We start from the raw sequence: 57671 nt of genomic DNA, 5'->3' as shown, positions 1-57671 counted from the left end.
CGTGCATCCGGCGCCGCACAATGCCCCTTCGTGGGCAAGTCAGGTCCGTCCGTCCGGTGATCCGCCCACAGACACCCGCCACGACGAGGAGGCGTGGTCGTCAGCCGGAACTCCTTCGACGCCGCCCGGCGTCCCGGTGAACGGCCTCGACCACACGTGGCCGGCTCGCCACGCCACCGCGAGACAGCCCGCCGCCAGCCACCACGGCCAGGTCACCGCGTCCGTCACGGCGATCAGGACGTTCGTCGCCCCGGCCAAGACCAGGCCCAGCACTGCCAGTACCACCGCGCGATAGCGCCGCCCCTCCGCTACGCCTCCACCGTTCATCGTGGCCCCCAGACTCGACTAGGGGATGTATCGGCCGCCGAGAGGCGCTGGTTACGCCGTCGGGCCGATCGGACCGCCTCCGGCCCCTCGTGTCCGCTTCGGTGATAGATCTACCGCGCTTGGCGGGAGACCCTAGCGAGGCGGATGGTCCCGGTAGGATCCCGGTTCCGAGTCCTTTGACCGGCCGGACGTGCACCGCATGCCTCTTCCTGCCACGCGTCCTTCTCACCAGCACTGTCAAGGAGAATCAGTCGTATGGCGAAAAAGCGGGCCCGCCATGACGGTCGCACCACCGGCAAAACCCGCCGTGCAGCGGAACCCGGCACCCCCTACACCGGCCGTGTCGAGGATCTGGCGAACGGACCGTGGCGGGACCGGGTGGGGTCGGACATGAACACCCAGACCGGGTTCACCCCGGTCGGCACCCCCGTGCTGATCTGCATCCCCACACACGAACTACACGTACTGTCCGAGGACGGAGTCACGTCGGTCAACACCTGGGCCGAGGGCCTGCCCTTGCAACGGTTCCGCCAGATCACCGATCTGAACCGTCTCGACGAAATCGGCGTCGACGTCGACTGGACCGTCACACTCGGCCCCGCCAGTCGCCTTCCCAGCGACCCGCGCTTCGTCACCCTCACCGGCGCTGTACGCGGTCCGTCTCCCACCGGGGCCGGGGTCGCCCTGTTCTACCAAGGAACAATCAACACCAGCCCGGAATGGATCGACAAGGCGAAGCGACTCAACAAGCTGATCATTGTCGCAAAAGCCCGGCAAGGCGCCGAGAACTGGGCCGTGGCCGCCCATCTCAATCGACCCAGCACGTGAATCCGGACAAGTCTGGTGCGGGAACGGTTCCGAGTGGACGGTTCGGACGATCGTGTGCGAGGCACGCGGCCAGGTGATGCGGCTGTAGGGGGTTCGTCCGGCACCGGCTAGGGAGGGCCCGCTGGCCACCGTAACAGCCTGGTACGGGCTGGCAGACACGCGCCGGTTAGCCAGGCGAGCGGCCTTGACCAGCAGCGGGCCGACGTTGGCCACCACGAACTCGCGCAGACGGAGTTGCGCAAGCACCTCCGATATGACGACCGAAGAGTTGGCGGTCAGTGCACGGCACGGCGAGCCCGCATTGCGACCAACGCGGTGGCGTCCGGCGGAGGGAGGGAGGCCGGGCGGGACATCGGCAGGGTGGGGCGGGATTTCGCCGGTCACTGCTGGAGGCTCAGGATCCTGTCCAGGAACGCGTCGTATGCGGAGGGCTCGTCGGACCAGACGGTGGAGGTTCCCGGTAGCTGCCAGTTCTGCCAGTCAGCGGTGGTGCTGTCCTAGTAAAGACCGTCGGCCGTATCGGCGTCGGTGAGGTGAAACTTCCTCTGCAGCTCCATACGCACTGCGGTGGGTTCGGCAGCCAGAACGGGCGCGGCCTCTGTCGGGCTCGCCACCCGAACCCGAGCAGCACAGGACCATCTGCCCTCCTCCGGCCCCGGGTTCCAAGGGCTCTGCGGTGTCGTGGCGCCGCCGCTGACGGGGTGGGAAGGGAGAGTGGGTGACGGTTGCACGCCGGTGCCAGGCGGTCGCCGTCCCCCGAATCGGCTGCTCCCGTTGCGTCTCGGGCTTTGGCTGCCCGGCATTGCGCGCGCGGAGGTCCTCCTTCGGCCGGCTGATGGCGCACAGCGTGGCACCGCCGGGCCGCTGCGCGGGCCGGCGGCGGCGGAATTCACCCGACCGCATCGGCCCACCCGCATAACGACGGCTCCGCTGGCCCGGACGCCGGGCTACCGGACCGCTGCGCCGCTGACAGGCGACCGACGCCCTGCCCCTGACACCCCGATGACGCCTCGCAGGCATCAGGATGGGCCTCAGAGAGCACCGGGCGGCTGCCCGGCGGGGCCAGCCGGCGCACGGCGTGCGCTTCATGGCTGGAGCATCCCGGCCGGCGACCCGAACGTGCTGGAGCGCCGGTGGGGCCGGATCGCCCACATCAGCGGGTCATGGGATTCGGAAACCGAGCGGCGAGGTCGTCGAGATCGGCCGGGCCGCTGCCAGTGCGAAGCCCCAGCTCCGGGTCCGCGAGCCAGTCTCGTAGGTGCTGGATCAGGCCGGGTAGCCGGAGGGCCGTCGCCTGCGACAGCATGCCGGTCACTCGCGAAAGACCGGTCGGCCCGGGAGGAGTCGCCGCGGGTGATGTAGCCGTGGCCCCGAGCATCACGTCGAGGGTGGTGCAGTTGGTGTCGGCGAGTTGGTCGTGCACGGTGCGCACTACGGCGTGCAGGTCGTCCACCTCGTCCCGTCGCATGCCGAGCGCGGCGAGCCGGTCGTCACCGAGTTCCCGGGCTTCCCGCACGAGTTGTCTCAGTAGTTCGAGTTCGTCCCTGCGCAGCCGGACGATGTCTTGGCCGAACCGGGCCTCACGGTGGGAGATCATGGGAGTGGTTCGTTCCGTTCCTCGTGGTGGGAGACCGCGCCACGGTCGGTGAGGACGCAGCCGTCGTGATCCGGGATCCCCTGGTGGCCGACAGGGGCCGACACGACCGGAAGGTCGTCACCGGCTCCTGTCGTTGTGGGATCTGCCAGGCTGACCGTACTGATCCGCGCCCACGGCGACGCGACCGGGCGCGGCGGGCGGCTGGTGGTCGTGGTCCCGGACGGCCAGCAGGTGGCCCGGCTGTTGAAGGTCACCGAGTTCGACCTGGTGGTGGAAGTCGGGGCCTCGGTCGAGCAGGCCCTGGCCGACAGGCTGACCGCCTTTCCGCGCTCCTGCCCGCGTCGGGCGGCGGGTCCTGCGACGCAGGGTCGTCGGGCTGCCGCAGCTCGGGCGGGGACGCTCCCCCCGGCGTGCTCGACACCGCCGCCATCACCCGCTTCGCTCTGGGACACCCTTTCGTCCGCGGTGTCGTCTGGGCCTCTATGGAGGACGGCTACTCGCTGGCCGTCCCGGCCGCGGCGCTCACCCACGCCTACGCGCTCACCCCGCAGCACGACCGGGACGCGCTGCGCGTGCTGACCGAACTCCCCATCATGGTCGTCGACCCGCTCGACGCGGTCCGGGCCCACGACGTCGGCGAACTCTTGGCCGCCGCGGACCAGCCGGACGAGTGCCGGGTGCATGTCGGCCACCTCCGCGGGGCCGCTCCCCCACCGCTCCGTCCACTCCTGGAGCCGGCGGATCGGCTCGCGGGACGTCCAGAAGCAGACCCGGTTGAGCAGCTCCTCCTGCTCCGGCCAGCAGCGGGCGTACATCGCCCGGCGGCACGGCGCCCCGGTCCGCGAGACCCTCCCCGATACCGTGACGGCGGTGCTCCAACTGCTCTCCGCTGCCTGACCCACGCCGCTCGGCGTGCTGGAGAACGGCCGCGTGCTGTGCGACCTGGCCGCTGGGCGTCCGCCTCCAACTGGGCGGTCATCGAAGGTGCGCCGCTCCAGCAGAGGACCGCAGCGAGGAGTTGCTTGGTGATGCGCACGTAGCGATCTCCGAACGCCCCAAAGGCCTGCACCACCTTGGTGGCCGACCGGCAACCCTGATCGACAACCACCTCAAGCGAATCGGTGGTGGCAAGGTCCTTGCCCGCACCTACCTGGGCGGAGTCGAGGTCTACCCGTACGGCCACCTACGCACTGACGACAAGGTCTACGCGTCGACACCGTCTGGCTCGGGCCCGCCCAAGACCACCCGCTTCGCCGCTTGGGGGTCGGCATCGTGTTGTTCTCGCTGGTGACAGCCGTGCGGTGGTGTAGCGCCGGATCTTCCAGTGTTGGAGACAACCTCAGTCGTTGTCCAAGGTTGACCCCAGAAAGATCGTTCGGTTGCACGGCATGGGCGGCGTGGGCCGAGCGTCCGCGCAGCGTCGGGTACGAGACCGGCGACAGTTGTCGCCCCGTCCTAGCACCAGGCCGGACCGGGCTCATTAGCGCAGGTGGAGCGGTGACACGGTGACTTAGTTCACTCTGGATGCCGCATTTCTGGACCTCGGCGGCGCCACCGCGTTCGCCGATGGGGCACGTCGGGTTAGACGCAACCCCAGGTGCAGGACCGGTTATTGATCTACCTACCGGTCGCCGCCACCACCAATCAACGCGGCCAGCGCTGTAGGGTCTTGCCCTACGAGGTTCGGCTGATCGTTTTGACCGCATCTCCTGACCCGCTGGTGGTTCTGGCTCGTACACACGCTTCGCCGGAGGCAACAGCGGTCCCCTCCCGGGGTCCACCTCCGGCGTGGGTCAGGAGGCCAGCAGTTTGAACGAATCGAAGGACCGCGAGGAGCCACCGGAACCACGGTGGTCCCGCAGGCGAGTTGCCCAGGTCCTGAGTAGCTCGGGTGTCGTGATGGAGGTCGCCGCGGTCGTGGCGTCAGGCCAGAACGATGGAAGCCCGACGATCTTCGTGACCGCCGGGCTTCTTGCCATCGGTCTCCAAGTCGCTGCCGCTCGCACGCGCAAGACGAGGTGACCATCGCCGCGGCCGGGAAGCCAGCGGGGTGCCAGCCCCGTTGACCTGCTTCTCGGCCGTTGGCATGTCGCACCCCGGGTTGTTGGCGGCCCAAGGTGCGATCGTTGCGACCATACACCGTTGTCCAAGGAGTCCAACAATTTTCGGGTAGGTCGATGATCAGTGCGCAACGTTCCTACCAGCGCAGATGCGGGTTCGACTCATTCGATGTCACACCGAATCAGCTTTACCGATCATGCCTAGCCGAGCGGAATAACCGGCGTAGGTCAGCCGCGCTGGACCGGCACGTCGAGGGCTGGAGGCGTGGGCGCGACGACCACCCGCCTGTGGCCGGCCTTCACGCTGCCCGCCGCGGCGCCCGCGCTGGACCGGCACGTCGAGGGCTGGAGGCGTGGGCGCGACGACCACCCGCCTGTGGCCGGCCTTCACGCTGCCCGCCGCGGCGCTGGACCGGACGCCACGCGGCGCGGTCGAGCTCTTCCGGGCAGCTTGCGTGACCTGCCACGCCGACCCGGTCGAATTCGCGCCCTCGGCACGCCACAGCGCTTTGCGGGACTACCTCGCCGCCCACCGCACCGTCTGGATCCGCCACCTCCGCGCCGTGGACCTCGCGGCCGACACTGGCCGCTCTTCATCGACCAGAGGCCTCGCTGGTACGCCCACCCGCTGCCCCCGGCACGAGCTCCGGGTGTCGCAAGTGCGCCTGCACGAGTGGCGCGAGGCTGAGCCACTTGGCCACGCTCAGCTGGACTGGCTTGCCACTCTAAGTAGGTACTTAGAGTGACAAAAGACGGGGACGGTGATCCCCGAACGTCAGGCCAACGCGCGATTACACAGTGTGACATTTGGGCTGGCCTTCTAGGTGTGATTGGTCGGATAGTTGACTTCACCTGCTCTGATCGTGCAGGGTCGATGTTACGTTCGGTACAGGGGGTATCGAACGGGCTGGAGAGGCCCGCAGCTCGACACGGCCGACACGCCGCTTCAGGCGGTCACTCCAGCAGGCACTCGGGCGTCCGGTCCCGCCATGGCGCGGCCCGGGTGGCGGGTGCTGTATCGGCACCCGCCGCGGTGCCGTTTGGGGGCACGGGTCGACCGCGGGCACGTCAGCTCGTCGTCGACTCGTCTGACCACGTTGGGGGACGTGGCAATGGCACGGTTGCTCGACGAGCGACAACTGGACGACATCCTTCACGAGAACGCGCCACGCATCCCGGTGCTGGAGAGCACCGGAGATGAGGGCGTGCAGACGCTGGCCCGCTGGGTACTCGTCGTCGTCGCGACTCTGGTGATCGCGCTGGCGCTCGTGTTGTCGCTATGGCCTGAACCGGCCGGAACCAGCCCCGGCGCAGGCACGGCGCCGGTCACCGGCACGGCGGCGCACAGCACCTGACCTAGCACCGTCCCGCCACTGTCGAAGACCGGGCGGCCGCGCGCCGCCACACCTTGTTCACCGCCGACGCGGCGGTTCACCCATGTCATGTCCAACCGGGGGTTCCGGAGATGATCCATACAGTGAGGGCGCTCGTGCTGGGCGCCGCGCTGCTGATGTTGGCCGCCTGTACCGGAGGCGGCGACCAGTCGTTCGACACCGCTCCCCCGCCGTCCGCAGCGCAGGAGGACGTGGTGGACCCGGCGGTACCGGAGGAGTTCCGGGCCGCCGCCGAGGCGTATACGAAGTTCCGGAAGGTCGACCCGTGCGGCCTGCTCTACGACGCCGCAGCGGTCGAGTCGGTGTTCGGCAAGGCGTCCGGGGATGAGCTGTTGCCCGACAAGGACGGCCTGGACAACTGCGTGCTGCGGATCGACACCGGTGACTTCGCCTCCAACTACAACCTTTACCTGGAGGTGGGCGCGGAGTTCGACCAGGCCCGCCGCAACGAGGCAGCGCAGGAGACCCTCGGCGGGGTCGAGGTGTTCGTGGACAAGGCGACCGACGACCCGGAGCGCAACTGCACCGTGGCCGCCGACGTCGACGCACAGCTCGCCGTCGCCGACGACGCGCGCGGCCTCTATGCGGTCGAGCTGCGCGTGCAGGCGTCGGCGTCACGCGACACCAAGCCGGCCAAGGCCGCGTGCGACGTCGCCCGCCAGTACCTGACGGCGACCGCCGGCCAGTGGCGCGAGCTGCCCCGGCGGGACGGCGACCGCAGCAGCCCCCGGCTGGAACTCGGCGGCCTCGACCCGTGCCGCGCGGTCGCACCGATCGCGGCGGACACCCAGGGAGCGCAGCTGCGCCCCACGTCGGCCTCCAGCTGCGAGGTGCGGTTGCCGTCGGGGACAGTCAAGGAGAAGACCAGGTCCCAGACCGTCAAGGTGATCTTCGCGATGGACGAGGACCCCGCCGCGCAGGCGACCGGATCCACATCGCGGACGACGTCGGCGACCATCGCCGGCCAAAAGGCCGCGATCACCGAGCGCGGCATCAACTGCCAGGTCCAGGTGCCGTGGCAGCCGGCCACCACGGTGACACCGGACAACACCAAGGTCGACGAGCCCGGTCTGGTCCAGGTCGTGACAATCCAGGTCCCCGACTGCGGCACCGCGCAGGCCACCGCCGAGAAGGTCATGGCCAAGGTCGCGACACCCGACTCCGAGCGGGCCGAGGACCGCGCGGACGCCCCGGTCCGTCTGGGTGACCTGGAGAAGGTGCCCGACGCGGCGAGCGTGTCCGCGCCGTTCGACCCGTGCGCGGTGGGTTGGAAGTCCTTCCCGGAGGAGGTGCGCCACCCCGGTGACGCCAAGCCGCGTCTGGTGGCCGCCAGCTCGCAGGACAAGTTCGCGACCGCCTGTCGCTACACCAACGACGAAACGGTCGAGGCCAAGGTCGACGAGAAGGGGCAGGGCTCCGGCGCGCTGGGCAAGGTGTTCCTGACGATGGTGTTCTGGGCCAAGTCGGGCGACATCTCGGTGGACACCGTCAACCGCACCAACGCCCGTGACCTCGACCTCCGCGGGAAGAAGGGGCTTATCCGCTCCTACACCGGCAACAGCGGCGTCCCCTCGTGCGCGACGATCTTCGCGCTGGCCAACGGCACAGCCGGGGTTACCGTCACCCAGAACCGCTTCGCCACCGATCCATGCGCGGTGGCCGAGCAGGTCTCGCTGGCGATCGCGGCAGGCACGCCGTGACCGGGCCCGGCGACGTCCGGGTGCACTCGCTGTCGGGGGAGGTCACCGTTGTCGCGGTGACCTCCCCGCCCAACGACGAGTCCGATCTGGAGCGTACTCGGCCGCTTCCTCCGTTGTCCCGCAGCCGTTTGTGGCGTCACGACCTTGTGCGCTGGCTCCGACGGCGCATCAAGCCCGGGGCAGCGCGCGCGACCGCGGGCATACTGGTAGTGATAGCCGCAGGTTTCGTCGTGGGGAGGGAGAGCAGCTCGGCCGCGCCGCCAGCCGTGCACGCCCAGAGCGTGATCACGACGACCACCGTCCTGGTCGAGTCGACCACTCCACCCGCGCGCACGCCGACTCACGCCCGTGAGGACCCGACTGCAGTCCCGCCGGCCCCCGTCGCCGTAGAACAGCGCCAAGCCCTGGTGGTGGCGTTGGCCGGCGTGGAGTTGCCCGGCGCGCCGGTCGACCCGGCGCCCGCCGCGGACCCCGGAACCACCGTGCTGCACCCTGTGCGCGAAGTGGTGGTGTTCACCGAACCAGGCGGCCCGGCGCTGGCCCGCCTCCCGGTCCGTCAGGTCCTCGCGCCGACCTGGGTTCCCGTGGTCGACCGCAGGCCCGGCTGGGCGCTGGTGCTGCTGCCGGGGCGACCGCACCCCGGCGGCGCTGCCCCGGTTGGGTGGGTGCATTTGGACGGCGACGTCGTGCTGGACGAGGTCGACCGCCGCATCGTCATCGACCGCGGCACGCTGACCGTCTCCGTGGTCGCCGATCTCGCGCGGGTGTCGACCAGCTCCCCGGCCGCACCTGCCACCGCGCCGACGAGCGGAGTGCGCAGCTTCGTCGCGGTCGGCGCCACCGGCACCGAAGGGCTGCCGTGGTTGGTCGGCGTGCTCTGGCCGCTGGTCGCCTCACCTACCCGGATCTGCACCGGCCCGTTGGGCGGAATCGGCGTCCCGGGACTGCCCGAGACTTCGCCGTTGGGCACAAGTACGGCGGACGGCTGCGTGGACACCCCGCCTTCGCTGCGCCATGCGTTGCGCACCGTCCCCGCTGGGGCACCCGTCATCATCCGCTGATCATCACCGGTCCCCGCCAGCCAACGGTGACCAGCACATGCGGAAAGGTCACCAACCCGAGGTGGTGGACGAGGCGCGCCAGCGTGGGTTCATCGCACACCAAGCGCCCCAGCATGGAGGTAGGCAGCCGATGATCGACGGAGATGATGACGGGCACGTTCTCGGACCGCGAGCGGACGTCGACACGCCGTCGGCGCCCGACGCCCAACTGCTCAAGATCGTCGTGGAGTCCAAAAGCTGCCCCTTCTACGTCGACCCGAGCGACGGCGCGGTGCTCCGGCAGGACCGCTGGCGTGGTGACCCGCTGGTGCTGGAGGGCGTTACGCGCGCTGGTGCGCCCGGCGTCGACTACACCGTCCGCAGCCTCCACGGCCTTGGCTCCGCCATGGGCCTGCACCCCAGTGTTCACCGACGCTGCCGGCGCCACCAGCGTCCACCCGGCGCAGGTCGTCGGTGCCCAGTGGGTGGCACGGGAAGCCGGGTTGCCGCCGCCCGCCCCTGCAAGCAGGCAGGTTCTGCTGGAGTGCGGTCACGTCGCCACCGTCCTCCGGGATCGCCAGATCGGGTCCAGTGTGGACTGCGGCTCGCACGAAAGGACGGCCTTACCGCGGTGATCGGGGAAACCGACTGGCCCGCCATACCGAGCTATTCAACGAGTCCGAGGCGTCCGCGTTCGACGTGCGGACAACCCCGATGAGCTGATTGGCTTGTCGCAGCCGTCTGCCGAAGCAAGCGGGTCCGAGGCGATCATCGGCCGGATGGGGCGGCCCAACCGACCTGTGCGGGCACGCGGTGCTCGAACAGCTGCCGGTGGATGTCCTCCTCCACCACCGCAACCAGGAAACCGGTGACCGTCAGCCCGGCCCGCACCCGCTGGACCCGCCGTCCGCCGCGCGCACCCTCCTCGTCGATGCGCGCGACCGAGTAGGTGTGGCGCCGTACCCCGAAGGGCTTGAGCAGCCTGCCCAACGGCATCTCACCGTCCTCCAGGCCCACGCGCACCCGCGTCGGCAGTCGCAGGAACGCGACTGTCGCCGACACCTCGGCCAGCACCAACTCCTCACCCCACGACTCCATCATCAGCAGCCCCGCACGCCGCAGCACGTGGTCACCCCGCCGCAGTTCCAACGCCTCCGCTTCTGCGGCGTCGCGCTGCTCGTGCTCGGGGTCCAACCGCACCAACTCCTGATCGGTCAGCACGAAACCGGTCGGCGTCGACAGCCACCGATCCACCGTGTCGGTGAAGCTGTCGGAGTCCCGCAACCACCTGGCCAATGTGAGCGCTGAGTAGTCGACGGTGTCGAGTCGCGCGCGGTCCAACTCCTGAACACTCATGATCGAACGTCCCCCGGTGAGTAGCGCGCGGTTCCCCCGAATCGCGCCGAGTCGGCATTCACTGGCGTTGACCAGCCACTATCCACTGTGCGCCTATCGTTCGGCAGAGTCGAGCCCCGAAAGGCACGGGTTTTCCGCGACACGCCGCCTCCACATCGAAGTCGTCGCAAACGGTAGTGACCCGCGTGCCCTCCGCCGAGGCAAAGGGCATGGAATCGGCCACGTAAGTACCTACTTCTCGTGGCACTACGCGCCGCCGAGGCCGACGCGAATCGGTCCAAAGCGGCTACCGACCGGCCGCGACGGCTTGTCCGGTGTCACCGTGCCAGTGCACTGCGGCACCACAACGCCCGTCGGTGGTCCGGCGCGGCGAGCGGTTCAGGGGAAGTCACGGGAGCTTCGGCGGCGCCCCCGGTAGGGTGGCCGAACTGCGGTAGACCGGAGAGGAGAGCTGGTCATGACGAGCATCGGTGGTGTCGGTGTGATGCCGTCCACGTCCTCCCCCGCCCAGCAGGCGGTGCTGCTGCACCGGCACCTGCTCTCCTCCGGCTCACTCCAGCCCTGCATGGACCCCCTGCCCCACGGCGTGGGCCTGTACGAGGCAGGGGAGACGCTATTGGGGGTGTTCGGGCGTGCGGAGGTCGGTGCCTACCACCGCTTCTACTCCGAGCCCGTGACCAGGACCGGTGGGCCACTGGTCCTGACGACCGACCCGCGCTTCGCCACGGGGTTCGTGCTCGGCACCGCTGCGCGCAGGATGTTCAGCCGCTCGGGCGGATCAGCCTGGCACGCCCGGACGCTGGTCACGACCGCGGTGACCACCCGCCGCCTGTGGTGCCTGGTCGCCGAGTCCGACGGCGCAGCGACCTGGCGGTGGTTCAACTTCGACAACGTCACCCATTTGGAACTCCACGGCGACCGCATGACCGCGCAGTTCGTCGGCGCGACGCCGCTGCGCCTGGCCGGTCCCTGGGCACCTTGGTGCGCCGTGATCCTCGCGCACTACGGTCCACGGATCCACGCGGCGAGCGTGCTGTCGGAACGACGGGGAGTCCTGCGGGCGGGATGAACCCCTGCCCGGTCACGGAGCGGGACACCCCTTCCACCGCGCTCACCGCACCAGTCACCCGGCCGGTCCGCGGCCTGTGGGATTGACGGTCCGTCAGGGGGCCCGCTCCGCTCCTATCTGACCGAATCACTTCCTGCGGCACCAATGGGGGCCCCCGAAAGTAATTCACCGTGGAGTCTAGCGACGGCACCGCGCCGCGGCCGTGGCAGGGGCACACCAACACGACCGGCCGGTGCCGGCGGCCGGTCGTGCGCTCGGTGCTGGCGGGGCCTGCCCCGTGCAGCCGTAGACGAGGGACAAGGTCGAACGATCCGCGCGGAGCCCGCCGCAGGGAGAACGCCCGGCGACGTTCGGCCAGACAACCGGAGCCCACAGGCCACCCGCAGGATGAGCCGCGATTCGCTAGCATTCAATTGCCGCTGGAACACCGATCCGGCCGCAGGAGATTTGTCTCCGCAATCGAAAGCGTGGATCGACCAACTTCGCTTCCAAGCGCGACGCGCGAAGTCCTGTCTTCGTCGTCACCATTCCTTCTTCTGTGAGGTTCCTCTATGTCCGTCGACCTATACACCTCCTTCGGTCAGGAGCGCATAAACGCCGCCCGGCTGGTTGCCGAGGCCGCGGCCCTGCACCTGGCCTGGGTGTGCATCGATTTGAGCACCCAGATGTTGCGCATGCCGTTCCCCACCGCGAGCAGGCTGGTGGTGCTGACCGGTAATCCTGCGGACCGCGACTCGGTCGAGCTGATCGAGGTTCTTGACGCCGACGGTGATTTGCTCTGGTCCGCCATGGATGGGTGGGCTCCGCACGTCCCCGGCGTCGAGGGCGGCTGGACCGCCCTGTGCGCCGCAGTGGAGGCACACCTGGCCGAGCTGCTGGCCCACGCCACGCCCGAGCTCTGCGGCTGGCGCAACTACTCCACCGAGGTCGACGACCCCGCCGACGCTGCCGGTGGCGGTGGCGGTACGGCCCCCGAGGACGGCGAGTTGTACTTGGTCCTGCTGCCCGTCGAAACGGACGACACCCCTACTGCGGACGGCACCGCGACACCGACGCTGGCCTGAGCGGAAGGGACAAGCCATCGTGAACTCAATCGGCACCCGCCCCACCGCCGAGACCCTGGTGTGGCTGGAGGGCCTCGTCCGCAACCTCGAACTCGACCCGGTGGTCGACCTAGGGGAACTGGTGCTCGACGTGCTAGGCCAGGACGCCGCGAACCAGGCCAACAACGGCGCCCTTCTCGAACTCGACCTGGAGCAGGCGGGCGACGAAGTGCACGACGCCGCCAGCCGATACGGGAGCGACATCAACAACCAGGGACTCCGGGCACAACTCTAGTTCCTGCTCGACACGCACGGTGAGCAGGAACTGGCCGACCTGCTGTTCACCACGGCCGACACCCACCAGGTGGTGTGTCAGGTCTGCGACCGACCGACTCCCGTACGCACCGCGCACCGCTACCAGGACCGATGGGTCGGTGACCACTGCTGCTGGGACGAGCACTTGCGATCGACCGAGTAGCCGTCCGATCCGATCGCGTTCGACCGGCAACTCCTCCGTCTGCCCATGCGCGCCCGCTCAGCGACGGCCGAAGGCCAGCCCTGGCCGCGACGCCGCCGCAGCCACACCCGCTTCACCCGGACCACGGACCGACACCCCGTGACCCGCACCAGACCGAATCACCCCCGCAAGGAGCACCTACCGCCATGACCGTCGACCAGCTCCAGCTCATCGACATCGAACCCCCGCCGGTCACGACCGTCACCGACGGCCCCGAGCCCGACCCGCGCGACTACGACATCGTCGTGGCGAACCTGTCCGGCAAGGACGGCCACGCCGCGTTGGCCAAGGCCGTTGAGGTCACCCGAGCCACCGGCACCTTCGGCCGGTTGTTCACCGCGCACGCCGATCTGGGACTCATGGAATGGCCGGGCGTGACCTTCGAGGGCCGCTACTACCCGAGCAACGCCGAGCACGTGGACGCCACCGCGGCGTTCTACGGCGTGCCGCCCGAGCGCCGGATCACCACCCGCCGGGTGGTCACGGAGACCACCGGCTTGAGGCGCCCGCAAACGCTGCTGGAACAAATCGCCCAGATGCAGAAGTTCCCCGACAAGGCGCGCAAATTCTGCTCAGTTATCTGCACCAACTTCCGCTGGCTGATCATGGTGCTTCTCGTTGTGATCAAGGAGCGCGAAGTGGATCTACACCGTCAGTTGATGGAAGGCCGTGCGTCTGTGCCCCGAGTCGGTTCTGTGATCCGGGTGGCTCGTGTCCACCCACCGTTCGTCGTGCTGGATTCGGGAGGAGTTGAGGTCGCGGACGTGACCGAGTACCTGCGGGACCTGGTGCTCGGTGATTGCAGTCCGCTGACCTGCCGGAGCTATGCCTATGGGTTGCTGCGATGGTTCCGGCTGCTGTGGTTGCTCGGCGTGCGATGGGAGCAGGCGACGGAGTCCGAGGTCGCGGTGCTGGTCGGGTGGTTGCGTACTGCGGCGAATCCGCAGCGACGTCGTCATCGACCTGGATCGACCGAGCCCGGAGCCGTCAATCTGCGTACGGGGAAGGCCATCCTGCGGGCGGGCTATGCCGCAACTACCATCAACCACGCGTTGTCGTCGGTCAGCGGCTTCTACGAGTACCACGGGCATCACGGCCGTGGTCCCGTGGTCAATCCGGTTCCATCCTCGCCGCAGCGGCGTCGTGCGCTGGCCCACTTGAGCCCGCTGGAGCCCAAGCCGGTCGTCGGGCGAGCGCGCCTTCGGCAGCGGGTGGCCGATCGTCCACCGAGGTCGATCCCCGATCGGTTGTGGGACGAGTTGTTCGACGCGATGGGGTGTGAACGCGATCGCGCCCTGCTGGAGTTCTTCGTCTCCAGCGGTGCCCGCGCCGCCGAATTGCTTGGTGTCCGGCCCGAGGACGTTGACTGGGCAGGCCGACGGATCTACGTGGTGTCCAAGGGCACTCGCGAGCGGGAAGCGGTCCCGGCCTCGCCGCAGGCGTTCGTCCGGCTCGCGCTCTACTTCGACGAGATCGGGACACCGGCCTCGGGCGAACCGATCTGGCGGACTCGTCGCGGTGAGGATCGCCCGCTTGGCTACTCGGCTATGCGTCGGGTGCTGCAACGGGCGAACGCCCGGCTGGGCACGAACTGGACGTTGCACGACATGCGCCACACCGCCGCCAGCCGCATGGCCAACAGCGGGAAGCTTACCCTGCCCGAGGTTCAGGCGATCCTCCGGCACGCGAACATTCAGACTACGGGCCGCTACCTCGCGGTCGGTGTCGAGGAGCTGTTCGACAAGCTCACCGAGCACTACGCCCGGCCGCGGCCGGAACGCCAGTACCCGTCCGGCTATGCCGCTGCCGACATCCAGGCGGTGTTCGGTGGCTGAGCAGGAGGTCCGCCCGACGACCGGGCTCAGCAGGCGTCACGGCCCGGTCATCGCCGAACTCGGCTTCGCCAGCCGGTTCGTGTCGGGCAAAATCAAGGCGGAGGCAGCCGTGGCCACAGCGCCGCCACGCCCGCACGGTGACCTGAGCACCACCGGCATCGAATCCATCGCCCGGCTCGCCACCGCCACCTGGGACGGCGCCGAGGTCACGCGTCAGCAGCGCGGTCAGGCGACACGCCAAGTGCTCACCTACCTGACCGAGTTCGACGGCGACACCTGGCAACAACGCTGGGATTCCAGCCCTCTGGGACGAGCCGAGATCCAGGTCAACTCACTGGGGTCACGGCGCACCACAGGGCTCGCCTACGGGCCAGGTCTGCGATCGCTGTTCTGCCTCCGCGTGATCCAGCCGACCCTGCTGGCCCTGCGCACGAACTCGTTTACCGACTACGCCTCCTTCTTCATCGCCGCCCAGGCCGACCCGCTGCTCGACAAGTTCGCCGAACTCGCCGCCGCACACGACATGTCCTGGCAACACCGCCGCGAAGCTGTGTTCGACGTGTGCTGCGCCCTCACCGTCCAAGGTGTCGCGCTGACTGACCTCACCCCGGCAGCGCTGATCCACCACGGCCACGAGACGCGCAAGGTGAAAGCGACCATGCGGCCCGGTAAAAGGGACGCGAACCGGTTTGTCGGACCGTCCGCCTGGAACGTCCTGCATCGCATGGGGCACTTCCCCGACGGGACACCCTCGACCATGCGCGCCGCATTGCACCGCGGTCAACTCAGCGTCGAGGAGATGATCGACCGCTACCCAATCCGCAACCGTTCAGTGCGGCAGTTGCTCATCGACTACTTCGTACGCCGCTCAGCCGACACCGACTACGCCTCGCTCTCGCACCTCGTCCTAGAACTCGCCCACCATTTCTGGGAGAAAATCGAGCGGATCAATCCCGGTCAGGTCGACCTCCGCGTCACGCCAGAAGTCTACGCGACCTGGCGTCACATGATCAGCACCCGCGATGACGGCAAACCACGAGCAGGTGTCGACGGCATCGTCATCATCGTCCGCAGCTTCTACTACGACCTGCATACCTGGGCCGCCGACGAGCCGGAGCGTTGGGCACCGTGGGTCGCGCCCTGCCCGATCCCGCCCAGCGAGCTGCGCGGCCTGGGCAAGCGACGCCGCAGGATCAACGAACGCTCCGCCGACCGCACCCGTCAACGCCAACCCCTACTCCCGATCCTCGTCGCCCACGTCGAACACCGCTGCGACCAGACACGCCTCCTACTGGAGCGCGCCCAGCGAGCACACGATGGCGAGACCTTCAAGGTCGAAGGCAGAACCTATCGGCGCATCATCACCGAATCCGACCGACACACCATCAACCTGCGAGGTGAGGAACTCCCGATTCGGGTGATCGACGACGCCACCGGCCGGATCATCCACATCGAGACCGACGAGGAAGCAGCATTCTGGGAGTGGGCCTCTATCGAGACGCTGCGACACTCCGGCGTCCGCATCGAAGAGATGTGCGAGCTCAGCCACCTGAGCATCCGCCAGTATCAACGCGCCAACGGCGAAGTAATCGCACTCCTGGTCATCGCACCGTCGAAGACAGATCGAGAGCGCGTCATTCCGATGAGCGCGGAACTGTTCCACGTCATCGCCTCTATTATCCGCCGCCACACCCGCAACGGCCGCAACATCCCCCTGCTGAGCCGATTCGACCCCCACGACAAACTCTGGAGCGCCGAACTGCCGTTCCTGTTCCAGCGACGTAACGGCGCCACCCGCACCGTGATCGCCACCGGCACCGTCCTGAACATGCTCAAACGCCGGTGCGACGAACTAGCAGAAGAGCACCCTGGCTTCCGCACCACCCGCTTCACGCCACACGACTTCCGGCGGATATTCGCCACCGAGCTGGTCAATAGCGGACTGCCCATCCACATCGGAGCAGCTTTGCTCGGCCACCTCAACATTCAGACCACCCGTGGCTACGTGGCAGTCTTCAACGAGGACGTCGTCCGCCACTACGTCGCTTTCCTTGCCGACCGCCGTGAACTCCGCCCCGTCGAAGAGTATCGCGACACCACCCGCGAGGAATGGGGCGAGTTCGAGGAGCACTTCGACAAGCGCAAGGTCGAACTCGGCTCCTGCGGACGCCCTTACGGCACACCCTGTCAGCACGAACATGCCTGCATCCGCTGCCCCATGCTCTACGTCAACCCCAAGATGCTCACCCGACTCGACGACCTCGAAGCCGACCTGATCGACCGTCGGACACGCGCTCAAGCCGAAGGCTGGGCTGGCGAGATTGAAGGCATCGACATGACTCTGACCTTTCTACGGGCGAAGCGCGATGACGCTAGAGGACGGCTGCGGCGACCGCACGTAGATCTCGGTTTTCCTCTCGTTCCGAGCAGTCGCGACACAAAAGCAAACAGCCTCGGCTCAACGCCTTGATCGCTGACCTCTATATCGAATGTCGGTCTTTAAAGAGCTGAACGATGTAGAGTGCCAACAGCAGTATCACGACAATAAGAACCGGAACGGTCGTGCCCGCAGGGCCAAACCTTGCCAGTGCTAGCGGAATCGCTACGGTTGCTGGTGCAACTGCTATCAAAACTAGTGATAGGTGGTAGGGGATGAGTCGCTGCACCACTCGAACCCTTGGGTTCGCCATGGCCTCATGCCAGCCGGTAAATCCTGTCACATGCTTGGATAGAGGCTGCTCTAAATTCTTTCGGAGATGTTCGGAAGCTAATCCAATTTGCATGTTTTGAAACAAAATTAAAAGGCCTAGAAGTAGTGAGACCAATGGTGAGACGAGCAGGAGCGGGGCGCTTTGACGCTCAATCCCGAAGCCTAACACTGCGGAGCTTACAGTCACGGAGCAGACAACCATGGAAGTCCTGTGGTCCATCTTCTTGATAATCTCATCGCGCAATCCCTTGTACTCGGCGAGTAAAAGCTCTGTAGCAAATTCCGTCCTTCCGATGACCTTGGACATCTCTACTGGTTCGAGGACGGCCTCATGGTCGGGCGATGACACGGTCTCTCCTGGCTTGTCTTGGTCGTCAACATGGGGTCGGTCGGTCGCGGCCTACGCTGTCACTCCTCCGGGGGACTCTCCGCTTTGAGCGAGCGCATGCAATCCGGGCGTCGCCTGGAGAAGGGTAACCGTAGATCTCGACGTTCAGACCATCTCGCGAGTTCCCGGTCCGAAGGGGTGATTTCTGCTGTTGAGTGACCAGGATTCGAGATCCTCTTCTGCAAATATTGGTCTCAGTCGAATGCAATGCAAGGCGGGTCACTCTACAGCAGCAGGGCGAGCAGTCCGATAACCAAGGCCGCAGTCAGAAGCCTGATTGCCCATGTGGCGAGCATGTATTTTATGCGCGCTGATCGTGAGATGACCCAAATGTGTTTCGTAAGCGCTTCGGTGAGGGCGTCCGAGTCTGCGTAAAGCGTAAGAGCTGCTTCGTGATAGATAGCAGGGGATTCGAATGCGGCGATGGTGCCGTAGTGCACCATCGAGTCGGCGCCCAGGCGTTTCGTCCTGGGGATGACAGTCCAAATGGCCAGAAGTCCACTGGTGGCGGCAATTACGATGGCTGTGGAAAGGCTGAACGTCGAAAGAAGAGAAAGCGTTGTTGTCCCTCGTAGGCGGCTGGCCAGAAGGGCCATTAGGGCGCCATCGACGGCCAGCGTTGCTCCTGCTTTCGCATCGGCAACCCGGATCCACTCGCTGACGCTCTGCAACGTGCGCCATAGGTCTTCTCTCGTCGACTCAGGAGTCTCTTCCATGACTAGATCATCGATCACTACGCCCCAAAGGTTTCAGTGCTTGATCATCACTGGGTGCCTGACTCGTCCAGGTGCCGTACGGCACCTGGATGCCCGGTCGCCTAGCTCTACTGCGTGTCGCCCTCAGTGCAAGTGCGGTCGGCCGAGTGTCGACCGCGTTCGCCAGGCTCGCCCCAGGCAGCAGGGGACTGAGCCACTACTGGCTGGCACCGTCGCACCGGGACGTCTAGTAGCCCATCAAGTTCGCAGCGACCTCAGGCTCAAGCCCACTGCTCCTCCAAGGCCAACGCTCGTTGCCCTGGTCTCTCGGGTGGTATGGGTGTGGCGGCGAACCGGCCCTGCTTCACCCCCAAGTGCCCAACCTGCGGTGGTGCAGATAAGCTCCTCGGACCAGAAGGTCACCAAGATCCGGGCCGCGCTCACCCCAGTCGTCGATCTGCTGCATTACCGCCTCAAGCGCCCGGTGCGGATCCTGACCATCACCGGCCTGCGTGCCGAGGAGAGCAAGGACCGCCGCGAACTGCCGGTCTACAGCGTGCGTGAGTCGTTGGAGAACCGGCACGAGGACGTGTGGCTGGCCGTGCACCGCGTCACGACCGACCAGATCCGGGCGCTGGTGGACGACACCCCGGTCGGGCACCACTGGGCGTACGACAGCCGACCGGGCGCCGGTGACTGGCAGGGAAGTTCACGCGTGTCGTGTTCGGAGTGCGTGCTGGGTAACAAGCGCGACCTGATTCTGGCCACCCGCCGCCGGCCCCGGCTCGCCGCCCTCTACCTGGAGGTCGAAGAGCACATCGGGCACCGGTTCCGCTTTGACATGTCGATGAAGCAGATCATCGGCTGGGCCGAAGGACCCGGAGGCCCCGAGCCCGGGGTCGTGCTCCAGGAGGACGGGCCGGAGTTCCTTGCGCTGGAGCGGGATGTACGCCGACGCCTGGCGGAGGGATCGCGTCTGCCGGCCGGCACCGAGTTCACCGCGGTGCCCCAGGCGGTGTGCCTGGCCTGCGTCGGCTGCTGACCTGCCGACCGCCCGAGCCTCGGCGGTCGCGATTCCGTTCCCACGGATTCGCGACCGCCGGGATTCCGGTGTCTTTCGTCGCACGTTCATGCGCCACACGGGAATTCGGAAACCGGTAGAATTTCGGTGTCGTCGGACACGGAATTGACACACCGTGGACGACGCAGGCCGAATCACCAATCCGCGACACCCCGCCCTTCTTTCTGGGAATGTCGTGTCCTCCGAGAGGGCAGATCACCCGTGCCGGAACACCACACCGAGACCGTGACCGCACTCCCCCGTCCCAAGACGCTGCTCACGCAGAACAGCCGACTCGCGAAACTGAAGATCGTCAACTGGAGCATCCCGGCATTGGCGACCCGCCTGCCCGACGGCAGGACCGTCAGCACCTGCCCGGCCGCGGGGATCTGCGCCCTTCCCTGCTACGCACGACAGGGCGCCTATTTGTGGCCCAGCGTCAAACGCCGGCACCAGGCGAACCTACTGTTCGTGCTCGACGACCTTCGCGGCTGGGGCGAAGCGATGATCGCAGAGTTGACCCGGCGCAATCAGCGCAGCAAGCAGACCCTGTGGGTCAGGGTGCACGACGCCGGCGACTACTTCAGCGACGACTACCTGCTCGAATGGCTTCGGGTGGCACGCGTGTGCCCGGCGGTCAGGATCTACAGCTACACCAAGGAAGTCGAGCGCTTCAAGCGTTTGGTCGAGCCCGACCCGCCCGAGAATTTCTTCTGGGTCTACTCCCTGGGTGGGCGGGAGGACCACCTGCTCGACCCGTCGGTGGACCGCGTCGCCGACGTGTTCCCCGACGAGGAGTCGATCATCCGCGCGGGCTGGCACCCGCAGACCGCCGACGACCGCCTGGCCGTCACCGGCCCCGCCCCTGTCGGCATGTCGGTCAACAACCTGCCCAAGGCCAAAAAGTTCATCGCAGGCAGGCGCTTCAGTGAGATCCAGGTGGCATACAACCGCCGCCGCGCCGCGCGCCGCAGACACCGGCCGTTGCGCGTCGCCGGACGCCGGGCGCAGCAGCACGCCAGTCCGAACTCCTGAACCCCGCGCCCTCGCCGGGTGCGTGCGCCTCCAGGCGCCCGGCGAGGGCGCGCACCACGTCCACACGGCCGCGAAATGGACGGCCGTGTCGCCCAGGCCCGATGGACGGAACTTTCCAGGCGGTGTCCGGTCGCCGTACGGCGCGCCGCAGCCGTGTCCTGCCGCACGAGGTCAGCGATCTGGCACGGGGCGGGGCGGCAGCAACCCGCGCGGCAGGTCCACAGGCTGCCGTACTAGACGCGTCGACGCGACGCCCATGCTAGCTGTGCAAGTCACACTCGGAAACCAACAGCGGCGAGCCGGAAAGGCTGTCGCTGAAGTCTGCTCTACCCGCCTTCGAGAGATATAACCAAACGCCTTTACCGGCCAGCACAAATATCGCACTGGAAGGATTTCGCATTGGAAGCGAAAGTGGCTTGCCGTCGAGCGAAAGCCGAATCGGATATTGTTTATCCTGTGTCGAAAAAGGGGGTGACACCCCTTTGATGACGCGGACCGAATCACTTCCGTTACCGGGGACTTCATGAAGTCTGTCAAGTCATCTTCCCGCGCTGTACTCCGTGCCGTCACCGCTCCGCAAGCCGTCTTGACGAACGTCGCGGCCGAGGACAACCGGATCGTCGCCGACGCCCTGGACCCGCGGTACCGCGAGCGGCAGGTTGTCCTCTCGCTGGGCATGGGCGTGGACTCGGTCGCACTGTTGGTGCGCTGGATCCTCAACGCCACCTTGCGTGGTTTTCCGCTTTCGGCCCTGACCGTCGTTACGGCGATGACGGGCGAGGAACACGACCGGACCCGCGAGTACATGGAGCGGTACCTGCTGCCGTTGATGCGCAAGCATCGCATCCGTTACGTGCAGATCTGCCGGGCCGGGCAGAAGCGCAAGCACGGCTACGTGGTGCTCTCCGACACCCGCAGGCCGGACCGGATGCACATGATCGGCCCTTGGCGGCTGTCCTACGAGATGAAGGCCGGCGGCACCCTCCCCAGCGTGCGGAAAGGGCGGCGGTGGTGCTCCGACCGGGCCAAGGGTGACCCCATCGACTGGTGGGTCCGGGACAACATGCAGCCGGGCTACATCCACGTGACGGGGTACGCGGCCGAGGAAGGCAGGCGTGCCGCCCGCGACGCCGAGGCCCGCCTGGAGAAGGAGGGCGAGGGCAAGACAGTCCCCTGCCTGGCCTGGTACCCCCTCATGGACTGGGGCATGAACCGCTCCGACGCGTCCAAATATCTGAAGCAGGTCTTCAAGCTCGCCGAGGGCGAGGAGTGGCCCAGGTCATGCTGTACCTGGTGCCCGTTCAGCGGGATCGCGGGAAGTCGCGCCGAGCTCGTGGCGCGTTGGCGGGCGCAGCCCGAGGTCGCCGCGTTCGGCCTTGAACTGGAGTACACCGCCCTGGCACTCAACGAGAACATCGGCTTGTTCGGCACCGGAAGGACCGCTTTCGACGTCGCCCTGGAGGAAGGGCTGGACCACGTCGTGGACATCGCCTTGGCCCGCATCGAGGCCCATGAGAGCTGGGACGTGCTGGAGATCCGGCGCCTTTTCACCGCCAAGGACGACGATCCGAGCAAGAAGGGCAGCCCGTTCCGCAGCGTCCGGGCCATCCGGACCGGGACCCGGCGCGACCTGTTGGACTGGATGCGCGCCAACCTCGTGGCCGAACTGGAGGTCGATCACCGGTACGGCATCATCCGGGCCTGGACCCGTCGTCGCGCGCCCAAGGGCAAGTCGGTCGTCTACCCGGCCGCCGAACACCTGCACGTGCTGGTTCCCACGGGCGTGGACGATAAGGAGCGCAGCAGCTTTGCCAGGCGTTGGAACGAGTTCCACGCGCTGACTCTCTTCTGACCCGCTGCGCCTGGAAGCGGCCCCGGCGGCAGGCACAGGAACCTACGCCTGCCGCCGGGGCCTCGCGTCCGCTGCGTCGCGATCGTGGACGGGTCCGGATGCACGTGGGTGCCACCGCCGCGGCAAGACACGCGGAGAAGGCGCGCCGCATCCTCCCCCGAGTACCGACACCCACCCGCCCGCCCCTACTCCCGATCCCGATCGGGACAGGTCGGGCACCCAGCGCCGCGCGGCATCGCCGGCCAACCCATCGACGGGCCGAAGAGGGCTGCGCGGCCCGGAACGCCGGATACATCGGAAATGATCGACTGGTGGGCCGGAAAGAAGAGCCCGTGTCCTGCCACGCACATTGATTAGCTGTGCTAAGTTTTATTTGTTGGCTCGGGAGTGACGCCCCGGACGACACAGACCGAATCAATTCCGCAACCACCACTGGAGCGTTCATGTCCACGTCCGAAACCGCGCCCGACACCGGCCGCATGGTCGGTGACACGCCGGAAGGTCACGATCTCCGCACCGATGCGTGCGAACAGTGCGGTGCCGAGCCGACACTGCCGTGCTCGGCCGACTGCCTCACCGCCTTCCCCAATCACGCCCTGCTGCGCAGGGTGGGCCCGGAGGACTGGGCAGTGGCCGACTGCCCGAGTTGTCAGGGCGTGGGCATCGCCGACAGCGAGCCCTGCGCCTGCCTGCTAGACCGCGCCGACGCCCTCGCGCTGCTGGGCGACGACCTGCACGAGCGCGCCCGCGAGGCCCAGGAGGAGGCGAACCGCTTGGCCGCCACCACCGCCTACTGCGACACCGCCATCCTGCTCGACGCCATGGAGACCCACGACTACCGGCCCGTGCTGGTCACCGACAACCACGGGTTGCCCGGTTCGCTCGAAATCTCCACCGAGCATGGTCCGGTCCGGCTGCGCACGCGGCGCACCGAGCCGGGTTGGCTCTCGGCGCGCCGGCCGGACGGCACCATTTACGCAGTCCGGTCCGGGTTCGACGGCCTGCACGGGGCCGTCGACCTCCTGGAGCGCACGCTGCCCGAACTGGCGTGTTCCGGAACCGCGCTCGTCCACGTGGTGGCGATCGCCGAGCGCAACCCGCTGCCCGGCATGGCCTACCGGCTCGACCTGTTCGAACCCACGCCCGCAGACGAACCGTGCCCCCACTGCCGCGACGAGGGGTACGAGTTCGCGGCGAGCGAGGGCTGCCCTGGTCCGAAGGGGCACATGTGGCGGGCCGCGAAGGTGTGGCAACGGTCGCCGGGGACGCGGCGCCCCAACGGCGACATCCTCGTCTGGGGGGCGTTCCCGTACCCCGCCGACGAGCCGGACGCCTACACCGCGCTCGACCACGCCGTCCGCGCCACCATCGACGCCGTCAGGGCCGGTTACCTCAAGGTTTCCTGACCAGCCGCGCCGACCCCGGTCAACGTCGCGCCGGGGTCGGCGCACCACACCACCACCGGCCCGCTCCCGGAGCGCGGTCACCGAACCACCCTGGGGAACACCATGAACACCACCGACCGTACGACTGCCGGCGAGACCACCGACGCGGTTTTGAAGATCCGGGCACTGGACGCAACAGTCACCATGCGCCGCACCACGGCCGCACTGGCCGACCTCGGTCGCGTCACCGCATTCGACTTCCACCAGGGCGCGCCGCGCGTCACCCTCACGCTGAGCACCGGCGCGACGGTGGTCATCGGCCAGGAGGACGACGACTGGAAGGCGACCAGGGTCACCGTGGAAGGGGAGAACGCGTTGGACCACGATGCTCTGGCCGAGTTGGCGGGCAGCTACGACCCCGACCGCGTACGCGCCGTCATCGACGAACTCTGGCTCGCCGCCTGGTCGATGGTCACCCAACTCGCCGAGCAGACGGTGAAGAGGCTGCGTCTGGCCCTCGCCCAGCTGCTCGACGAGCATGTCTGACCACGAGCCAGCCGCACAGCCCGACCGGCGCAGCGTGCCCGGTCCCACGCCATCGCAGCCTGGGATCGGGCACGCCTGCCCGTATCAGGCGGATTCGGTCGGAGCGGCGATCCCGACCACCGGATCGGAGACGCCCCCCTCGCCGGTTCCGGGCCGTGGCGCTGGTCCGGCCGCGGGCGCGCCGGCGGAGGCCGAGCCGGCCCGTCTGGGCCGTCGCCTCGGCTTCGGTGGCTCTTCGTGGTGCAGCGGCGCCGCCGTCAACTCCGCCGGTTCCCATCCCACATCCAACGCCGCCTGCCAGCTCCGCGCCCATTCCTGCTGGAGCCGCGTGACCTCCTGCACAGCCTGGGCGCGCACCCCGTCGGCGTCCTGCTTGGCCTTCGCCAGGATTGCGTCCGCGTCCTGCTTGGCCTTCTCCAGGATCTTCGGTGCCTGCCTGGCCGCCAGCTCCGCGACCGCGAGCGCGACCGAGGCATCGGTCCGCGGCTTCAGCGCTTCCGCGGCGGCCCGTTCGGCCTCTCTGCGAATGTTGTTGTCCCCCATGTTCCGATGGTAGGCCAGCGCGCGCCCGACCTGCGAAAGCCGCATACAAATAGCGTCCACATAGGACTGTTAGAGGCTAGGATCATATTGTCGGACAGGGGTGACGCCCGAACCGACTGACCGAATCACTATTCACCGAGAACCGTTCCGACGGTTCCCCCTGCCGCGTGCCGTACGGATTCCGCCGCTGCTCAGCGTGTCCGCAGGTGCACCGAGAGGACGCGCACGTGACCCGAGACGTCAACCACTCACCGATCACCTTCGGCGAAGTCCTGGTCTTCGACCGTTCGCTGCCGGGCACCACGCGGACCTTCCCCGCGTTGCTGCACTACGGCAGCGAAAAGGCTGGCACCGATCGGGACAGCCTCGTGATGCGCCCGGCGTTCCGCCCCGAGGTGCTCCACGAGGTGGTGGCCGACCGCGCAGCCCGCACCGGACACGCGGTGCCCGCCGACATCGCCGACTGGGAGCGGTGCGGTCCGCACCACATCCTGGTCCCCGATCCGGCAGGATGGGAGCTCGTTCCCGACCAGCCGCGCCGCTCACCCACCTTCCGCGAGGACCCGCTGGCGGTCGTGGACATCCCCGATCTCGATCTCGGGTGTTACGTCCGTGCGCCCGCCGACGTCGAGCAGCGCGACCCCGCGGAGTGGGTGGTCGTCGCCGCCATCATGTACCGGCAGACGGCGCTGATCATCGTTCCGGCTGGCCGCGTCGCGCTCTTCGAGCCCGAACTCGACGAGGACCGCCGCCCGGCCGTGCTGACCGCGGAGGAGGACTGGTACCCCCGCTGCCGCCACTGCGGCCGAGCGCTTTACGTCCCCGGTGAGCAGCCGGGCATGCTGTACCCCGCCCCTGCTGAAGACGAGGACAGGCCGTGGTGCGCGGCCCGCTACGACTCCGACCGCCGTCGCCCATGTGCTGCCACCTACATGCTCTACCACTACGAGACCGGCGCGGTTATCTCCGCCGGCCCGGCGTTCGACCAGCTCCGCGCCGCCCACCTGGAGAGGTTGGCGCACGCGAAGCCCGCGGAGGACCACCGCGACGACGGCCACCTGTGCTGGCAACGGCTGGAGGCCAGCCCCCCGCAGCGCTGGCGCGCGGCGTCCGTCCGGGGCGGCCGCGCGGTGACCTATTTGGTCGAGATCGGTGTCTTCACGCAGCGCGTGTGGCGGGACGACACCGGCGACGGACCGCTGACCTACCTCGGATCCTGGCCGTGGGCGGCCGAGGCGCTGCGCCACGCCGAGGCGGACGACCTGGCTGCCCGCCAGTCGGGGACGCACCCCGCTGGCACTGGGCAGAGCTGACCGGCTGCGCCGTTGCAGCCGAGCGCCACCTTCCCGCGAGTGACAGCCGGACCCGGCGGACCGGGCCGGCGGTCACTCGCGTCCGAACCCCGGGTTCGTCGTGACCCAATCCCACCGCCGGGCCACCCGAATCCGCACGTAATTTACGCAAACTGTTCTCCGTGAATTCTCGATAGAATTGTCGTGTTGGCCGGACACCGGAGTGACGCCCCGAGTGCCGCCAGGGCCGAATCACTTCTTTCGAGGAATTTCCGATGACGTGTTTCTATCTCGGGACGCATCGTCCCCGTTGGCTCGAAAAAGCGAACGTGCCACTGTTCATCTCCTACTCGACGTTGTCAAAATACAAGCACGGAGGAGACCATTTTCCCAAGGGTCTCACCCTCTGGGCGGGCGACAGCGGCGCGTACAGCGAACTGGACGAGCACGGCGAATGGACCGTCGATCAGGACGTCTACGGCGGCGCCGTGTACCGCTTCATGGAAGACATCGGAACGCCGCCGATGTTCTTCTCGCCGCAGGACTGGATGTGCGAACCGCACATCCTGGCTAAAACCGGACTGACTGTCCGCGATCACCAGGAATACACCATCGACTCGGTGGTCTACCTGCGTCGCGAATTCCCGCACGCGCCGTGGATTCCGGTGCTCCAAGGGTGGACCATGCAGGACTACCTGCACCACCTGGAGATGTACCGGCTCGCAGGGTTCGATCTCGCAGCCGAACCGCTGGTCGGGCTGGGCAGCGTGTGTCGACGTCAGTCGACCTCTGAAATCGGCGCGATCGTTACGATGCTGCACTCCCGGGGACTGCGCCTCCACGGATTCGGCGTCAAGCTGAAGGGCTTGGAGAAGTACGGCCACATGCTCACCTCTGCCGACAGCCTCGCGTGGTCGTACGACGCGAGGAAGGGCGGGATCAAGCTCGTAGAGTGCGCGGTGGAGAATGCTCACATCGGGCCGTGCAACAACTGCTTCCGCTACGCGATGCAGTACCGCGACAAGGTCCTCGAAGCGCTGGCGTCGCCGAAGCAGTTCTCCATGCCGCTTGAATTCTCCGCTTGAGGCGTACCCGTCCGACGTGCGCCACGCACCTCGGGCGGAATGGCGTCCGCCGCACTCCGACGTCATTCCGGAAATGCGATAGTATTTTTTAGTCGGAAAGAGCCTGTTTCGCGAGGTATCCGACGAGTCGCGGCAAAGCCCCTCTTGTGGGGAAAGCCCGCCGCCGGCCGATCTCGCAGCCGACCGTGAACGACCGCGACGCGGGTCCATCGCAACGCCGGCCCGTTCTCGCGCCGGCGGGACGGACCCGCACCGCCACCGGGGTGACGCCCGGCGCGGAGCAGACCGAATCACTCGAATCCGAGGAGCACCAGCATGAGCATGTTCGACTCCGGCACTGAACACCGCTTCCCCGTACCCGGCGCGCCCTTGGCGGTCTCGCGCCGGCACCGCATCGTGGTCTGGCGCTCGGACGGCGACTTGCGCACCACGCCCGTGCTGGAGAACGGACTCGTCGCCTGGAGCCGCACCTCCGAGGCCGAAAGGCTGCCCGCCGAGGTGCGCGGGTTGGCCGAGCGGATCGCCGCTTCGGACGTGCTGGACCGCGTCCACGGCACGGCCCCCGCCCGCGCGACGTCCTCGTTGCCGCAGCCCGCGGCGCCAATGCTCATCCGGTGCCACAGCGGCGATGTCTTCTGGTTCCACGGCCACCACCTCATGTACTGCCCGCTGTTCGAGGACGGGATCGTCGGATGGGGCTATGCCAACGAGGTCACCGACGACGCCGACGTCGAACCCGCGTTGCTGGCCGAGACCGCGTGGACGCTGCGCCTGGCCGCCCCCGAGTACGCGAGCACCGAGATCGTCCGGGCGTCGCGACGCGCCGTGCCCGGCATCGTCACCGTGCGAGCGGACGGCGCGGTCATCCGGCACCGCACCGTGGACAGCGGCCTGTGGCTCGATCTGAGCGAAGCGCCCGTCATCGAGCAGTTCCCAGCCGACGCCGCGTTCAACCCGCGCACGGCGCGAGGACTGGCCGCCAACCTGCTCGCCCATCCCGATGCCGACGCAGGTTCCGTACGCATCCTCGTCGATCACGCCGCACCCGAGCGCGGCCGAGGCGACATGCTCAGGTGGCGGCCCACCGAGGAGATCCTCGTGCTGCACGATGCTGTCCACCGGCCCGGCGTCGTCGTCCTGCGCGCCTCCCGGCACCGGATGCCGATGACCGTCCGGCACGCACACGCGGTGGCCGCCGCACTGCTGGCAGCCCGCGAGCACGCCGACCGCGCGCTCGACCGCGCAGCCGAAGCCGCGACGCGGTTCGAGGGAAGGGACCGGATCGACGTGCGGATCGCGAACGCATTGATGCGGGCGACCAGGCGCGACCACGCCACGCTCGCCGAGGTCGCCGCCGTGCGCGACCTGCTGGCCGCCTCCCCCGGCCGCTGACCGCGTTCCACCCGCCAAAGACTGGCGACATACGACTGACGGGGTGTCGAGGTGACTTCGGCACCCCATCCCGCCCCGGAGCCTCCGCTTTCGGATGCCCCCGTCGACCACCTTTGATCTGGCAAAACGGTATAGTTGATCTTGTTGGTCGGGGGTGACGCCCCGGCTGGCGCAGACCGAATCACTTCACCACCGAACCAGGGAGCACACCGTGCACGAGAACACCGCTCTGCCGACGACTCCGGACGGCGCGACCGCGACGAGCGCGGCCGACCGGATCGAGACCGACCCCATCACCGCCATGAGCGTGGCGCTGGCGACCTTCGTCGACGAGGTGAACCGCATCGGAGCCGACGTTGTGGGCGAAGCGGCCGACCAGAAGGACACCGCTGAACTGACGGTGTTGGTCCACCGCATCGACGACGCGCGCGGCAGCCTCTACGACCTGCTCGACGCGCTACGCGACGCGGGGCAGCGCGGCAGCGCCTTGTTCGACGAGGCCGTCAGCGCGTTCGAGAGCGCGGGCGACGCGATGAACGCCGTCATCACCGACTGGTCCGCCTGACGCTCCGACCGGCCGAAGGGCCGCACCGGCGACACACCTTCGGCCGGTCGGAACCCGCGCACCACCACCCGATCGGCGACGCCGCGCGGCAGACAGACACACGCCGTCCACGATCGGATCACCTTCTCCCCCGCACCAGGAGTCCATCGTGACCAACCCCCACTTGATTGCGCCCATCCACCACCGCACCGGCATACGCCCGGTGCCGTTGGGCTTCTTCGTCAGCCCGCGCCGAGCCCGCGCCCGAAGCCGCGAGCTGGACGACGCCCACGCCATGTTCCGCGAGTTGGCCCTGCGCCTGGACTACTGGGCGTACATGTTGCGCCGCAACGCGCTGGACGTGGACGCGCTGCTGGACATCGCGTGCCGCGCTGACCACCCCACCCCGATGCGCGAGGCCGTCAAGGCCATCGCCGCCCAGCTCCGCTTCCAGGCCGAGACGCTGGAGATCGAGCTGAACCTGCGGGTCAAGGCACCGGCGTTCGCCGCGCTGGACCAACAGGCCGAGGGGGTCGAATACCTCACCCGCCCGAGCCTGAGCCTCACCGCGGACGCGCGATACCTGCGCCGCATCGCCGACCTGATCGTCCGTGACGCGCGGTCACCGCGACCTCCGGTGCGCCAACTGCGGGAGGGGGAGCACATCGTCCGCTTCTGGAACGCCATCAACGGCGAAGACGAGAAGAGGTACTGCGACGACGTCCAGGCCGCGCGCGAGCTGGCCGCCACGCATCGCCCGTACAACGACACCGGAGTGGAGATCCGCTTCGTCACCGCCGTGACCGACAGCACCGTGCGGACCGAACACGTTCCCCTCCACACGTCCCACGCCTGACCAACCCGGCCCGCCGCCGTGCCGCACGGCGGCGGGCCGCTACCCGAGGAAGCTGTCATGCCTCAGGATCGCGCTCCCCGCACGGCGAGCACGAACGCCGCGAGTTCCGCACCCTGCACTGGGTCGACGCAGAATGGACCCTCGTCGGCGCAGACGACCAAGAGCGACCGCGCGTGCGGCTGCTCATGCTCCATATCGAATTCCGGCGCGCGTACCACGCCGTCCTCCAACTCGTGGTCCCGCCCAGGGACGGTGCCGCCGGGCCGAAGCTGATCCAAGGCCCGGTCATCCATACCGACGCGGCCGGGCGAATCACCCGCGCCGGACAGAACCGGGCGTTCGGCAACGCACTGGAGGAGTTGCGGGGCCGCTTCGACGCCGGCGACCCCGAGGTGACGCGGTTCTTCACCGCCAGCCGTGCCGACGGTGACACCGACGACGGTGACGACTGACAGCACACCTCCGGCAGATTCGGGAAGGCCCTTCGCGCCACCGCGCGAAGGGCCTTCCGTCGTGCAGGCCAGGCATTGAAGGCACGCGGAGTCGCACTCACAAAATATTTAGCATTGCTAAGCTAGTGGTGGGTCCGGGGGTGACGCCCCCGGCCCGCAAAGACCGAATCACCCTCCAGACCGGGAGCACCCGCATGGGTTCCGACCCCACCGACAACTCAGTGGCGAACGCCACGGCAGCCGCCGACGGCTACGTCGGCGTCACCATCACTGCACTCGACGGACCCGACGACCGCCCTTCGATGATCCGCGTGCCGAGAGGCGGCACTGTCGACCCGACCGAATGGCGCAGCACGCACCTGGAGCCGCTCGTGCTGCGCTGGCTCGACCTCTCCGCCTCCGAAACCGGCCGATACCGCATCGAGACGGACCTCCCCGCAGCCGACTACTCCACCACCTGGATCGCCGAGCACGGCCCCGGCGACCGCGCAGCCCACGTGGTGCACAACGAGCGCGGTGTCCAACTGGCCGTCTACCTCGCCGGCGCTCCCTGCGCCGAGTGCCGCCCCGAGCCCGCGCCGCACACCGAACACGCCGCCAACACGCGGGGGTTGCCCCTGGGACCGCCGTGCGCGCGGGCGGCCGACCACGCCGCGCGAGACGCGGCGATCGCCGGCGGCACCGTCATGGAGATCTCCGTCGCCGACACCGGCGACGTCATGCTCATGACCCGCGCGGCGCGTGCCGCCGCCAAGCGCTCGACCGACGCCGACCGACTCTACGAACGCACCGTCGAAGGTCTCAAACCGGCCTACGAACTGTTCACCCCCCACTACCGCGACCGCCTCGAACCCCGACAGATCCAGTTGATGCTCTCCTCGTCCGACACCGACGACGAGGTGTTCGACCACTACGGCCATGAGTGGGTGGGCGATCACCGGTGGCACGCGATCGAGGCCATCCTGAACGACTTGCTCGACGACGACGAACGCGACGAGTTGGAACACCACAACCTGCTGGACGCGCTACGCGAGGAGATCGTGGAGCGCGACACCTCCCACCCGGAACTCAGCCTGCTGCGCAACAGCCCCTCCATGCTGCTGCGCTACGACCTGAACGTCGCGGTGCCACCCGCACCGACATCGGACGCCGAGCAGTACCTCTCGACCCTCGCGGAGATCGCCGAGGCAGCCGGACTGGACACCGCAGTGCCAGCGGTCTCCGAAGCCCTAGACGAGTTGCTCGCACACGCCTACAACGGCGGCAGGCTCTACATGATCTGGTACGGCGAACCCTACGACGGCTACCAGCTCGCACACCCGCCCGCGCGCCGGTCACACGCCATCGTGCCCGCGCCCCCGGTCGCCGTCGAGTTCACGAACGCGCACCTGCTGGTGCTCGACCACTTCAACGGCTCCGGGCACGAGGCGAGCATCGAACGGATCACCACGCCGTGGTCACCGGGTCGGGTGAGCGTCGACGCCGCCCGCGTGGGGCCGGGCTGGTCGTGGACCGACACCTCCGGCCCTCACCTGCCCGCCTACAGCGCCCAGGTCACCGCGGTGGCGCCGACCATCCCCGCCGATCCGCGCAACTGGCCCGAATGCCACTGCGGCAACAACCCCTGTAGCGACGGGTTCTACCCGGTCGACGACAACGGCGAACCAGTCGAGCCAACCCCGCAGGACTGGACCAGCAACCTCATGCGGTGCGCCAAGTGCGGGCTGGTCTACGACAACGACAGTTACGACCCGCGACACGGCGTCTTCACTATCGTCGGCCGCGTCGTCCAGGCGGCTTCCACGACCCCGGACAAGGCCGAGGTCACACCGTCGGACGCCGCCGAACGCCCGCCGGGTGGCGCGCACGAGTGAACTCCGGAGTGCCCAGGGAGGCGATGCCAACCACGCCGTGGCCGTCGCCTTCCGGGGCACTCCGCCAGGCATTGCGGGCTAAGTTCGAACACGGGACACGCGATCAGCGTGGCGAGGGAACAACTCATGAGCGGACCAAGTTGGGCGCGGACCTTGAGCAGGGGAGAGCGCGGACAAAAGGACGTCGGTCAAGTCTTCGCACGCAGCGCGGCGTGCACTTTCCAGCAACCTGTCTGAAGTGCGACGACGATATAGTTGATCTTGTCGGTTCAGGGGTGACGCCCAGATTCCGACGACGACCGAATCACTATCCAGGAGCGAAAACCGTGCGCCATGACATGAGCGTCGGGGAAACGAACAACCCCGGTGCGCGCCCACAATCCGACCCGGTGACCCGGTTGGGGACCGGGCAGGCCGACGCCCGCCGCGTCACGCTGCGCCTGTCCGAACAGGCGACGCCGTTCCCGTCGGGTGAGGTCTTGATGACCCTCCCCGGAAGCAACGCGGCATTCCCCGGCATCCCCCGCCACTCCGCCGACAGTCACCCACTCGACGACACCAACTCCGCGCGATTCCGTCGATCGGTCGTCGCATGGATCGGGGTGCTCCTCGAAGCGGCGGAACTGGGCTGCCACCACTTCGAGTGGCGTGGGGACGTGCTGGAGGTGTGGGACGACCACCCCTACAGCGACTACCCCTACCCTCAGCTCATCGGACCGGACGCAGACGGCTACTACCCCCTTGACCTGCACTGGATGCAGCTCTCCGACGAGCAAGCCGGACAGTTGCGCCTGCACTACGCGGACGCGTTGGCGATCCTCGCAGGCGGCGAGCGGCCCAGTGCCGCTGCCGCAATGCTGGACTACCTCACCTCGCCGACGCAGGTCGCCGTCAACCGGGATGACCTCAGGGCGGCATTGGTCGGCGTGATCGAAGCGTTCGACGACGGCACCGATCGCGGACCGGAGTATGAGCGGATCACCGCCGCCCGTGCTCGCGCCGACCACGCCGTCACCGAGCACGTGCGCGCCTGCATTGGAGCCGCCGCGCGCGCGATCCTGCGTTTCCACCCCGACGCCTGGGCGGTTCGCGTGGACCTCAGCGACCGCAAGGAGGACGACGAGAAGCCGGTCGAACTGGTCGGGTTGGACGGGGCCACCGACACCGTTCCGTTCAGCGTCGACCCCCGTTGGCCCAGGGTGGCGGCGGACGTCGTGCGGTGGCTGACCGACGCGCTGACCTATCGCCCCGTCGATCTGGCTTGGTGTCTGGACTTTCGCAACGCCGGACGGCACGTCGTCACCATCGGCCTGCTCACCGCGCAGGCGAGGTACCGGCACGCGAACAAACCGGACGAGGTGGTCGCCGAGCCGTGGGTGGACGACCCGTGGGCGGACGTCCCGATGCCCGAAGACCCCGGCCTACACGTGCTGATCGACGACGAGGTGCCCCTCTCGGACGGCGAGGTCGCGTGCCGGTCCGACGCCTCCGAGGACGCCGACACCACTCCGCTTGCCAACCACTGACTTCCAATCCGTGCGGCCGGCGCATCGAGAACGAGGCCAGCCGCACGGCTCCCCGAGATCACTACTTAGGAGCGAAACCGTGCGCTACGACAGGTCCGCGGGCCGGTTCGAAGTCTCAGGGGACGCCACACAGCTATCACTCCGCTGAATCACCGTGTCGTGCGGCCGGCGCACCCGAAGCGGCGCCGGCCGCACGACACCCCGAGCCAGAAAGGCCCCAGATGGGCAACAGCACCAGACCCGGCAGCGTGGTCACCGGCGAACGCGACCTGGCCACCGTGACCGTGGACGGCGAGCAGTACCGCGTGACCGAACTGCGGTGGAACGGCATCGACGGCAGGTCCTACGAAGTCGTGCGCGTCGCCGACGGCCGCCTGCTCACCGAGGACGGGTCGTTCGACGAGTACCCCGACGAAAACCAGATCCGTGCGCTGGTGGACACCCTGTGCGCCGAGGACAAGCTGCCCTCCCCGACCGCCCCGGTGTCCGTCATCCTGCCCCGCACCGGCGCGCCATGACCGACGGCGTCGTGTGGTGGGACGCGAGCGCCCCCGCCGGGCAGGACGAGTCGCACGTCCAGGTCGGACGACCGCTGACCGATCGGCAACAGACGTGGCTGGTCGCTCCCTACCCGATGGCACAGCCCGGCACACCCGGTACCTCCTTCTGCGCCGAGTGCTCCACGCCCGATAGCCGGGCGCGTGACCGGGGGCCGTGCCACCGCGAGGGGTGCCACGACTGGTATGCGTCGACCGAGATCCTCCCTGAACCCGGCACGCCACTGGCCCTACTGCGCCGCGCGCAATGCGTGCTGTGGCTGGTGCGCGGCGAGCAGTGCTACGCCCCGGTGTCCGACAGCGGGTTGGTGAACTGGAGCCGGACCGACGTCGCCGATTCCTACGAGTGGGACCAGGACGAGGCCGAGCACGCGGAGAGGACCGCAGCCGCGGACCAGCTCCACGCCCACCAGTCCGCCGGGGCGCTCCTGCGGATCGCCGTCAAGGTGGAGCCGGAGCAGGACACGGTGGGATGGCAGCGACCGTCGTCGTGGCGCCACGCGGCCCGACTGCTGTGCGACGCGGCGAGTCACGAGCGGCACGCGGCGACGACAGGTGGACCCGTACTCGGTGCCGTCGTCCGGCTCGACGCGGTGGTCAACCACCTCCAGGCCGACAGCACCAGGGGCGGGGAATCCGCCCGCGTCCAGGCGTTGCAGGAGATGACCGCGTACCTGGCCCGCCACACCCAGGGCGCGAACTACCGGGTGGCGCTGCTGCCCGGCCGGCACGAGCACCACGAAGTTGTCGTGCGTGCCAGGAGCGCGGAGCAGGCCACACTGCGTGTGTTGGAAGCCGATGCGCGCTACCTGGTCGGTGACCAGCCCGTGCCGGAAGCCGTGCGCGAAGTGACGTCGGCGGTACCCGCGATCCCGACCATTTAAGCCGTCCACCGCGCTCCCCAGCCGCCCCGCGACATGGCCAACCGGTGTCGCGGGAGCCGCCCGCCGGCCACATCGGGACGCCCTCTGGTTGTCCCGCACAACGAACCCGACTTCCCGGGCGGAGTGACGACCCGACCCGGAAACCGACAGAACCACCCCGACCGGGAGACGACTCCACGATGAACGACGACCTCCACGACGCGGTCGAGATGACCGGGCAGGCGGCGGCCGACGCCGTCGCGGCCTACGTGGACACCTGCGTGCACGCCCTGAGCCGAGCAGTGCGCAGGGTCTACCCCGCCGCGTCGGCCTTGCTGCTGCACCTCGATGCCTACTTCGGCAAGGGCGGCGAGCCGGTGCTCGACCGCGTCTTCCTCGCAGGCGAGGACCAGGTGCTCGACCCGCGCCGAAACCCGCAGGACATCGACGACGAGACCGTCCGGCACCTCCTCGTCCGCGTGTTCGAGTACCCGGACCACCTGCCGCCCGAGCTTCGCAGGCTTCTGCCCGACGAGGGCAACCACCACGGGCGGGCGATTTGCGTGCTGCCGCTGCCCGACGAGAACGACGACGAGGGCGAGGACCGTGCGGTTGAGACGGCCGCCCGAGTCATCGCGGTGGTCACGCTCGAACAGGCCCAGAGGTGGGGAGGTCGACACCTGTCGGTGGCCGACGTGGTGCGCCTCCGCACGGCGATTCCGGATTCCAGCATTCCCGAGTCGATGGGCGATGTCGTCTTCAACCTGTTCGACGCACACCGCCAGGACGACGGGGTGGACGCCTGAGCGGTCGGTCACCACGATCCGGCCGGACGCTCGGCGATTTCCCGCCCCGCGCGGGATATCGCCGAGCGTCCCGGCGCACTGGGTTCCGGGTCCGCAAGTCGGATGAACACGGCGGACGCCGATGAAGTCGAGCGGCCCACCGGCCACTCCGGAACAAGCTGTACGACGCCCTCCGCGCGCCGCAGAGCGCGCATCGCGTAGCACGGGTGAGCCGCGAAAACAGTAAAGTTGATCTTGTTCGGACGGACTGACAACCCCACTTCGGACACGACCGAGTCACCGACCCGCAGGAGCAGCACCGTGCGCGACACCACCGGTGCCGGGACCGCCAACGCACCCGGAGCACACCGACACCACACGCCGACGATCCCGGACCGCCACGTCGTCGGCCCACGCAGGGCCGACACGACCATCACCCTGCCGCCCGAAGTGTTCGACGGTCGCACGCCGCGCCGTCTCGACGTCGGCGTCGACGTGGACGGCCCGCTGTACGACTTCCCCGCGGCGGTCCGCGCGTACCTCATCGGCGTCGAAGGCACCGGGCGGCGAATGCCCGAGCCGACGCGCTGGCACTTCTACCGCGACTGGGGATTGACCGACGAGCAGTTCAGCGCGGTCTGCCACCGTGGCGTGGACAGCGGGATCGTCTTCCGCACAGGCACCCCCGTGCCGGGTTCGGTAGAGGCGGTCCAACAGCTCATGGAAGACGGACACCGCGTGCACCTCATCACCGACCGCGCCGAATGGGGTTCACCCGGAGCAGCCGAGCAAGCAACCCGCGAGTGGTTGGCCGAGCACGCCGTGCCTTTCACCACGCTGACCCTCAGCCGCGACAAGACCGTGGTCCCCACCGACGTGATGGTCGACGACCGCACCGACCACTACGAGGCGCTGGAGGCCGCAGGGACCACGGCCTACCTGCTCGACACCGTATGGAACCGGCACCACGACGCACGCCGCCGGGTTCACGACATGTCCGCCTTCGCACGCGCCGTGCGCGCGTGCGCGGCGAACGAATCCGACCAGACGTGAGGCGACCACCGGGCCGAGGGCATCGCCCCGGCCCGGTTCGTCGGACCGCAACAACTACCCCCGCGCGGAGAAGCCCATGGACAACATCACGCCGCCCGCCCCGAAGACTGTGTCCGTCGACGTCGCCACGATCTTCGAAGAAATGACGAACCGGATGTTCCCGTTCCTGGTCCGCCAGCTCACCGGCGATCCTTTCGGCGAGATCCGCAAGACCCGGAGCCTGACCATGGCCGACATCGACAGCGCGCCCGCCCGGCGTGCCCGCGTGCGCTACTGGGTCGCTCCCTCCTACGTCCGCAGGCTCGTCGCCCACCAGCTCTACCCGCATCTGTTCGAGCACCCCGGCCCGTTCGAGACCCCCGAGCGCCTGGCTCTGATCGAGAAGATCTACACCGAGCGCTACGGCCCCCGACGGGACGGCGGCTTCGCCGCGCGGATGGCCGGCCGCTGAAATCGACACCGCCCCACCGAACCCCCGCGCGCGAATCCTCGCCCGCGGGGGTTGTCGCACTCACCAGCTCGACGCGTGCCGATGGCCGCACCAGCGACCGCCCGGTCGCCGCGGCGGTCACGCCAGGGCCACTCACCCGGCAGTGTTGAGCACCTCTGTAGTGGCTCGACCGGCACGCACCCGACACGCCTTCCGCCCGTGCGGCATGTCCGCCACAACCGGGAGCACCACCGCCGGGCGGTGTCCACGCGGCGCACGGCCACCCCGCGGATCCGTACCGATAAGGTCGGTCGCGTCCTTCTACAGCGCCTGTGAAAGCGAGCTTCGCAGACACGGGAAATCCGCTGTCCCCTCGATCCAGGGAGAGCAAGATATAGGCGAACTAATAGTTCGCCGCCACGTCGCTGCGCGACCTGGCATGATTGCCCTCGGCGGGCAGCCCCCCAACGCACGCCTCTGGCCGGCGGGCCGGAGCGGAACGGGGGCAGCTGTGGTCGACCGACGTCGCGGGGCCGAGAAGGGCGACGCGGTGCGTCTGGGCAATCGCGAGCCGGTGCCCGTGGGCACTAACCGACGACGAGCCCGCACCGCTGTGTTGTTCACCGATCTGGAGTGGTCCGCGATCGTGGTGGCGGCCGCGACCGAGGGCATGCGCCCCGGCGCCTGGATCGCCCGCCTTGCCTTCGCCGAGGCCGCTCGGCACAACAGTGGGACCGGACTCGACCGCGACCTCGTCGCCGGGTTGACCGCCGCGGTGCAGGAGCAGCGGCGAGTGTTGGCCAACATCGGGGGCAACCTCAACCAGCTGGCCAAGGTCGCCAACTCCACCGGCGAGGTCGAAAACCCTGTGGCTGCCAGGCGAGTGCTGGAGCTAGTGCGACGTGTGGTGGGTTCCTCCGACGAACTTCTGGTGCGGATCCGCTCGGAGCTGACGTGATCGCCAAAGTGGTGCGCGGCTGGAAGCCGGCCGGGCTGATCCGGTACCTGTTCGGGCCGGGCAAGTACGAGGAGCACGAGAACCCGCGAGTGGTGGCGGCATGGGACGGCGCGCCGTGGCTGCACCATCCGGACAAGCCTGCCCCCATCGTCATGGACGGCCGCCTCGTGGAACCGGGCGAGTTCGACTTCGACCTTGGACCGTTGACCGGGACGATGCAGGACCTCGCCGAGCTGGCCGGCCTGCCGTTGAACACCCCGCCGTCGATCAGCCCGGAATGGGCCCGGCGGGTCCGCGATGGCGACGTGCCGCCCGACGCTCCGACGTGGCTGAGTGCCTACCGGTACGACGTAGGCAAGAATGCCGTCGTGCTGCGACCGGGCTACGTGTGGCACACCCCCGTCCGGCTGCACCCAGACGATCCGACGTTGACCGACGAGCAGTGGGAGCACATCGCCGAGCGGCTGATGAAGTCCACCGGAATCCACCAGGCTGGGTGCCGCTGGATCGCGGTACGGCACGCCGACGACCACATCCACCTGATGGCCACGCTGGTCTCGGAGACCACCGGCAAGCTGGTCTCCCCGCACAATGACTTCTACAAACTGCGCGAGGAGTGTCGGCGGCTGGAGGAGGAGTTCGGCCTGGTGCGCACCGCTGGGGTCGACCGCACCGCGGTGCCGACGCCCAGCCGAGCGGAGAAGGCGAAGGCTGAGCGCCTCGGGCGTCCGGTCACCGCACGGGAGGAGCTCCACCGCCTGGTTGCCCAGGCCGCCGCTGGCGCGACGGACGGCGAGGGGTTCCTGGCCGCGCTCAAGGCCCAAGGGCTGGACCCCCGGACGGTGCACTACGCCGACGGCCGGGTGCGCGGCTACACCGTGGCGCTGCCTGGTGACCTGACCGCCGACGGCGAGCGGGTGCGGTACTCGGGCAGCAAGCTCGCCGCCGACCTGACCTGGCCCAGGCTGGAGCAGCGGTGGGCGAGCGTTCCACCTCTGGAGGCACCTGAGCGTTCCGTCGACTTGCGGGTGACCCCTGCCGAACGGCGCGAAGCGTTGGAGTCGGCGGCCGACGTCGTCCGGCGAGCCGAGGCGGTGGTGCGGGCGGCCCGCACCACCGTGTCCGCCGACGACGGCGGGACCGAGACCGGCGGTACCCGGAACGCGGACGGGGTCGAGGGCATCGCGCACGCGGCCGGGGAAGTCCTGGCTGCGCTGGCCCGTGGTCAGGAGGGACGTGACGCCGGCCCGCTGAGCGACGCGGCCGCGATCTACGACCGGGCGGCGCGCACTCCGGTCAGAGTGCTACCCGATCGGCTGGGCCCGGTCGCCCGCGAGTTGCGCATGGCGTCCCGTCGTCTGGTGTTCGCGGGAACCCTGGCCGGCCGGGGCAAGGAGAAGTTCGCGGCAGCCGCTCTGCTGCTGGCACTGGCGGGTCTGATCGCCGAGATCGCCGCGTGGCAACAACGCCGGGGACGCGTCCACCAGGCCGCCGCCGCACGCGCGGCTGTCGAGGTGCTGCCGGCACCGGCCAGGCCGACATCGGCTCCGCGCCCGATCATCGGCCGTGTCGCACCCGGTGACAGTGTGGTGCAGGATCGTCCCGCGACGCCTCGTCCCGCCACGACCGGCCAGCCGCGCCCGCGAGGCAGAACGATGGGCTGATCAGTTCGAGGCCGGGTCACCTTGTTGGGTGAATCCCGGGCAGGACGTCCGCAGTGACCCGTTCGGCGGTGCAAGCGGTGGGAGGGGGTCGCGCAAGGATGCGCCAATGTGGAGAGTGGCTTGGCGGCTGGCACTGGTCGTCGCGGTGGTGGCGGGCGGCGGCGTAGCCGCCACGGTATGGCTGCCCGGCTGGAGCACAGGGACACGGGATCTGGTCGAAAGCGTGAGCTGGTGCGTGACGATCCTTTCCGGGTTGGCCGCGCCGGCGCTGTGGATTGTGAGCAGGCGCCAGGGCAACGCCGATCAGGCGGCCACGGCCGGATCGCCTCGGGTCCACAACAGCGTCAGCGGCACCGTTACTGGTCCGGTGCTCATGGGAGAACCGTTCAGCAACATCGCTCTCACCATGGGGCCCGGCCCGATCCATCCACGGGATTCGAATCCCAGTAGTCACGATCGCCACGAACGGTGAGTGAACAAGCCCTCGAAGACACCGGAGCCCGGCAAGCAGGCGACCAGGAGCACCGGCAAGCCGGCGCGGTAACCGGAGAGGCAGATGAGCGACCACAAGGATGCCCAAGAGGGCGCGATGCACTTGATGACGAGCTACAACGCGACCGGCAACGAGGTGACGAGCGTCTGCCAGTGCTCGTACGGGCGACCCCACCTGGGCAAGGCGACGCGCGGGCATCCCGTGATCGGCACTCCGGTCAGCGCCGGCGACCTGGTGGCCGCGGTGCCGGGTCACCGGACCTGGTCGGTCGTCGACGGGTGCGAGTGCGGCTACGCCTGTCCGTCGATCGAGTACTGGCAGGCGCACGTTCGGACGCTCTAGACACCCGCCGCTGGAGGCCCGCCACCTCACTCCCCTTGTGGGGGGCCTTCAACGTCTACTGAAGCACTGGCCACCAACTCCCGCTCGACGAAGGCAAGCGCAGATAACAGGCAGGTGGCCGTGATCGCGGAACCAGTCGACTGCCTGCGCGGCGGACTCGAAGTGCCCGTCGTGGCTACACGCGTCCGGCAGCCGTGTCCTCCACGGGAAGGTGCGGTGGCACCGCGTGGTGCGCCGCGATCGCAGACAGGGTGAACCAGCAGGGGTAGCGCACCAGCGCATCGCGACACCGGTCCGCCGCCCTGGGATCCCACACGATCGACACGGTGACCTCGTCGTGCTCGATCCGCTGGCCGCGCCCGGCGGTCACGAGGTGTGGCGTCAGTAGGCGGGCAGGAGCCCGGCCTCGGTTGCCTCATCCAATTCGTCAGGCACCCGCTGCGCGCCGGTCTGGTTCGGGTAGAACTCCCGGGTGAGCGCGACGGCTCTACGCCAGCGCACCTGCCACTGGCCCGGGTCGACCTCGCTGCGCCACCGCAACACCCGGGCATGCCCCAGCGGCAGGGTGATCTCCAGAAGCTTCTGCGCCTGCTCCGAGTTCATCGGGCTCAGTGGGTTGCAGCGCAAGGCGAAGGCGCAGGTGATCAGCAGCGCCTCGCTGTAGGGGCCCAGGGCCTCTTCGGCGCGGCTGTCGTGCTCAACCGGCACGTGACCGACTATCCGGTCCGGCACGGTGTCCACCGTGCTGGTGTCCAGTGGCGCGGTGTCGATGACGTGGGCAGTCCACTCGCCGGCCGGTGCGGATTCCGTCACACCGGTCGTCTCGCGTTCACCGCGGAGGTCGCCGAGCGACGAAGGAGCAGCTGCGCGGGGAGGCACGCCGCCCGCTCGTGCTTGCGTCGATGCCGGTGCCACCGCGTGTAACCGTGGTCCTCGGTGAACACCGGCATCGCGGTGATCGAGCAGCGGCCTGTCTGCGGACGCGGAAGCTGGGGAGGCGCTGGCGTGACTCGGGAAGACGGTGGTCATGGTGGTCGGCTCCAATGGGGCTGGTTCGAACTGGGACGTGGCGCTCGCTAGGAAGTCGGGTGCCGGCGAGGCGGTTGTGCGGTCGGAGGCCATGACGAACGTCTCCGGACAGGTGTGACCGGTGCGTCGGTCATCGACGGACGGGTCAGCTGCGTGCGAGCGCTTCGCGCAGCGCCGTCAACGCGCGGGACTGGGCGACGCGCACCGCACCGGCACGTAGGCCGATCACGTCTCCGGTTTCTTGTGCGGACATGCCCAACACGACGCGCAGCACCAGGATCTCCCGCTGTTGCTCGGGCAGCGTGTCCATCAGCCGCACCATGCGTGCGCCCGGCTCGGCTTCCGATATCTGCCCGATGTGTCCGCTGTCGGACAGCGCGGGCCGTCGGGCGGCCCGGTCGCGTGCCGCCGTCCGGTAGGCACCATTCACCTTGTTCGCGGTGACGCGGTAGACCAACGCCAGGAACGGCCGGCCCGGTTCGCGGGCAGTCGCCAGCGCGGCGAGCGCCGCCAGGCAGACCTCCCAGGACAGTCCGACGCCATGCCCCGGTGAACGGCTTCGCCGTCTGGGGCCGAGTCTCGCCCGGCAGTACCGCGTGATCCAGGGTTGGAGCAGGGGCCACCAACCTCGCGACGCTGTGCGACTCGCCAGTGAGTGCGGCCTCGGCTGAGCCGTCGACCAGGGTGTTCAGAGCGTTGGGCCCCGTTGCGCCAGTACCCCGTCCAGTCGACGCCGAGTTCGTGCCGAGGTGCTCGGCAGGTTCGTTTCGGCAGGGCCGACCGGGAGTCGAGGATGCCGCCCGGTCCTGGCCTGGCGGGACGTGGTGCTCCATGAGTGCCTTTGGTCGTGGTGGTCTCGGATTCCGAACGCGGGGCGGCACCCAGGAGCACCCGGCCTGACCGGGTCGAATGTCCGAGGTGACCGGTCATCGCCGCCCGCCTGCCGATGCGTCCGCCGGCATCTCAGGTGAATAGGCTGGCGCGTCCAGCAGTGCCTGCCGCTGTGACTGCTGGGGGATACCGAGAATGGAGCGCCACGCCGATTCGCAGCGGGCGCAGGTCCTCTCGGTACCCAGTTTCCTGTCGGCGTCAACGGTCAGTTCCACTTCACACAACGTGGTGGTGACCTGTCCGCCAACGGCTCGCTTGGGGATCGCGTGCCGCTCGCCGTTGTGCGGGTAGTAGCGGAAGGCGGCGCTCAAGGCCTCCGCTCCGTCCACGAGGGCCGGTGCGCATCGGCAAGGACCCGGTGCGCCCGAGCAACGCCGGAGGACGGGGTCGGGGCGCCGGAACGGGGCAGGGTGTCGTGATGCGGGATAGCCGGATTCACAGAGGGTCGACTCCCATCCGGTTTCGGCGCGATGGCTTCTGTGAGGTGGTGTCCCGCGTCGCCGCCCTGCCACCACGAGGACCTGTTCCCGATTCCGTCTCGACGTCCTGCAAGCGGTGTTCCCGCCCGAGGACTGATCGCGGGACAGTGGGTGGCAAATTCGACGGATCAGCACCGCGGGAGGGCGTGCGGCGTGGTGTCCGCCGTGGTCGAGCGGAGGCCCGCTGGCCGGGCGACGCGGGACACCGAGGACCGGCGCTCAGGAGGCTTAGCGGACGAGGCGCCCCACTCAAGGGGGAGCTGCGTCAGGGCCGGATCGCTTCCTGCCGCCGGAGGCTCAAGGCTCGGGTGGGATTGTGTGCGAACGTCGGAGCGAAGTGGTGTGGTAGCCAGCTCGGGTCTCCGGGGTCCGGTCGCCGCGTCGGCGGCTACGGCCGCGGCGGGATTGCCGTGGTGTGGAGGCGTTCCGGTCCCGTGGTACTGCCCTGCATCGGAGGGGCGAGGCGGTACCACGGGAGCTGTGGAGAACGACCCGCCTCGGGGGAAGAGGGGCGGGTTCAACCAGGCTGGGTAGCTGCGCGCTGATCGCCTCGACGGCGCGCTGCCTGCGTCGGGCACCGAATGCGCCCGGCATGGCGCACACAGCGCGCACCAGGCAAAAGCCGCAGACCACGACAAGGTCCAGGCCAGCGACGACACCGAGCGGCGCAGAATCGAGCAGGAAGGCTACCGGGAGCAGTAGCACCCCGGTCAGCAGTGCGATGCGCCCGGTTCTGCGGCGCTCAGGTTGCACGACAGGCGAGGGTGCAAGTTCGTCGGCGTTGGCGGTCATGTGGCGCTGTCCTCTCCGAAGGAGCGCAGGTGGGCGAGCGGTGGGAAGGGGTCCGACTACATGCCTCTGAGGGAATCGAGTACACGGGCCAGGTACCTCTGAACCTCCTCGGGATCGACCTCGTCGGGGTCGGCCAGCAAAGGGTTGTTGGTGCCCGTGAGCTGGTTGACGACTGATAACTCCTCGGTGGGTTCGTCGTAGGTCGCAGAGCGCTGGTCGCTCCCCACTGCCTGTCCGAAGACGGCAGGCAGCGTCGGGTGCGCCGCCGTGGCCTCCAACTCGGGGTGGAACAGGTCGTGAACCGATGCGCCGGTAGCGGTTGACGGGATGTCAGCCGGTGATGCGACGTCGGCGGGCAGACGGCCGAACACAGTAGTGCGGTCCTCCTCGCAGTCCACATGCACCTGCGCAGGCGCGGCAGCGGGACCGGTGGGCTCGTCGCCGAGCTTGCTGGGCGGGACAAGGGTTTGCACGGGCGCGGATGGCGCGGGCAGGTCGGGCAGAAGCGTGGCGCCCGACGCGGAAACGTCCTCCTGCGTCGGGCCGGTCTCGCCCCGCCGGGGCCACCAACCTTCGCGGATGGGGCTGTTCCAGCAGCGGGAGTCGCTTACCCGCATCCAATGCCTGCCGGACACGCGCAGAGTGGGTGGGGTGCAGCAGGCTGGTGAGCTGACGGCGGTCGGCCCACATCCAGTCCTGCACCTCACTGCGGTACTGCGGCCGCAGGAGCAATTCGATCGTCTCGGCCTCGACCGGGTCGCAGTCGAACACCAGATGCAGCCCCGGCTCGCGGTGCACCCGCGTACCCGGCAATACCGGCCGCTCGAAGACCACGACAAGCACCGCAGTGGCGACCACTTCGATGGAGAGCAGCTCCCACAGCACCGTTCGCAGCCCCGGTCTCGGCGACGCCCCGACTGGCAACAACCCTCCGGGTAGGCACCACAGAAGGTCGTCGTCCCACTGACGGGCAATGATCAACACCCGATCACTGTGGTCTCGCAGCAAAGCGGAGGCCCACACGGAGTGCGTCCGGACGTGCAGCACGGGGGAATCCACAACGGCTCGACTTCCGATCCACAGCCAGCCTGGTTAGGCGTGGGACAGCCAGAAGGGTTCGACCGCCGACGCAAGCCACTGGACAGCTGGTGGTGGTGCGGTCGCGGTACGCGTGCCGACAAAGCAGCCGCCAACGGCGATGCCAGCCACCACACCTCCCTGATAGCGCGCCTGGCGAGCGGACTGATGGACGCGGTGTCCGGCGCCGTGTATCCCAAGGTGCTGCGGCGTCGGGGTAATCGCAGCCTGCCCTTCGGGTGTCGCGGCGCCGGACGCCGCTGGTGTGAGCCAACCTGTCCGCCCTTTTGCGTACCAGGGCATCCGCCCCGGCAATGACCCGGCATTTGGGCCGGCACCCGGCGCGGAGATGTCGGCTGAACCCGGCATCGACGGCCGTATGGTGGATCCGACACCCCCGTTCGGGTGGCGGTGCCTTGTACCGGACCGGACGACGTCACGTTCTAGGTACCGTGGTGCGCTCCAACGGATCGGGTGGGAGGCTCCGTGGCTGCGAAGGCTTCTCGTGGGGAGCTGGCGTCGCCGCTCGGCGAGCTGCTGTCGCGTCTCGGGACGCAGGCCGAGGTAGCCGAGTTGCTCGGGGCGAGCGTCGACACCGTGAGTCGATGGGGTCGCAATCGAACCCGTCCTGATCGGGCAAACGCACGGCGACTGCTTGACGCCGTCCGGTCAAAGCTCGCTCCCACGATGACGAGCCAGGAATTGGATTCGATCATCGCCGGGCAGGCGAGGTTCACTACCCCAGATGCGACGTCGGGCAGCCCAATTCCCGGACCTGCCGACTGGCCACCCAGCGCCGATGTGGAGAACGCGGTATCTGGAGCCCAGGAGTTGGCCGAGTTGCTGGGTGGCAGAGTCGTCTCCGACACGACGTTGGACCTCTGCTCGCGTCAGCTGACGCGGTTGTCCACCGAGTTCGTGCACCGGCCGCCGGAGGTGTGGCTGCCTCCGCTGCTGACCCTGTGGAAGCAGCTGCGAAAGATCCTGCTGGCAGGCACGCATCCACGGCAGACCCGGCCGCTGTACGTGTTGAGCGGCATGACCAGCGTGGTGCTGGCGCACGGTTGCCACGTCGTGGGCAACTCCGACGAGGGCCTGGTGCTCGCCCGAACGGCGGAAGGGCTGGCTGAGGCCATTGACCACCACGAGCTGACCGCGTGGGCCCTGGGCACCCGGGCGCTGATCACCGACACTCTGACCAAGCGCTCCCCTGTCGACGACTCGCCGCTGGATCTGATCGATCGAGCGCTTGCCCTGCTGGGATCCTCCCGCAGCACGGGCCTGGTCCGTCTGCACCTCTACCGAAGCCGGTTCGCAGCCAAAGAGGGCAGCCATCACGTGGTGATGGACGCCCAACGCGACGCACTGCGGGCACGGGAACTGGTGGATGAGGGAACCGGTGACCTCGACGCGGTGGGAGGGGTGCTCACCTTCCCCCGCGCCAAGCACATGGCCTTGAGCGCGGGGGTCAGCGTAATGACGTCCCAGTTCGATGAAGCCCGCCGCGCCGCGGACCTGGCCATCACCGCCTATGAACAGGGACCGGAGACGGAACGCTCGCTGGGTGACTTGGCCATCGCCCGGCTGGACAAGGCCACCGCCGAAGCCGCCAAGGGGCAACTCGACGCGGCGGAAGCGGCCGCACGGCCGGTGCTGGACCTGCGTGACGCCGATCAGATCGCACCCTTGATGCCCGCGTTGCAGAGGTTCGCCCGGCAACTGGGCGCCCGCGAGATCCGAGGCCGCACCACGCGGGAGCTTCGGGAGCAGATTGCCGGGCTGGGAGGGTCCCGCGGTTTACCGGGGGGAACAATTCCTGCGTGACCTGCGAGCCGTCCTCCCTGCCGGACCCAGCCGCCGAACAGCCACCCAAACAAGGTGAACAACCCTCACATGAGGGATACTCGGCCCTCTCTGCCATCCGTGCGGCGTGTGCCGACCTCGGCTTGGACGCCAGAGACGCCGGCGTCATCCACGACTACGCCACGACCGTGGTCGTGATGCCCGCCGAGCACGCGGTCGCCCGTGTCGGCGTTGGCGACCACACGAACGACGCCAACAGGATGCTGGCGGTCGTCCGATGGCTGATCGAGCAGGACTTCCCAGCACCACGCCCCCTCGACGGTCTGGCCGCCACGCACATCCGCGGTCGGACGATCACCTTCTGGCGCTACTACCACCAGCCCGTCTCCAGCGAAGGGCCCCCGCTCGACTCGGCCGCGCTCGGTGAACTCGTCCGCCGCCTGCACAGCCTGCCCGAACCACCGGTGAAGCTGCCCACCTGGCGCCCGTTGCTCTCGTTGGAGCAAATGGTCTCCGACTCCGGCTCGAATGCGGTGCTGTCGCCCAGCGATCGCTCGTGGTTGCTTACCCGCATCCCCGCCCTGCGCGCCGAACTGGAACGCATGGACATGCCGCTGGGCTTCGGACTCATCCACGGTGACGCCTGGGCGGGCAACCTGATGGTGGACCCGGCGCGGCACACCGTGCTACTGGGCGACTGGGACTCGATAGCGTTCGGCCCACGCGAAGTCGACCTTGTGCCCTCCTGGCACGCCGCCCGCCGCTACCGGAACAGCCCGACATGGGCGACCCGATTCGCGGACCGCTACGGCTACGACCTCTCCAGCTCCCCGGCGTTCGATCTGTTGATGGAGATGCGTGACTTCGTCCAACTCAGCGGTCCACTGCGCCACGCCGCACACTCACCGCGCCACGCCACCGCACTGCGCCAGCGCCTCGACGGCACCCGCGCCCGCGACACCCATCACTGGTACGAGTTCTAAGTCTGCATCCCAGGCGAGCGGCAGCCGCACCCATCCGTACTCACCTGCGATGCCGGGTCGAATGCCGGGATGCCGGGTAATTGCCGGGTAATTGCCGGGAACGATGCCGTGGTGTCAACGCCATGATCGCGATTGGCTATCGACTGTTGTGACAGACCGGACAACGGCTTCGAGGATCGGATCGCGATGCAGGCCACGCTCGGTGCCTCCCACGCTCGGCACCCCGGCTCACCGACGAGGATCGACACCAGACCTCTCCGGCGGACCGTTTGTCCGGTCACGTCTGCGACAAGTGATGGCTGAAAGGCGTCTTCTGGACATGTGCGCACGGCCACGCAGTACGTCGGTGCCGCCGCGTGCAAGTACTGGCGCTCGTGCCTGTGGCGTGCAGAGACGTCCGTCCCTTCGCCTCGAACTCGGTACCGAACTCAGCGGCCTGACGACGTCCTCGCGAAGCAAACGCGGGCCGCGTACACGACGCCGCGCGCGCGACAGGTTCGCGTCCTAGCGCTGCGGTGCGCCCTGTTCAGACCGCGTCGACTGCCAACGTCGACACCAGCGATCTTCCCGGGCTTGCCCGGCTTTCCCCAGATCAATACGGATGATGAGGAGTCCCTTGTCCAGACTCGTACAGCGGGCGTTGACCGCCTTGCTCGCCGCTTCCGCGCTCTTGTTCGGCTGTGTCCCAGCGGCCATCGCCCAGACCAACGTGCCGCCCTCGGGCGACGTCGGTACCAGTGTGGTCGGCGGAACCCCGGCCTCGCAGTACTACCCCGGCCTCGCCGCAGTCGAGTACGACTCGCCCGAGTTCAACCGGGACGACTGGCAAACCTGCACCAGCACACTCATCCAGACCGAGCCGGCCCGGACCGGTGAACCGACCCGGGCCGAGTGGGCGGTAACCGCCGCACACTGCGTGACCAACCTTCCCCTGATGGCCGCCGAGTCCGGCTTGTGGCCGCGCGAACTCTACGCCCCGCCGGTGCAGCAGCGGCAGTTCCAGTTGCGTGTCGGATCGGTCGACCGCACGCAGGTGCCGGCACTGGCCGTGTCGGCGATCGTGGTCAACCCGTGGTGGGAGTGGATCCCCGGCGGACCGAAACCGGTCGAGGAGAAGTCGGCTGCCGACTTCGCGTTGGTGCGGCTGGCCCAGCCCGTGACACTGCCGACGTCGCAGCGTCCCGCGCAGCTCGCCACCACCGAGCCGCGACCGGGTACGCCCGTGCGGATGGTGGGCTGGGGCCGGACCTCCAACGGCTCGGTGCTCGTGGCGGCGGTCAGCCGCGGCGGCGCGGAAGCCTGCGGCATCACTCCTGACGCTCAGCAGGGCGTGGCGTACTTCGAACCGTGGGTCCGTGCGGTGACCAGCAAGGACAGCAAGCTGCGCACCGACCTTCCGCTGACCGACGCCATGGGCGGACCGATCGGCCACCCGACGATCCGGATCACCACCACCGAGCCGGTGAAGCTTCGCGACCGCCTGCCCCAGTTCGCCGTCTGACCCACCCGTAACGTCGGCCCCGCCCAGCCGCGACCTCCGCAACACCCGAAGCCGCCAAGGACACACGCCGGAGCCCCCGCCCGGTTCGCGTGTCCGCCCCGAGCACGACGGCATCGGGGTACGCCCCGGTGACACGGCATCCCCCGGCTCGCCGTGCCGCCACCCCTAGGCGGCACGGCGAGCGCCCTAACGCCAGCACGCCAACACGCCGCACAGCCGAGCACTCAGCGCCTACCTGCACGTGCCGCGATGTGCACAGGAGCAGCACGTGTCCCACCGTGACGGTCTTCTCACCGCCGTCGACCCCCGCGAGTCCGGCGTCACGCCGCCGCCCCGGCCACCTCGCCCGGTCGAGTCGGACCCGGTGGGCACCGCGTTGCTGCACGGCGCGCCGGCCGACCGACCGCCCGCCCGGGTTCCCGTCGTCCGCGGCCGAGCACGACGGCATCGGCGGGCCGCCCTGGACGCCAGGACGCAACGGCGACCGATGCGCCCACCCACCGGCGGGCACGGCTCGTCGGTCGACTTCCGCCCATCCCGCCGGACAGCGGTGGCTCTGTCCACCGGTCCGGCCCCAAGCCGAAGGAACACCTCGTGACCGATTTCCCGACCGCCGCCGCACAGTGGCTTGCCGACCGGCATGACCTGGTCCCGGGCAAGGAGTTGAGTGTGGGGGTGACGGCGGCGCTGCTCGGCGGCACCGACGCGCTCACCGAAGCTCACGCCGCACTCGCCGCCCACGTCGACGCGGGACTGCTCATCCCGGTCGACGACATCCCCGCCGGCCAGGGTTTGCCGGGGTCACCGGCACCCCGGTTCCGCCGAGCCCCGGTGGCGCCCTCCGATGCACGACCCCCGCACGACGACGTCGACCAGCAGGCTGCGGAACGGGTGGTGCGGCACGTGCTGCTGCACGCCACCGCGGCCGCCGAGGCCTTGGGACCCGGCAAGTACCGGCCGTTCGGCGACGAGCTGACACGACTGCCGCGGTTCGACGGCGAGACCGACGCGATGGCGTGGTTCGGCCTTGAGGGCGACACGGTGCTCGCCGTACTACGCTGGGCGTGGGAGCTGGGCATGGAGGTCGAGGCAGCGCAGTTCGGGCCCGCCTGCTGGCCCTGGCTGCGCGTCACCCGCCGCTTCGAGGACCAACTCGCCGTACAGCAGCTAGCCGCCGTGGCGGCAGAACGGCTCGACCACATCGCCGCCAGCGCCGCGCATTCCAGGTCCGCGTGGGCGCTCACCGCGCTGGGGCGACCCGAGCAGGCCCTCGCCGTCGTGGCGCGGGCGCTGGAGGTCGCCGACCGGCACCGCCATGACTGGTCCCGGGCCACCGCATTGACCACCCGCGGACGGGCCTACCGCGCGCAGGAGCACTTCGACGACGCGCTGGCCGACTTCTACGCCGCCCTGGAGATCGACAAGCAGCGCCTGGTGACCGCGCCCGACGGCACCAGGACTGCCCCCCACACCGCGATCGGCTTGCGGTGGATGGAGATCGCCGACACCCACCTCGCCCCTGGGTTCGTCGACGGAGCCGAAGCGCTCCGCGCCGCCGACAACGCGCTCACCGCCCTGTCCCGCGACCCGCGCCGACGTCGGGAGACGCTGCGCGCGCACCTGCTGCGGGGCCGCGCGCTCAACGTCACCGGCAAGCCCGACATGGCCGTAGAGGCGCTGCGCGTCGCCGACGACCTGGTCGACCCGGCCACCGACCACTACTACCTCGCCGCGATCCAGCACTGCCGGGGCGACGCTTTCGCGCTGCTGGGCTACACCGACCGGGCGAAGGCCGAACACCGCGCGGCGGCCGACCGCTACGACATGGCCGGTCACCACGACCTCGCCGCGCAGCTACAGCGACGCCTGGAGGGCCGCGACGCCCCAGACCCGGATGGACCTCCGCAACCCGAGGCCTGACCCGACCCACCGCACCCAGGACCCCGGCCAGCTGCCCGACCGCGTTGGCCCAGCCCCTCTTCGTGCACAAGGAGATCGCGATGCCCCCCGCCGTGTCCGACCGTCCACACAGGACCCGTCCGGTTCCCGCAAGCAGCCGACGACGTCCGGACCGCGCGACGGTGTGCCGGGTGCTGGCGGGGCCGCCGCCCATGTCACCTCAGGAGGTAGAAGGATCATGAGCAAGCCAGCGGGGGCGCGCGTCGCGTCCATCAACCACACCGCAACGCCTTTCGCGTCCACGTACTGCCCGCAGTGCGTCAGCAACCCGGGCCACAAGGGTGCGTGCTGGCGAATCCCCGGGCCGGGTGGGCGCGGTCCTCGGCCGGTGTGGATGCAGGTAGGGGTCACCGCTCGCGCGGCCAAGCCGCTGTCACTCAGCGCGCGCTAGATGGCCGGGCGCCTCAACTGCGGCGATAGCGGTGTCGTAGTGGAGACCTACATCAAGGACAACGGAACGATTGGGACACACACCTTCCCGTGTCCCGTGTGCACCAAGTAGGCCCCTTGCAAGCAACGGCCCCGTCCGGTTCCGTACCAGGCGGGGCCGTAGGGACACCGTTGCTTCAACGGGGTAATACACCTGGTCAGCGGGCTGGCTGTATCCGCACTTTGTAGGTAACCAACCCCGGTCGTTGCGGAGTCCGGTAGGCAGCCGCTGGCCGCTTGGCTCGGTCGAGCGGCGATTGCCCCCGTTCTCCCCGAGTCGGCGCGTCGTGCCGCGGGCGAGGAAGTGCCGGAGGTACCGAATTTGCCTCGCCGTCGCGTGACACACCTCAGGCCGCCAACGTCCTGGGACGACACCACGGCGCTCATCACGGAGACCGTTCCCATGATGGTCAGCCCCCACCCACCGACAGCAGCACCCTCCCCGGTCCCACCGCCGGTCGCCGGCGTCGGCGTCGATCACGCCACCGCACCGGCGGCCGACACGGCCACCCAACCACCACAACGGGCCCACGGCACGAGGCAGAGCATCACCATTGTGCGGAAGGTCGTGCTGCTCTACGTCTGCGACCGCCAGTCGATACGTGAGATCGCTGCAGATCTGAAGCTGACCTACGGCATCGTTCACCGCATCCTGGACAAGCGAGGGCTTCTGGGACTCACCTCGCGGACTCGGCACGTAGAGCCTGCGTCGGAACACGAGACTGCGCTGCTCCAGCAACTGGGCAACGCCTTTCGCGGTGCGCGGTTGGCGTGCAGGCTCAGCACCCAACAGCAGGCCGCCCAGGTCACGGGTCTCTCCCAGCCCACGATCTCCAAGATCGAGGGCGGCAAGCTGCTGCCAAACCTGCGCGACGTGAGCCGCTTGGTTCGGTGCTACCGGATCCCGCCGGCCGAGGGGCACAGACTGATCGACCTGGCCACGACGCTGCACCAGCTGCGTCGAGCACGGCATCACAAGCACACCACCGGAAACGGATAACCCCGTGAAAACCGAATCCTCCCACTCGCCGTCGCCGCTCGCGCAATTTCTCATCGACGAGATGGCCAGGCGCGGTCTGGAACCCGGTGCGATGGCCCGGGCCCTGGGCGTCCACCCCTCCCGGCTGGAGTCCTACCCGAGCAGCGCAGTGTCACTCCCGCTGCCAAGTGGCAGCATGGTGGCAGACAGACTCAGATGAGATCTGGCAGCAGGTTTTGCGACCCTACATCTTCGCGGTGGTGCAGCTCCGGCGCTACCGGAAGCTTCGCGTTCTCCCCACGATGGCCTCCGACACGTTCATCGGGCGAAGCTGGTCGGCGGTGACGTTGACCGCGCCGCCGGCGGTGTCGACGATGCCACGAACCAGCAGGGCACGGGCGTCGCGGGCGTAGACGCGGGCGGCCTTCCACAGGCCGGGGCTGACTACGACGTTGAGCATCCCGGTCTCGTCCTCAAGCGACAGGAACACCACGCCCCCGGCGGTGGGCGGCTGTTGGCGGTGGGTGACCGCGCCGCCGACCAGCACGCGGGTGCCGTGTGGGATGGCGGGCAGGTCGGCGATCGGGACCGCGCCCTGCCCGGCGAGGTGGGCGCGCAGCAGCTCGACCGGGTGCGCGTCCGGGGTGACACCGGTCCAGCGCATGTCCGCTGCGACCAGTTCCCACGTGCCCATGCCGGGCAGCGGCGGGGCGTCGACCGCGCCGCCGGTGCCCGCCAGGACACCGGGCTTGTGTTCGCGGGCGGCGGCTCCGGCCTGCCAGAGCCCGGCGCGGCGGTCGCGGGTGACGCCGTCCAGCGCACCCGCGCTGGCCAGTGCCTCCAGCTGGGTGGTGTCCAGGTCGGCGCGGCGGGCCAGTTCCGCCAGGTCGCGGTAGGGGCCGTCGGCGTCGCGGGCGGTGACGATGCGCTGGGCTGCGTCCTCGCCGAGGTCGCGGATCGCGGCCAGGCCCAGCCGCACGGCCTGTCCGCCCTGGCTGTCGGGGTGCGGGGTGAGGGTGGCGTGGGCCAGGGCGGTGTTGACGTCGGCGCGCAGGACGCGGACGCCGTGGCGGCGGGCGTCGGCGACCAGGGACTGCGGGGTGTAGAAGCCCATCGGCTGGGCGCGCAGCAGGGCCGCGCACAACGCGGCCGGGTAGTAGAGCTTGAGCCAGGCGCTGACGAACACCAGGTGCGCGAACGCCAGCGAGTGGCTCATGGGGAAGCCGTAGCCGCTGAAGGCCTGCACCTGGAGGAAGATCTTGTCCGCCAGGTCGCCGGTCACGCCGTTTCTCGCCGCGCCGGCGAAGAACCGGTCGCGCAGGCGATCCATTTTGGACTGCGCACGTTTGGAGCCCATCGCGCGCCGCAGCTCGTCGGCCTCGCCCGCCGAGAATCCCGCTACGTCGATGGCGATTCGCATGACCTGTTCCTGGAACAGCGGGACTCCCAGCGTGCGGTCGAGCGCGCCGGCCAGGAGGGGATGGTCGTGGTGCCACAGCTCGCCCTGGCGGCGGCGGATGTAGGGGTGCACGGAGCCGCCCTGGATCGGGCCGGGCCGGATCAGCGCGACCTCGACCGCGATGTCCCAGAAGGTGCGGGGCTTCAGGCGGGGCAGCGTGGACATCTGTGCGCGCGACTCCACCTGGAAGACGCCGACCGTGTCGGCGGCGCACAACATGTCGTAGACCGCCGGGTCGGCCAGGTCCAAGTGGGCCAGGTCGACCTGGACGCCGTGGTGGGTGGCAATCAGGTCGCGGGCGTAGCGGACCGCGGAGAGCATCCCCAGGCCGAGCAGGTCGAACTTGACCAGGCCAGCGGTGGCGCAGTCGTCCTTGTCCCACTGCAACACCGTCCGGCCCGGCATCCGGGCGCGTTCGACCGGGACCACCTCGGCCACCGGCCGGTCGCAGATCACCATGCCGCCCGAGTGGATGCCCAGGTGCCGAGGGAAGCCCTCCAGCTCGGCGGCCAGGCGCAGGACGTCGGCCGGGATCGGCGGCGCGCCGCCGACCACGGCGCGGTCGGTGGCGGTGTCGCGGACGACGCTCCACGAGTCCACGCTCTTGCTCCAGGCGTCCTGGGTGCCGGGCGGGTGGCCGAGGGCGTGCGCGGCGTCCCGGATCGCCGAGCGGGCGCGGTAGGTGATGACGTTGGCGACCTGGGCGGCGTGGCGGCGGCCGTACTTGCCGTACACGTGCTGGATGGCCTGCTCGCGCCGATCGGACTCGATGTCGATGTCGATGTCCGGCGGCCCGTCCCGCTCCACCGACAAGAACCGCTCGAACAACAGGTCCCAGCGCACCGGGTCCACATTGGTCACCCCGAGTGCGAAACACACCGCCGAGTTCGCCGCCGAACCGCGGCCCTGGCACAGGATGTCGTTGTTGCGGCAGAACTCCACGATGTCGTGCACCACCAGGAAGTACCCCGGGAAGTCCAGCCGGTCGATGATGTCCAGCTCGTGCTCCAGCTGCGCGTACGCGCGCGGGTCGTCCTCCGGCGGCCCGTACCGCTCCCGCGCCCCTGCCAGGGTGAGTTCCCGCAGCCACGTCGACTCGGTGTGCCCCTCGGGCACCGGGTACGGCGGCAGGCGCGGCGCCACCACCCGTAGGTCGAACGCACACTCCATGCCCAGCACCGCCGCCTGCCCGACGGCGCCGGGGTAGCGGGCGAACCGCGTGGCCATGCGCTCGCCGCTGCGCAGCCCAGCCTGCCCGTGCGGCGGCAGCCAGCCCGCCATCGCCTCCAGCGGCAGCCGCGACCGCACCGACGCCATCGCCGCCGCCACCCGCCCGGCGCGCACGTGCGCGTAGTGCACCTGGTTGGTCGCGACCACCGGCACCCCCGCCTCGGCTGCCAACCCCGCCAGCATGTCGTTGCGCACCGAGTCGCCGGGCAGGGCGTGGTCGACCAACTCCACCGCCACGTGGTCACGGCCGTACCGGTCCACCAACTCCCGCAGCCGGTCGCCCGCCGCGGCCGGCCCGTAGGCCTCTAGCGCGCGGCGCACCGGGCCCTTCCGGCAGCCGGTCAGCACCAGCACGTGCCCGACCAGTTCGTCCACCACCTGGTCCGGGTCATAGACCGGGCGGCCCTTCTCCGGCCCGCGCAGGTGCGCGTCGGAGATCACCGAGCACAACCGTCGGTAGCCCTCGGGTCCGCGTGCCAGCACCAGCAGGTGCTCGCCGTCGGGGTCCGGCACACCGGTCCGCGCAGCGCCGCCCAGGCTCAGCTCCGAGCCGTAGATCGTGTGCACCCCGAGGTCCCGGGCCGCTTCAGCGAACCGCACCACCCCGTACATCCCGTCGTGGTCGGTCAGCGCGACCGCGTCCAACCCCAGCCGCGCGGCTTCCTCCACCAGCTCCTCGGGGTGGCTGGCGCCGTCCAGGAAGCTGAAGTTGGAGTGCACGTGCAGCTCGGCGTACGGCACCCGGACCACGTCGCCGTGGCTCTCACGGGTCACCCGACGCTCGGCCAGGTCCGGTGCCCGCACGTAGCCGTCCCGGCCGCGCGGACCCGCCGACCGGTGCCCGGCCGCGTCGACCCGCCCCGACAGCGCCCGCTCCAGGTCACCCCACGGCAGCTCCGGACGGCTGTCGAAGCCCACGCGCACACCTCTCCCCACGACACCGCCGAGGGGAAGTCGGCACCTGCTAGTCCAACTGGTCGAACACCAGTTCGAGGAGATTCTTACCCGTGAGGAATGCTCACGCAACCCGGTCGGAAGACCTCACGCGGGCGAAGCCGCAGTCGCGCCGTCCGGCTCACACCAGCAGCGGCACGACAGGGCCGGCCTAGAGGGCGACGGGTGCCCCGGTGCTACCGTGGCGGCGAACTCGCTCCCCGCGCAGGCGGGGGAACGGCGTGTGCCACTTCGCCACGCCATCCCTTCGCACCAGGAGCGCGCAGTGGACGACCGCAACACCGCCGACCCCGATGTCGGCGAGGACTACCTGTTCCGGCTCGTCGCAGAGTGGACCACCGATCAGTGCGCCGCCTTCGGCGATGCCGTCGCCGACTGGATCGTCGGCCTCGTGCGGGCCGGTGACCTCGACGGCCATCTCGCCGACCTCATCGTCAACACGGGATCACCACGCGAATACGCGAAGTTGATTCGGGTGCGTACGGCCACGGCGCTCGCGCTCGGACCCGGTCAAGCCCGCGACTACCCGCCGCCCGCCGTGCACGCGGCGCTGTCGGTGTTCCCGACACTGGACGGGGTCAGCCCGCGCTCGCGCCAGATCATCACCAGCCTCATCCAGGGGTTCTACGTACACCAGGGTCAACGGTCCTGATCTACGCGCCGCCCTGCCTGCGCAGCCGCGCATGATCACCGCGAACCGACGTGTCCGGTGTCACCGCTCGCGACCGTCGGCCGTGAGCGGTGACACCGGAAAGCCCAAGGTCTGGCCGGCCGATGCCGTCGACGCGGGTGGTCACCTGGAGGCCGCTCGCTTGGTTCGGCGCGCGGCGAGGACCTGCACGGTCAGCGCGACCGCGAGCACCACCACCGCGTACACCGACCACCAGCCCGACTGCACCAGGCTCGCGGCCAGCACCAGCAGCAGCGCCAGGTTCAGCACCGACCGCACGGTCAACCCGC

At 69.0% G+C, this 57671-nt stretch carries 51 protein-coding genes; 38 read left to right on the top strand and 13 right to left on the bottom strand.

Translation table 11 applies throughout. The annotated features are described in order from the left end of the window. Positions 1-39: 39 nt before the first annotated feature. A complete protein-coding gene (locus RIN75_RS33130; RefSeq protein WP_309116012.1) occupies positions 40-285 on the bottom strand; it encodes a hypothetical protein in 246 nt (81 codons plus the stop codon). 297 nt (positions 286-582) lie between these two features. Between RIN75_RS33130 and RIN75_RS33125 the strand changes: the two genes are divergently transcribed. Next, positions 583-1155 carry a hypothetical protein gene (locus RIN75_RS33125; RefSeq protein ID WP_309116011.1) on the top strand — a complete coding sequence of 191 codons (573 nt, stop codon included), beginning with the start codon at positions 583-585 and terminating at the stop codon, positions 1153-1155. Positions 1156-2308: 1153 nt separating this feature from the next. On the opposite strand, the gene RIN75_RS33120 is transcribed toward RIN75_RS33125, so the two are convergent. Further along, positions 2309-2752 carry a hypothetical protein gene (locus tag RIN75_RS33120; RefSeq protein ID WP_309116010.1) on the bottom strand — a complete coding sequence of 148 codons (444 nt, stop codon included), beginning with the start codon at positions 2750-2752 and terminating at the stop codon, positions 2309-2311. A 681-nt stretch (positions 2753-3433) separates the two neighbouring features. Here RIN75_RS33120 and RIN75_RS33115 point away from each other — a divergent pair. The 4 genes from RIN75_RS33115 (at position 3434) to RIN75_RS33100 (ending at position 8967) form a co-directional block, all read left to right on the top strand. Beyond that, positions 3434-3649, top strand: coding sequence for a hypothetical protein (locus RIN75_RS33115; RefSeq protein WP_309116009.1), 216 nt, complete (start codon positions 3434-3436; stop codon positions 3647-3649). A gap of 2275 nt (positions 3650-5924) precedes the next feature. Continuing rightward, a complete protein-coding gene (locus RIN75_RS33110) occupies positions 5925-6167 on the top strand; it encodes a hypothetical protein (protein ID WP_309116008.1) in 243 nt (80 codons plus the stop codon). 110 nt (positions 6168-6277) lie between these two features. Beyond that, entirely contained in the window at positions 6278-7906 is a 1629-nt protein-coding gene (locus RIN75_RS33105) for a hypothetical protein (protein ID WP_309116007.1), read from the top strand. 230 nt (positions 7907-8136) lie between these two features. Further along, the gene (locus RIN75_RS33100; RefSeq protein ID WP_309116006.1) at positions 8137-8967 is read left to right on the top strand and encodes a hypothetical protein; all 831 of its coding nucleotides are present in this window, start codon (positions 8137-8139) and stop codon (positions 8965-8967) included. On the opposite strand, the gene RIN75_RS33095 is transcribed toward RIN75_RS33100, so the two are convergent. Then, entirely contained in the window at positions 8957-9376 is a 420-nt protein-coding gene (locus RIN75_RS33095; RefSeq protein WP_309116005.1) for a hypothetical protein, read from the bottom strand. The two genes, RIN75_RS33100 and RIN75_RS33095, sit on opposite strands and share 11 nt — an antisense overlap. Before the next feature lie 338 nt (positions 9377-9714). Further along, complete coding sequence (locus RIN75_RS33090) at positions 9715-10302, bottom strand: hypothetical protein (RefSeq protein WP_309116004.1); 588 nt, start codon at positions 10300-10302, stop codon at positions 9715-9717. A 457-nt stretch (positions 10303-10759) separates the two neighbouring features. Between RIN75_RS33090 and RIN75_RS33085 the strand changes: the two genes are divergently transcribed. The 5 genes from RIN75_RS33085 to RIN75_RS33065 all read left to right on the top strand — a co-directional run bounded on the left by RIN75_RS33085 (position 10760) and on the right by RIN75_RS33065 (position 17236). Next, positions 10760-11371, top strand: a complete 612-nt coding sequence (locus tag RIN75_RS33085; protein WP_309116003.1) for a hypothetical protein — start codon at positions 10760-10762, stop codon at positions 11369-11371. A 551-nt stretch (positions 11372-11922) separates the two neighbouring features. Continuing rightward, positions 11923-12435, top strand: coding sequence for a hypothetical protein (locus tag RIN75_RS33080; RefSeq protein ID WP_309116002.1), 513 nt, complete (start codon positions 11923-11925; stop codon positions 12433-12435). A gap of 19 nt (positions 12436-12454) precedes the next feature. After that, on the top strand, positions 12455-12709 hold the full coding sequence (locus tag RIN75_RS33075; RefSeq protein ID WP_309116001.1) for a hypothetical protein: 255 nt from the start codon (positions 12455-12457) through the stop codon (positions 12707-12709). Positions 12710-13077: 368 nt separating this feature from the next. Continuing rightward, complete coding sequence (locus tag RIN75_RS33070; protein WP_309116000.1) at positions 13078-14766, top strand: site-specific integrase; 1689 nt, start codon at positions 13078-13080, stop codon at positions 14764-14766. Continuing rightward, positions 14759-17236 carry a site-specific integrase gene (locus tag RIN75_RS33065; protein WP_309115999.1) on the top strand — a complete coding sequence of 826 codons (2478 nt, stop codon included), beginning with the start codon at positions 14759-14761 and terminating at the stop codon, positions 17234-17236. Before RIN75_RS33070 ends, RIN75_RS33065 begins: the two co-directional genes overlap by 8 nt. A gap of 10 nt (positions 17237-17246) precedes the next feature. Here RIN75_RS33065 and RIN75_RS33060 read toward each other — a convergent pair whose 3' ends face one another. Continuing rightward, positions 17247-17825 (bottom strand): hypothetical protein, encoded by a 579-nt coding sequence (locus RIN75_RS33060; protein WP_309115998.1) that lies wholly within the window; start codon positions 17823-17825, stop codon positions 17247-17249. 263 nt (positions 17826-18088) lie between these two features. Then, entirely contained in the window at positions 18089-18580 is a 492-nt protein-coding gene (locus RIN75_RS33055) for a Pycsar system effector family protein (RefSeq protein WP_309115997.1), read from the bottom strand. A 370-nt stretch (positions 18581-18950) separates the two neighbouring features. Between RIN75_RS33055 and RIN75_RS33050 the strand changes: the two genes are divergently transcribed. From RIN75_RS33050 to RIN75_RS33030, 5 genes are all read left to right on the top strand, one after another. After that, positions 18951-19601, top strand: a complete 651-nt coding sequence (locus RIN75_RS33050; protein WP_309115996.1) for a hypothetical protein — start codon at positions 18951-18953, stop codon at positions 19599-19601. A gap of 264 nt (positions 19602-19865) precedes the next feature. Next, entirely contained in the window at positions 19866-20654 is a 789-nt protein-coding gene (locus tag RIN75_RS33045) for a hypothetical protein (protein WP_309115995.1), read from the top strand. 586 nt (positions 20655-21240) lie between these two features. Continuing rightward, a complete protein-coding gene (locus RIN75_RS33040; protein WP_309115994.1) occupies positions 21241-22506 on the top strand; it encodes a hypothetical protein in 1266 nt (421 codons plus the stop codon). Positions 22507-22949: 443 nt separating this feature from the next. Next, on the top strand, positions 22950-23912 hold the full coding sequence (locus RIN75_RS33035) for a hypothetical protein (protein WP_309115993.1): 963 nt from the start codon (positions 22950-22952) through the stop codon (positions 23910-23912). Between the two features lie 102 nt (positions 23913-24014). After that, positions 24015-24437 (top strand): hypothetical protein, encoded by a 423-nt coding sequence (locus RIN75_RS33030; protein WP_309115992.1) that lies wholly within the window; start codon positions 24015-24017, stop codon positions 24435-24437. A gap of 84 nt (positions 24438-24521) precedes the next feature. On the opposite strand, the gene RIN75_RS33025 is transcribed toward RIN75_RS33030, so the two are convergent. Then, positions 24522-24980: a hypothetical protein gene (locus RIN75_RS33025; protein WP_309115991.1), complete on the bottom strand. Its 459-nt coding sequence runs from the start codon at positions 24978-24980 to the stop codon at positions 24522-24524. A gap of 227 nt (positions 24981-25207) precedes the next feature. Between RIN75_RS33025 and RIN75_RS33020 the strand changes: the two genes are divergently transcribed. From RIN75_RS33020 to RIN75_RS32940, 17 genes are all read left to right on the top strand, one after another. Then, positions 25208-26293: a hypothetical protein gene (locus tag RIN75_RS33020; protein ID WP_309115990.1), complete on the top strand. Its 1086-nt coding sequence runs from the start codon at positions 25208-25210 to the stop codon at positions 26291-26293. Between the two features lie 308 nt (positions 26294-26601). Further along, positions 26602-27357: a hypothetical protein gene (locus tag RIN75_RS33015; protein WP_309115989.1), complete on the top strand. Its 756-nt coding sequence runs from the start codon at positions 26602-26604 to the stop codon at positions 27355-27357. 315 nt (positions 27358-27672) lie between these two features. Further along, positions 27673-28749 carry a hypothetical protein gene (locus RIN75_RS33010; RefSeq protein WP_309115988.1) on the top strand — a complete coding sequence of 359 codons (1077 nt, stop codon included), beginning with the start codon at positions 27673-27675 and terminating at the stop codon, positions 28747-28749. 211 nt (positions 28750-28960) lie between these two features. After that, the gene (locus RIN75_RS33005) at positions 28961-29314 is read left to right on the top strand and encodes a hypothetical protein (RefSeq protein ID WP_309115987.1); all 354 of its coding nucleotides are present in this window, start codon (positions 28961-28963) and stop codon (positions 29312-29314) included. A gap of 148 nt (positions 29315-29462) precedes the next feature. Then, the gene (locus tag RIN75_RS33000; RefSeq protein ID WP_309115986.1) at positions 29463-30149 is read left to right on the top strand and encodes a hypothetical protein; all 687 of its coding nucleotides are present in this window, start codon (positions 29463-29465) and stop codon (positions 30147-30149) included. A gap of 185 nt (positions 30150-30334) precedes the next feature. Then, on the top strand, positions 30335-30601 hold the full coding sequence (locus tag RIN75_RS32995) for a hypothetical protein (RefSeq protein WP_309115985.1): 267 nt from the start codon (positions 30335-30337) through the stop codon (positions 30599-30601). A 194-nt stretch (positions 30602-30795) separates the two neighbouring features. Beyond that, complete coding sequence (locus RIN75_RS32990; protein ID WP_309115984.1) at positions 30796-32475, top strand: hypothetical protein; 1680 nt, start codon at positions 30796-30798, stop codon at positions 32473-32475. Between the two features lie 212 nt (positions 32476-32687). Next, positions 32688-34001 carry a hypothetical protein gene (locus RIN75_RS32985; RefSeq protein ID WP_309115983.1) on the top strand — a complete coding sequence of 438 codons (1314 nt, stop codon included), beginning with the start codon at positions 32688-32690 and terminating at the stop codon, positions 33999-34001. A gap of 221 nt (positions 34002-34222) precedes the next feature. Further along, a complete protein-coding gene (locus RIN75_RS32980; protein ID WP_309115982.1) occupies positions 34223-34519 on the top strand; it encodes a hypothetical protein in 297 nt (98 codons plus the stop codon). Beyond that, positions 34516-35442 (top strand): hypothetical protein, encoded by a 927-nt coding sequence (locus RIN75_RS32975; RefSeq protein WP_309115981.1) that lies wholly within the window; start codon positions 34516-34518, stop codon positions 35440-35442. Before RIN75_RS32980 ends, RIN75_RS32975 begins: the two co-directional genes overlap by 4 nt. 179 nt (positions 35443-35621) lie before the next feature. Next, positions 35622-36227 carry a hypothetical protein gene (locus RIN75_RS32970; RefSeq protein WP_309115980.1) on the top strand — a complete coding sequence of 202 codons (606 nt, stop codon included), beginning with the start codon at positions 35622-35624 and terminating at the stop codon, positions 36225-36227. A gap of 300 nt (positions 36228-36527) precedes the next feature. Further along, the gene (locus RIN75_RS32965) at positions 36528-37259 is read left to right on the top strand and encodes a hypothetical protein (protein WP_309115979.1); all 732 of its coding nucleotides are present in this window, start codon (positions 36528-36530) and stop codon (positions 37257-37259) included. Positions 37260-37335: 76 nt separating this feature from the next. Continuing rightward, positions 37336-37710: a hypothetical protein gene (locus RIN75_RS32960; RefSeq protein WP_309115978.1), complete on the top strand. Its 375-nt coding sequence runs from the start codon at positions 37336-37338 to the stop codon at positions 37708-37710. A 490-nt stretch (positions 37711-38200) separates the two neighbouring features. Beyond that, positions 38201-38647 carry a plasmid mobilization relaxosome protein MobC gene (mobC, locus tag RIN75_RS32955; RefSeq protein WP_309115977.1) on the top strand — a complete coding sequence of 149 codons (447 nt, stop codon included), beginning with the start codon at positions 38201-38203 and terminating at the stop codon, positions 38645-38647. After that, complete coding sequence (locus RIN75_RS32950) at positions 38644-40311, top strand: relaxase/mobilization nuclease domain-containing protein (protein WP_309115976.1); 1668 nt, start codon at positions 38644-38646, stop codon at positions 40309-40311. Before mobC ends, RIN75_RS32950 begins: the two co-directional genes overlap by 4 nt. 106 nt (positions 40312-40417) lie before the next feature. Beyond that, positions 40418-40783, top strand: a complete 366-nt coding sequence (locus RIN75_RS32945; protein ID WP_309115975.1) for a hypothetical protein — start codon at positions 40418-40420, stop codon at positions 40781-40783. An 84-nt stretch (positions 40784-40867) separates the two neighbouring features. After that, positions 40868-41146, top strand: a complete 279-nt coding sequence (locus RIN75_RS32940; RefSeq protein WP_309115974.1) for a hypothetical protein — start codon at positions 40868-40870, stop codon at positions 41144-41146. 175 nt (positions 41147-41321) lie between these two features. Here RIN75_RS32940 and RIN75_RS32935 read toward each other — a convergent pair whose 3' ends face one another. From RIN75_RS32935 to RIN75_RS32915, 5 genes are all read right to left on the bottom strand, one after another. Then, on the bottom strand, positions 41322-41516 hold the full coding sequence (locus RIN75_RS32935; protein WP_309115973.1) for a hypothetical protein: 195 nt from the start codon (positions 41514-41516) through the stop codon (positions 41322-41324). A gap of 11 nt (positions 41517-41527) precedes the next feature. Then, the gene (locus tag RIN75_RS32930) at positions 41528-42061 is read right to left on the bottom strand and encodes a hypothetical protein (RefSeq protein ID WP_309115972.1); all 534 of its coding nucleotides are present in this window, start codon (positions 42059-42061) and stop codon (positions 41528-41530) included. A 259-nt stretch (positions 42062-42320) separates the two neighbouring features. Beyond that, a complete protein-coding gene (locus RIN75_RS32925; RefSeq protein ID WP_309115971.1) occupies positions 42321-42632 on the bottom strand; it encodes a sigma factor-like helix-turn-helix DNA-binding protein in 312 nt (103 codons plus the stop codon). A gap of 469 nt (positions 42633-43101) precedes the next feature. Then, positions 43102-43377, bottom strand: coding sequence for a zinc finger protein (locus tag RIN75_RS32920; protein WP_309115970.1), 276 nt, complete (start codon positions 43375-43377; stop codon positions 43102-43104). A 1016-nt stretch (positions 43378-44393) separates the two neighbouring features. After that, positions 44394-44954 carry a hypothetical protein gene (locus RIN75_RS32915; protein ID WP_309115969.1) on the bottom strand — a complete coding sequence of 187 codons (561 nt, stop codon included), beginning with the start codon at positions 44952-44954 and terminating at the stop codon, positions 44394-44396. Between the two features lie 946 nt (positions 44955-45900). On the opposite strand from RIN75_RS32915, the gene RIN75_RS32910 reads away from it, so the two are divergent. The 5 genes from RIN75_RS32910 to RIN75_RS32890 all read left to right on the top strand — a co-directional run bounded on the left by RIN75_RS32910 (position 45901) and on the right by RIN75_RS32890 (position 53089). After that, positions 45901-47238 (top strand): helix-turn-helix transcriptional regulator, encoded by a 1338-nt coding sequence (locus RIN75_RS32910; RefSeq protein ID WP_309115968.1) that lies wholly within the window; start codon positions 45901-45903, stop codon positions 47236-47238. 122 nt (positions 47239-47360) lie between these two features. Further along, a complete protein-coding gene (locus RIN75_RS32905; RefSeq protein WP_309115967.1) occupies positions 47361-48200 on the top strand; it encodes an aminoglycoside phosphotransferase family protein in 840 nt (279 codons plus the stop codon). 616 nt (positions 48201-48816) lie between these two features. Beyond that, positions 48817-49701 (top strand): trypsin-like serine protease, encoded by an 885-nt coding sequence (locus RIN75_RS32900; protein WP_309115966.1) that lies wholly within the window; start codon positions 48817-48819, stop codon positions 49699-49701. Positions 49702-50295: 594 nt separating this feature from the next. Further along, the gene (locus RIN75_RS32895; protein WP_309115965.1) at positions 50296-51621 is read left to right on the top strand and encodes a tetratricopeptide repeat protein; all 1326 of its coding nucleotides are present in this window, start codon (positions 50296-50298) and stop codon (positions 51619-51621) included. 1036 nt (positions 51622-52657) lie between these two features. Continuing rightward, a complete protein-coding gene (locus RIN75_RS32890) occupies positions 52658-53089 on the top strand; it encodes a helix-turn-helix transcriptional regulator (protein WP_309115964.1) in 432 nt (143 codons plus the stop codon). A 253-nt stretch (positions 53090-53342) separates the two neighbouring features. Here RIN75_RS32890 and RIN75_RS32885 read toward each other — a convergent pair whose 3' ends face one another. Beyond that, complete coding sequence (locus RIN75_RS32885; protein ID WP_309115963.1) at positions 53343-56675, bottom strand: error-prone DNA polymerase; 3333 nt, start codon at positions 56673-56675, stop codon at positions 53343-53345. Positions 56676-56976: 301 nt separating this feature from the next. On the opposite strand from RIN75_RS32885, the gene RIN75_RS32880 reads away from it, so the two are divergent. Beyond that, the gene (locus tag RIN75_RS32880; RefSeq protein WP_309115962.1) at positions 56977-57363 is read left to right on the top strand and encodes a hypothetical protein; all 387 of its coding nucleotides are present in this window, start codon (positions 56977-56979) and stop codon (positions 57361-57363) included. The last annotated feature ends 308 nt before the right edge of the window (positions 57364-57671 follow it).

The sequence above is a fragment of the Saccharothrix sp. genome (assembly GCF_031180885.1).
Taxonomy (GTDB): Bacteria; Actinomycetota; Actinomycetes; order Mycobacteriales; family Pseudonocardiaceae; genus Actinosynnema.
This window is presented reverse-complemented; position numbering and strand designations above follow the sequence as displayed.

Coding starts and splice junctions, on each gene's coding strand:
- RIN75_RS33125 (WP_309116011.1), top strand. CDS start 583: ATGGCGAAAAAGCGGGCCCGCCATGACGGTCGCACCACCGGCAAAACC.
- RIN75_RS33120 (WP_309116010.1), bottom strand. CDS start 2,752: ATGATCTCCCACCGTGAGGCCCGGTTCGGCCAAGACATCGTCCGGCTG.
- RIN75_RS33115 (WP_309116009.1), top strand. CDS start 3,434: ATGTCGGCCACCTCCGCGGGGCCGCTCCCCCACCGCTCCGTCCACTCC.
- RIN75_RS33110 (WP_309116008.1), top strand. CDS start 5,925: ATGGCACGGTTGCTCGACGAGCGACAACTGGACGACATCCTTCACGAG.
- RIN75_RS33105 (WP_309116007.1), top strand. CDS start 6,278: ATGATCCATACAGTGAGGGCGCTCGTGCTGGGCGCCGCGCTGCTGATG.
- RIN75_RS33090 (WP_309116004.1), bottom strand. CDS start 10,302: ATGAGTGTTCAGGAGTTGGACCGCGCGCGACTCGACACCGTCGACTAC.
- RIN75_RS33085 (WP_309116003.1), top strand. CDS start 10,760: ATGACGAGCATCGGTGGTGTCGGTGTGATGCCGTCCACGTCCTCCCCC.
- RIN75_RS33080 (WP_309116002.1), top strand. CDS start 11,923: ATGTCCGTCGACCTATACACCTCCTTCGGTCAGGAGCGCATAAACGCC.
- RIN75_RS33070 (WP_309116000.1), top strand. CDS start 13,078: ATGACCGTCGACCAGCTCCAGCTCATCGACATCGAACCCCCGCCGGTC.
- RIN75_RS33055 (WP_309115997.1), bottom strand. CDS start 18,580: ATGGAAGAGACTCCTGAGTCGACGAGAGAAGACCTATGGCGCACGTTG.
- RIN75_RS33035 (WP_309115993.1), top strand. CDS start 22,950: ATGTCCACGTCCGAAACCGCGCCCGACACCGGCCGCATGGTCGGTGAC.
- RIN75_RS33030 (WP_309115992.1), top strand. CDS start 24,015: ATGAACACCACCGACCGTACGACTGCCGGCGAGACCACCGACGCGGTT.
- RIN75_RS33025 (WP_309115991.1), bottom strand. CDS start 24,980: ATGGGGGACAACAACATTCGCAGAGAGGCCGAACGGGCCGCCGCGGAA.
- RIN75_RS33010 (WP_309115988.1), top strand. CDS start 27,673: ATGAGCATGTTCGACTCCGGCACTGAACACCGCTTCCCCGTACCCGGC.
- RIN75_RS32995 (WP_309115985.1), top strand. CDS start 30,335: ATGCTCCATATCGAATTCCGGCGCGCGTACCACGCCGTCCTCCAACTC.
- RIN75_RS32990 (WP_309115984.1), top strand. CDS start 30,796: ATGGGTTCCGACCCCACCGACAACTCAGTGGCGAACGCCACGGCAGCC.
- RIN75_RS32980 (WP_309115982.1), top strand. CDS start 34,223: ATGGGCAACAGCACCAGACCCGGCAGCGTGGTCACCGGCGAACGCGAC.
- RIN75_RS32975 (WP_309115981.1), top strand. CDS start 34,516: ATGACCGACGGCGTCGTGTGGTGGGACGCGAGCGCCCCCGCCGGGCAG.
- RIN75_RS32970 (WP_309115980.1), top strand. CDS start 35,622: ATGAACGACGACCTCCACGACGCGGTCGAGATGACCGGGCAGGCGGCG.
- RIN75_RS32960 (WP_309115978.1), top strand. CDS start 37,336: ATGGACAACATCACGCCGCCCGCCCCGAAGACTGTGTCCGTCGACGTC.
- RIN75_RS32945 (WP_309115975.1), top strand. CDS start 40,418: ATGTGGAGAGTGGCTTGGCGGCTGGCACTGGTCGTCGCGGTGGTGGCG.
- RIN75_RS32940 (WP_309115974.1), top strand. CDS start 40,868: ATGAGCGACCACAAGGATGCCCAAGAGGGCGCGATGCACTTGATGACG.
- RIN75_RS32915 (WP_309115969.1), bottom strand. CDS start 44,954: ATGCGGGTAAGCGACTCCCGCTGCTGGAACAGCCCCATCCGCGAAGGT.